The sequence below is a fragment of the Cellulosimicrobium cellulans genome, from assembly GCF_007679345.1.
Classification (GTDB): Bacteria; Actinomycetota; Actinomycetes; order Actinomycetales; family Cellulomonadaceae; genus Cellulomonas; species Cellulomonas cellulans_A.
Genome location: NZ_VEGH01000008.1, coordinates 1 through 55,280, shown reverse-complemented (window position 1 = coordinate 55,280; position 55,280 = coordinate 1). Strand labels below are relative to the sequence as shown.

General features: G+C 75.9%; 59 protein-coding genes and 1 riboswitch (1 of these 60 running past the window's edge). Of the genes, 29 read left to right on the top strand and 30 right to left on the bottom strand.

All coding sequences use genetic code 11. The features are described from left to right. From FS882_RS12065 to FS882_RS12040, 6 genes are all read right to left on the bottom strand, one after another. Positions 1-810 carry the 5' portion of a carbohydrate ABC transporter permease gene (locus FS882_RS12065; RefSeq protein WP_158373311.1) on the bottom strand. 96 nt of this gene lie to the left of the window's left edge, so 810 of the gene's 906 nt are visible here — the first part of the coding sequence; the start codon lies at positions 808-810; its stop codon lies off the left edge, out of view. Continuing rightward, complete coding sequence (locus FS882_RS12060) at positions 810-1,778, bottom strand: carbohydrate ABC transporter permease (protein WP_158373310.1); 969 nt, start codon at positions 1,776-1,778, stop codon at positions 810-812. The genes FS882_RS12065 and FS882_RS12060 overlap by 1 nt, the downstream gene beginning before the upstream one ends. A gap of 73 nt (positions 1,779-1,851) precedes the next feature. Beyond that, on the bottom strand, positions 1,852-3,111 hold the full coding sequence (locus tag FS882_RS12055) for an ABC transporter substrate-binding protein (protein WP_158373309.1): 1,260 nt from the start codon (positions 3,109-3,111) through the stop codon (positions 1,852-1,854). Positions 3,112-3,213: 102 nt separating this feature from the next. Beyond that, entirely contained in the window at positions 3,214-4,251 is a 1,038-nt protein-coding gene (locus tag FS882_RS12050) for a LacI family DNA-binding transcriptional regulator (protein WP_158373308.1), read from the bottom strand. Between the two features lie 57 nt (positions 4,252-4,308). Further along, positions 4,309-5,595 carry a Na+/H+ antiporter NhaA gene (nhaA, locus tag FS882_RS12045; protein ID WP_158373307.1) on the bottom strand — a complete coding sequence of 429 codons (1,287 nt, stop codon included), beginning with the start codon at positions 5,593-5,595 and terminating at the stop codon, positions 4,309-4,311. A 134-nt stretch (positions 5,596-5,729) separates the two neighbouring features. After that, entirely contained in the window at positions 5,730-6,611 is an 882-nt protein-coding gene (locus tag FS882_RS12040; RefSeq protein WP_158373306.1) for an alpha/beta fold hydrolase, read from the bottom strand. An 89-nt stretch (positions 6,612-6,700) separates the two neighbouring features. On the opposite strand from FS882_RS12040, the gene FS882_RS12035 reads away from it, so the two are divergent. After that, a complete protein-coding gene (locus FS882_RS12035; RefSeq protein WP_158373305.1) occupies positions 6,701-7,156 on the top strand; it encodes a MarR family winged helix-turn-helix transcriptional regulator in 456 nt (151 codons plus the stop codon). A gap of 115 nt (positions 7,157-7,271) precedes the next feature. Here FS882_RS12035 and FS882_RS21005 read toward each other — a convergent pair whose 3' ends face one another. After that, on the bottom strand, positions 7,272-7,448 hold the full coding sequence (locus FS882_RS21005) for a hypothetical protein (protein ID WP_187365273.1): 177 nt from the start codon (positions 7,446-7,448) through the stop codon (positions 7,272-7,274). Between the two features lie 61 nt (positions 7,449-7,509). Between FS882_RS21005 and FS882_RS12030 the strand changes: the two genes are divergently transcribed. Then, positions 7,510-8,016 (top strand): hypothetical protein, encoded by a 507-nt coding sequence (locus FS882_RS12030; protein WP_187365272.1) that lies wholly within the window; start codon positions 7,510-7,512, stop codon positions 8,014-8,016. Positions 8,017-8,068: 52 nt separating this feature from the next. Then, positions 8,069-8,248: a hypothetical protein gene (locus FS882_RS12025; RefSeq protein WP_158373303.1), complete on the top strand. Its 180-nt coding sequence runs from the start codon at positions 8,069-8,071 to the stop codon at positions 8,246-8,248. A 21-nt stretch (positions 8,249-8,269) separates the two neighbouring features. Here FS882_RS12025 and FS882_RS12020 read toward each other — a convergent pair whose 3' ends face one another. Further along, the gene (locus tag FS882_RS12020; RefSeq protein WP_158373302.1) at positions 8,270-8,710 is read right to left on the bottom strand and encodes a hypothetical protein; all 441 of its coding nucleotides are present in this window, start codon (positions 8,708-8,710) and stop codon (positions 8,270-8,272) included. 549 nt (positions 8,711-9,259) lie between these two features. Between FS882_RS12020 and FS882_RS12015 the strand changes: the two genes are divergently transcribed. Together FS882_RS12015 and FS882_RS12010 are read left to right on the top strand one after the other, a co-directional pair. Continuing rightward, positions 9,260-9,652 carry a hypothetical protein gene (locus FS882_RS12015; protein WP_158373301.1) on the top strand — a complete coding sequence of 131 codons (393 nt, stop codon included), beginning with the start codon at positions 9,260-9,262 and terminating at the stop codon, positions 9,650-9,652. Positions 9,653-9,698: 46 nt separating this feature from the next. Further along, positions 9,699-10,052, top strand: coding sequence for a DUF6221 family protein (locus FS882_RS12010; RefSeq protein WP_187365271.1), 354 nt, complete (start codon positions 9,699-9,701; stop codon positions 10,050-10,052). A gap of 135 nt (positions 10,053-10,187) precedes the next feature. Here the strand turns inward: FS882_RS12010 and FS882_RS12005 are convergent, their stop codons facing one another. The 7 genes from FS882_RS12005 to FS882_RS11975 all read right to left on the bottom strand — a co-directional run bounded on the left by FS882_RS12005 (position 10,188) and on the right by FS882_RS11975 (position 15,899). After that, positions 10,188-10,625 (bottom strand): hypothetical protein, encoded by a 438-nt coding sequence (locus FS882_RS12005; RefSeq protein WP_158373299.1) that lies wholly within the window; start codon positions 10,623-10,625, stop codon positions 10,188-10,190. Beyond that, positions 10,622-10,981 carry a lipopolysaccharide assembly LapA domain-containing protein gene (locus tag FS882_RS12000; protein ID WP_158373298.1) on the bottom strand — a complete coding sequence of 120 codons (360 nt, stop codon included), beginning with the start codon at positions 10,979-10,981 and terminating at the stop codon, positions 10,622-10,624. The genes FS882_RS12005 and FS882_RS12000 overlap by 4 nt, the downstream gene beginning before the upstream one ends. Before the next feature lie 168 nt (positions 10,982-11,149). After that, a complete protein-coding gene (locus FS882_RS11995) occupies positions 11,150-12,091 on the bottom strand; it encodes a siderophore-interacting protein (protein WP_158373297.1) in 942 nt (313 codons plus the stop codon). A gap of 69 nt (positions 12,092-12,160) precedes the next feature. Then, positions 12,161-13,291, bottom strand: coding sequence for a VIT1/CCC1 transporter family protein (locus tag FS882_RS11990; protein WP_158373296.1), 1,131 nt, complete (start codon positions 13,289-13,291; stop codon positions 12,161-12,163). 161 nt (positions 13,292-13,452) lie between these two features. After that, complete coding sequence (locus FS882_RS11985; protein WP_158373295.1) at positions 13,453-13,818, bottom strand: hypothetical protein; 366 nt, start codon at positions 13,816-13,818, stop codon at positions 13,453-13,455. 61 nt (positions 13,819-13,879) lie between these two features. Beyond that, a complete protein-coding gene (locus FS882_RS11980; RefSeq protein ID WP_158373294.1) occupies positions 13,880-14,890 on the bottom strand; it encodes a TIGR03557 family F420-dependent LLM class oxidoreductase in 1,011 nt (336 codons plus the stop codon). 145 nt (positions 14,891-15,035) lie between these two features. Next, positions 15,036-15,899, bottom strand: coding sequence for an SDR family oxidoreductase (locus tag FS882_RS11975; RefSeq protein ID WP_158373293.1), 864 nt, complete (start codon positions 15,897-15,899; stop codon positions 15,036-15,038). 121 nt (positions 15,900-16,020) lie between these two features. Between FS882_RS11975 and FS882_RS11970 the strand changes: the two genes are divergently transcribed. The 3 genes from FS882_RS11970 (at position 16,021) to FS882_RS11960 (ending at position 19,644) form a co-directional block, all read left to right on the top strand. Beyond that, complete coding sequence (locus FS882_RS11970; protein ID WP_158373292.1) at positions 16,021-16,416, top strand: winged helix-turn-helix transcriptional regulator; 396 nt, start codon at positions 16,021-16,023, stop codon at positions 16,414-16,416. A gap of 94 nt (positions 16,417-16,510) precedes the next feature. Beyond that, entirely contained in the window at positions 16,511-17,440 is a 930-nt protein-coding gene (locus tag FS882_RS11965; RefSeq protein WP_262348261.1) for an FKBP-type peptidyl-prolyl cis-trans isomerase, read from the top strand. A gap of 122 nt (positions 17,441-17,562) precedes the next feature. Then, a complete protein-coding gene (locus tag FS882_RS11960; protein WP_158373290.1) occupies positions 17,563-19,644 on the top strand; it encodes an elongation factor G in 2,082 nt (693 codons plus the stop codon). A 25-nt stretch (positions 19,645-19,669) separates the two neighbouring features. On the opposite strand, the gene FS882_RS11955 is transcribed toward FS882_RS11960, so the two are convergent. After that, positions 19,670-20,080, bottom strand: coding sequence for a MerR family transcriptional regulator (locus FS882_RS11955; RefSeq protein WP_262348260.1), 411 nt, complete (start codon positions 20,078-20,080; stop codon positions 19,670-19,672). A 19-nt stretch (positions 20,081-20,099) separates the two neighbouring features. Continuing rightward, complete coding sequence (locus FS882_RS11950) at positions 20,100-21,122, bottom strand: aldo/keto reductase (RefSeq protein ID WP_158373288.1); 1,023 nt, start codon at positions 21,120-21,122, stop codon at positions 20,100-20,102. A gap of 108 nt (positions 21,123-21,230) precedes the next feature. Here FS882_RS11950 and FS882_RS11945 point away from each other — a divergent pair, with 108 nt between their 5' ends. From FS882_RS11945 to FS882_RS11930, 4 genes are all read left to right on the top strand, one after another. Next, on the top strand, positions 21,231-21,695 hold the full coding sequence (locus tag FS882_RS11945; RefSeq protein WP_158373287.1) for a DoxX family membrane protein: 465 nt from the start codon (positions 21,231-21,233) through the stop codon (positions 21,693-21,695). A gap of 65 nt (positions 21,696-21,760) precedes the next feature. Further along, the gene (locus FS882_RS11940; protein ID WP_158373286.1) at positions 21,761-22,360 is read left to right on the top strand and encodes a class I SAM-dependent methyltransferase; all 600 of its coding nucleotides are present in this window, start codon (positions 21,761-21,763) and stop codon (positions 22,358-22,360) included. 47 nt (positions 22,361-22,407) lie between these two features. Next, positions 22,408-23,028, top strand: coding sequence for an L-threonylcarbamoyladenylate synthase (locus tag FS882_RS11935; protein WP_158373285.1), 621 nt, complete (start codon positions 22,408-22,410; stop codon positions 23,026-23,028). After that, positions 23,025-23,783, top strand: a complete 759-nt coding sequence (locus tag FS882_RS11930) for a uracil-DNA glycosylase (RefSeq protein ID WP_187365290.1) — start codon at positions 23,025-23,027, stop codon at positions 23,781-23,783. The genes FS882_RS11935 and FS882_RS11930 overlap by 4 nt, the downstream gene beginning before the upstream one ends. A gap of 82 nt (positions 23,784-23,865) precedes the next feature. Here the strand turns inward: FS882_RS11930 and FS882_RS11925 are convergent, their stop codons facing one another. Further along, on the bottom strand, positions 23,866-24,759 hold the full coding sequence (locus FS882_RS11925) for an SDR family oxidoreductase (RefSeq protein WP_158373284.1): 894 nt from the start codon (positions 24,757-24,759) through the stop codon (positions 23,866-23,868). Between the two features lie 228 nt (positions 24,760-24,987). On the opposite strand from FS882_RS11925, the gene FS882_RS11920 reads away from it, so the two are divergent. The 10 genes from FS882_RS11920 (at position 24,988) to FS882_RS11875 (ending at position 35,238) form a co-directional block, all read left to right on the top strand. After that, positions 24,988-25,248, top strand: coding sequence for a hypothetical protein (locus FS882_RS11920; protein WP_158373283.1), 261 nt, complete (start codon positions 24,988-24,990; stop codon positions 25,246-25,248). A gap of 95 nt (positions 25,249-25,343) precedes the next feature. Continuing rightward, positions 25,344-26,696: a tripartite tricarboxylate transporter permease gene (locus tag FS882_RS11915; RefSeq protein ID WP_158373282.1), complete on the top strand. Its 1,353-nt coding sequence runs from the start codon at positions 25,344-25,346 to the stop codon at positions 26,694-26,696. Further along, on the top strand, positions 26,693-27,715 hold the full coding sequence (gene mvk, locus FS882_RS11910; RefSeq protein WP_222848206.1) for a mevalonate kinase: 1,023 nt from the start codon (positions 26,693-26,695) through the stop codon (positions 27,713-27,715). Before FS882_RS11915 ends, mvk begins: the two co-directional genes overlap by 4 nt. Then, positions 27,712-28,707 carry a diphosphomevalonate decarboxylase gene (mvaD, locus tag FS882_RS11905; RefSeq protein WP_158373281.1) on the top strand — a complete coding sequence of 332 codons (996 nt, stop codon included), beginning with the start codon at positions 27,712-27,714 and terminating at the stop codon, positions 28,705-28,707. Before mvk ends, mvaD begins: the two co-directional genes overlap by 4 nt. Further along, entirely contained in the window at positions 28,704-29,828 is a 1,125-nt protein-coding gene (locus FS882_RS11900; protein ID WP_262348259.1) for a phosphomevalonate kinase, read from the top strand. Before mvaD ends, FS882_RS11900 begins: the two co-directional genes overlap by 4 nt. Further along, positions 29,825-30,961, top strand: coding sequence for a type 2 isopentenyl-diphosphate Delta-isomerase (fni, locus tag FS882_RS11895; protein WP_158373280.1), 1,137 nt, complete (start codon positions 29,825-29,827; stop codon positions 30,959-30,961). The genes FS882_RS11900 and fni overlap by 4 nt, the downstream gene beginning before the upstream one ends. A gap of 231 nt (positions 30,962-31,192) precedes the next feature. After that, positions 31,193-31,474, top strand: a complete 282-nt coding sequence (locus FS882_RS11890) for a metal-sensitive transcriptional regulator (protein WP_147794991.1) — start codon at positions 31,193-31,195, stop codon at positions 31,472-31,474. Positions 31,475-31,503: 29 nt separating this feature from the next. Further along, positions 31,504-31,737, top strand: coding sequence for a heavy-metal-associated domain-containing protein (locus FS882_RS11885; RefSeq protein WP_158373279.1), 234 nt, complete (start codon positions 31,504-31,506; stop codon positions 31,735-31,737). Continuing rightward, on the top strand, positions 31,734-34,379 hold the full coding sequence (locus FS882_RS11880; protein ID WP_262348258.1) for a heavy metal translocating P-type ATPase: 2,646 nt from the start codon (positions 31,734-31,736) through the stop codon (positions 34,377-34,379). The genes FS882_RS11885 and FS882_RS11880 overlap by 4 nt, the downstream gene beginning before the upstream one ends. 103 nt (positions 34,380-34,482) lie before the next feature. Continuing rightward, on the top strand, positions 34,483-35,238 hold the full coding sequence (locus FS882_RS11875) for a copper homeostasis protein CutC (protein ID WP_158373278.1): 756 nt from the start codon (positions 34,483-34,485) through the stop codon (positions 35,236-35,238). 17 nt (positions 35,239-35,255) lie between these two features. Here FS882_RS11875 and FS882_RS11870 read toward each other — a convergent pair whose 3' ends face one another. Genes FS882_RS11870 through FS882_RS11855 form a run of 4 tightly spaced genes read right to left on the bottom strand, consistent with a single transcriptional unit; the run spans position 35,256 to position 37,946 of the window. Beyond that, entirely contained in the window at positions 35,256-36,056 is an 801-nt protein-coding gene (locus FS882_RS11870) for an ABC transporter permease (RefSeq protein ID WP_158373277.1), read from the bottom strand. Then, complete coding sequence (locus FS882_RS11865) at positions 36,053-36,991, bottom strand: ABC transporter ATP-binding protein (protein ID WP_158373276.1); 939 nt, start codon at positions 36,989-36,991, stop codon at positions 36,053-36,055. The genes FS882_RS11870 and FS882_RS11865 overlap by 4 nt, the downstream gene beginning before the upstream one ends. After that, positions 36,988-37,290 (bottom strand): transcriptional regulator, encoded by a 303-nt coding sequence (locus FS882_RS11860; RefSeq protein WP_158373275.1) that lies wholly within the window; start codon positions 37,288-37,290, stop codon positions 36,988-36,990. The genes FS882_RS11865 and FS882_RS11860 overlap by 4 nt, the downstream gene beginning before the upstream one ends. Then, positions 37,287-37,946, bottom strand: coding sequence for a hypothetical protein (locus tag FS882_RS11855; RefSeq protein WP_158373274.1), 660 nt, complete (start codon positions 37,944-37,946; stop codon positions 37,287-37,289). The genes FS882_RS11860 and FS882_RS11855 overlap by 4 nt, the downstream gene beginning before the upstream one ends. A 142-nt stretch (positions 37,947-38,088) precedes the next feature. Here FS882_RS11855 and FS882_RS11850 point away from each other — a divergent pair, with 142 nt between their 5' ends. Further along, positions 38,089-38,904 (top strand): CPBP family intramembrane glutamic endopeptidase, encoded by an 816-nt coding sequence (locus tag FS882_RS11850; RefSeq protein WP_222848205.1) that lies wholly within the window; start codon positions 38,089-38,091, stop codon positions 38,902-38,904. 7 nt (positions 38,905-38,911) lie between these two features. Here FS882_RS11850 and FS882_RS11845 read toward each other — a convergent pair whose 3' ends face one another. After that, a complete protein-coding gene (locus FS882_RS11845) occupies positions 38,912-39,514 on the bottom strand; it encodes an HdeD family acid-resistance protein (protein ID WP_262348257.1) in 603 nt (200 codons plus the stop codon). 192 nt (positions 39,515-39,706) lie between these two features. On the opposite strand from FS882_RS11845, the gene FS882_RS11840 reads away from it, so the two are divergent. Beyond that, positions 39,707-42,265, top strand: a complete 2,559-nt coding sequence (locus tag FS882_RS11840; protein ID WP_158373273.1) for a lysylphosphatidylglycerol synthase transmembrane domain-containing protein — start codon at positions 39,707-39,709, stop codon at positions 42,263-42,265. A gap of 16 nt (positions 42,266-42,281) precedes the next feature. Here FS882_RS11840 and FS882_RS21000 read toward each other — a convergent pair whose 3' ends face one another. Then, the gene (locus tag FS882_RS21000; RefSeq protein WP_154728121.1) at positions 42,282-42,452 is read right to left on the bottom strand and encodes a hypothetical protein; all 171 of its coding nucleotides are present in this window, start codon (positions 42,450-42,452) and stop codon (positions 42,282-42,284) included. A 13-nt stretch (positions 42,453-42,465) separates the two neighbouring features. Next, positions 42,466-42,541, bottom strand: a riboswitch (cyclic di-GMP riboswitch). A 171-nt stretch (positions 42,542-42,712) separates the two neighbouring features. Beyond that, positions 42,713-44,617: a penicillin-binding transpeptidase domain-containing protein gene (locus FS882_RS11835; protein ID WP_187365270.1), complete on the bottom strand. Its 1,905-nt coding sequence runs from the start codon at positions 44,615-44,617 to the stop codon at positions 42,713-42,715. Positions 44,618-44,946: 329 nt separating this feature from the next. Between FS882_RS11835 and FS882_RS11830 the strand changes: the two genes are divergently transcribed. The 3 genes from FS882_RS11830 to FS882_RS11820 all read left to right on the top strand — a co-directional run bounded on the left by FS882_RS11830 (position 44,947) and on the right by FS882_RS11820 (position 47,421). After that, complete coding sequence (locus FS882_RS11830) at positions 44,947-46,254, top strand: hemolysin family protein (RefSeq protein ID WP_158373271.1); 1,308 nt, start codon at positions 44,947-44,949, stop codon at positions 46,252-46,254. A 124-nt stretch (positions 46,255-46,378) separates the two neighbouring features. Then, the gene (locus FS882_RS11825) at positions 46,379-46,786 is read left to right on the top strand and encodes an ATP-binding protein (protein ID WP_158373270.1); all 408 of its coding nucleotides are present in this window, start codon (positions 46,379-46,381) and stop codon (positions 46,784-46,786) included. 56 nt (positions 46,787-46,842) lie between these two features. Next, a complete protein-coding gene (locus tag FS882_RS11820; protein ID WP_158373269.1) occupies positions 46,843-47,421 on the top strand; it encodes a potassium channel family protein in 579 nt (192 codons plus the stop codon). 49 nt (positions 47,422-47,470) lie between these two features. Here FS882_RS11820 and FS882_RS11815 read toward each other — a convergent pair whose 3' ends face one another. Further along, positions 47,471-47,917: an SHOCT domain-containing protein gene (locus FS882_RS11815; RefSeq protein WP_158373268.1), complete on the bottom strand. Its 447-nt coding sequence runs from the start codon at positions 47,915-47,917 to the stop codon at positions 47,471-47,473. A gap of 159 nt (positions 47,918-48,076) precedes the next feature. Here FS882_RS11815 and FS882_RS11810 point away from each other — a divergent pair, with 159 nt between their 5' ends. Continuing rightward, positions 48,077-49,000 (top strand): NADP-dependent oxidoreductase, encoded by a 924-nt coding sequence (locus tag FS882_RS11810; RefSeq protein ID WP_158373267.1) that lies wholly within the window; start codon positions 48,077-48,079, stop codon positions 48,998-49,000. A gap of 70 nt (positions 49,001-49,070) precedes the next feature. Here FS882_RS11810 and FS882_RS11805 read toward each other — a convergent pair whose 3' ends face one another. The 4 genes from FS882_RS11805 to FS882_RS11790 are packed head-to-tail and all read right to left on the bottom strand — an operon-like array spanning position 49,071 to position 54,473. Next, positions 49,071-50,840 (bottom strand): ATP-binding cassette domain-containing protein, encoded by a 1,770-nt coding sequence (locus FS882_RS11805; protein ID WP_262348256.1) that lies wholly within the window; start codon positions 50,838-50,840, stop codon positions 49,071-49,073. Beyond that, positions 50,837-51,760: an ABC transporter permease gene (locus tag FS882_RS11800; protein WP_316043637.1), complete on the bottom strand. Its 924-nt coding sequence runs from the start codon at positions 51,758-51,760 to the stop codon at positions 50,837-50,839. The genes FS882_RS11805 and FS882_RS11800 overlap by 4 nt, the downstream gene beginning before the upstream one ends. Before the next feature lie 5 nt (positions 51,761-51,765). After that, the gene (locus FS882_RS11795) at positions 51,766-52,815 is read right to left on the bottom strand and encodes an ABC transporter permease (RefSeq protein WP_262348255.1); all 1,050 of its coding nucleotides are present in this window, start codon (positions 52,813-52,815) and stop codon (positions 51,766-51,768) included. Between the two features lie 5 nt (positions 52,816-52,820). Further along, positions 52,821-54,473, bottom strand: a complete 1,653-nt coding sequence (locus FS882_RS11790) for an ABC transporter substrate-binding protein (RefSeq protein WP_158373266.1) — start codon at positions 54,471-54,473, stop codon at positions 52,821-52,823. Between the two features lie 143 nt (positions 54,474-54,616). On the opposite strand from FS882_RS11790, the gene FS882_RS11785 reads away from it, so the two are divergent. After that, positions 54,617-55,207, top strand: coding sequence for a TetR family transcriptional regulator (locus tag FS882_RS11785; protein WP_262348254.1), 591 nt, complete (start codon positions 54,617-54,619; stop codon positions 55,205-55,207). Positions 55,208-55,280: the final 73 nt, after the last annotated feature.

The following is a 55,280-nucleotide window of genomic DNA, read 5'->3' as shown; positions in this document are numbered from 1 at the left end:
CATCATGACGCCGTACGGCACGATGCCGCCGGGGCCGGTGAGCTGGGTGAGTCCGGATGTGATCGTGCCCATCTCCCGTTGCGTGGTGAAGACCAGCGGCCAGAGCAGGTCGTTCCAGTTGTTGACGAAGACGAAGATCGCGAGCGTGAGGACCGCGGGGCGTGCGTTCGGCAGCACGATCTGCCAGAACACGCGCAGCTCGGACGCGCCGTCGATCCGGGCGGCGTTGTCGAGGTCGCGCGGCAGCGCCACGAAGAACTGCCGGAGGAAGAAGATCCCGAACGCGTCGGCGGCGCGGGGCGCGATCAGCCCGGCGAACGTGTTGACCCAGCCCAGGTCGCTGACGATCTGGTAGACGGGGATCAGGGTGGCCTGGAACGGGATCATCAGCGTCGCGACGATCGCGACCAGCAGCGTCCGCCGGCCCCGGAAGTCGATCCGGGCCAGCGCGTACGCGGCCAGCGCGTCGAAGGCGACCGCGAACAGCGTGACGCCGCCGGCGAAGAGGAAGCTGTTGCCGATCAGCCGCGCGAACGGCAGGTCGGCGAAGATCCGCTGGAAGTTCGCGGTCGTCCACGCGTCGGGCAGCAGCGTCGGCGGGTAGGCGTTGACCTCCGCGGTCGGCTTGAACGCCGTGAACAGCACGATGAACAGCGGCAGCAGCACGATCAGCGTGGCGACCGTGACCGCGGCCGTGAGCAGGACCGTGGAGAGGCGGACCCGGCGACGGCCGGCGGCGACGACGCGCCGCCGCTCGGGGGCCGGGGCGGGCGCCGGCGCGGCGCCGGGGGTCAGGGTGGCGGCGGACATCAGGACTCCTCCTCGCGGCGCCCGAAGAACACGAACTGGACGATGCTCAGCGCGAGGGTGGCGAGCAGCAGGACGTAGGACAGGGCCGAGGCGAACCCGAGGTCGAGCTTGCGGAACCCGGACTCGTAGATCTCCATCACGACGGTCTGGGTGTTGCCGTAGGGGCCGCCGCCGGTCATCACGTAGATCTGGTCGAAGGCCTGCAGGGCGGCGATCAGCGCGAAGATCAGCACGAACGCCGTGGTGTTCGACAGCATCGGCAGCGTGATGTGCCGGAACCGGGACCAGGCGCCGGCGCCGTCCATCTTCGCGGCCTCGTACAGCGAGCCCGGGATCTCCTGGAGCCCGGCCATGAAGATCACCATGTAGAAACCGAAGTTCTTCCACACCGCGACCAGGGCGACGGCGGGCATCGCCAGCGTCGGGTCCTGCAGCACGTTGCCCAGGTCGATCCCGACGCCGCGCAGCCAGTAGTGCAGCAGGCCGACCTGCGGGTCGATCAGGTACGACCACGCCAGGGCGGCCACGGCGAGCGAGATGATGAACGGCAGGAACAGCGAGGTGCGGAACAGCCCGCGCAACGGCAGCCGGTCGTTGGTCAGCAGCAGCGCGAGCGCCAGCGCCACCACCACGGCCGTCGGCGTGAACAGCAGGGCGTAGACCACCGTGTTCAGCACCGCGTCGCGGATGTCGGGGTCGGTGAAGATCCGGGTGTAGTTGTCCAGCCCGACCCACTCGGCCTGGCCGAACCCGCTCGCGTCGGTGAACGACATCTGCAGCGCCGAGACCATCGGCCAGACGACGAACACCGCGAGGATGATCAGGGCCGGCGCGAGGAACGCGAGGGCGGTGCGGGTGCGGCGGCTGCCGGTGCGGGTGCGCTGCCGGACGGGGCCGCCGCGCCCGCCGAGCGGGGCGGGTGCGCGGTAGGCCCGCTTGCGGGACCCGGCCGCGTGCGCGGTCGTCATGAGGGGTGCCTCTCGAGGGTGGCGGGCCGCCCCCGGGTGCAGGGGGTCCCGGGGGCGGCCGGTCCGGAACGGGTCAGTCGTCGAGCGCGGCCTGGATCGCGGTCTGCGCCTGCGCCAGCAGGTCGTCGACCGGCTCCCCGGCCATCGCCCGCTGGGTCAGGTCGTCGACCGCGGTCAGCACGTCGGTGCTGTTCACCACGCCGGGCAGCAGCGGGCGGCCGAGCTCGGCCTGCTCCGTGAGCGCGGCCACGACCGGGTTCTCGTCCACCTCGTCGGCGGCGATGTCGGTGCGCAGCGGGGGCCAGCCCGAGCCGAGCGCCCAGGCGACCGACTCCTCGCGGGACAGGAAGTAGGAGAAGAACTCCTGCGCCGCGGCCTGCTGGGCCTGGTCGGCCTGCCGGGTCAGCGCCATCGAGACGCCGATCGCGGACGCCGCCTGCTCCTCGGGCCCGGCCGGGACCGGCGCGATGCCGTAGTCGATCCCGTTCTCCTCGGAGACGGTGGCCATCCACGGGCCGCCGATGTACATCGCGACGCGGCCGCTGCTGAACAGGCTGTCGCCGCTCACGCCGTCGACGCCGGTCGGGCTGATCTTCCCGGCCGCGACCGCGTCGTGCCAGAACTCGAGCGTCTCGGCGTTCTCGGGCGAGTCGATGACCGCCTCGCCGTCCTCGACGATCCCGCCGCCGTTGCCGTAGAACAGCGTCGGCCAGACGCCGTTGCCGACCGTGGCGTGGTCGGCGAGCGCCAGGCCGTACTGCTCGGGGGTGCCGTCGCCGTTCTCGTCGACCGTCAGCGCCTGGGCGGCGGCGACCCACTCGTCCCAGGTCGTCGGCACGGCCACGCCCGCGGCGTCGAGCAGGGCCTTGTTGTAGAACATCGTGAGCGGCACGAAGCCGGTCGGGACGCCGTAGGCGGTGCCGTCGACGGTGACCATGTCGAGCGCCCCGGCGTTGAGGTCCGGCGTGGCCCCGTCGTCGGCGTAGAAGTCGTCGAGCTCGACGAACGCGCCGCGGTCGGCGTAGACCGGCAGGCGCTCGGCCGGCATGGCGACGATCTCCGGGCCGTTGTCCGCGGACAGCGCCGGCAGGAACGTGTCGTCGATGACGTCCCAGGGGTTCACCTGCGTGGTGATCGTGATCTCGCCGTCGTGGGCGGCGTTGAAGTCGTCGACGATCTGCTCGAGCACGTCGCCGTCGGCCTCCGTGTACCCGTGCCAGAAGGTGAGCTCGACGGGGCCGTCGGAGTCGGCGGAGGAGCCGCCGCCGGAGCAGGCGGCGAGGGTGAGCGCCAGGCAGACCGGCGCGACGAGGAGGGCGGGGGTGCGCTTCATTGCGTGGTGTCCTTTCGGGGAGAGCCCGCATACAACGTTGTAAGACAACGTTGTAAGTGGGATCGTGCGGCACGGGGCCAGGGCGTGTCAACCCGGCCGGGGTCAGGCCCCGGTGGACTCCCGCACGACCAGCCGGAACGCCGGCGCGAGCACGCGGGGCTCCAGCTCGCCGCGGGCCCGGTCGTCGATGCGCTCGCGCAGCAGCCGCACCGCCTCGCGGGCGATGTCGTGCCGGCCGGGCTCCACGGTCGTCAGGCTCGGGTAGGTGTACCGGCCGTCGGCGACGTCGTCGAAGCCGACCAGCGCGACGTCACCGGGTACGGCGACGCCGCGCTCCTGGAGCGAGCGCAGCGCCCCGAGCGCGAGGTCGTCGTTCATCGCGAACACCGCGTCCATCCGCACGCCCGCGTCCAGCACCCGCGCCATCGCCTCGGCGCCGCTGCTCCGGTCCCAGGTCTCGACCGGCACCACCAGCGCGTCGTCGACCACGAGGCCGGCCCCCTCGACCGCGGCCCGGTAGCCGGCGTACCGCAGCGCGGCCACGCCGGTCTCCTCGGTCGCGTGCGCGCCCAGCAGCATCACCCGCCGCCGCCCGAGCCCGAGCAGGTGGTCCGTCGCCGCGCGCGCCGCCGCCTCGTGCTGCATCGTCACGTGGTCGACCGGCCCCGGGAACAGCGGCTCGCCCAGCACGACCAGCGGCCGGCCCGCCGGATCCGGCGTGACGTCCTCGTGGGTCAGCCCGAGCGGAGCCAGCAGCAGCCCGTCGGTCAGCGACAGCCGGGGGTTGCGCAGCGCCTCGAGCTCGCGCTCCCGCAGCCCGCCGGTCTGCTCGACCAGGACCACGAGGTCCTGCTCGGCGGCGACCCGGATCACCTCGTCCGCCAGCTGGGCGAAGAACGCCTGGCTCAGCTCCGGGACCGCCAGCCCGATCACCCCGCTGCGGCCGAGCCGCAGGTTCCGCGCCGCGAGGTTCGGCCGGTAGCCCACCTGCTCGACCGCGGCGAGCACCCTCGCGCGGGTCGACTCCCGCACCTGCGGGTGGTCGTTGAGCACGTTGGACACCGTCTTGAACGACACGCCCGCCACCTGCGCGACGTCGCGCAGCGTCGGGGCGGCCCTGCCCTCGGGTTCGATCGCCACGGGGTTGAGGTTACAACGTTGCAACCGGTCCCGGGCGCGAGGCGCGGCGCCGCCCGGTCACCGCGCGGCCCCGGGACCCGCCAGGCCACCACCGACCGCCGGCTGGACCCGGTCCACCTGGCCGTCCTCGTTCATGTCGGCGTCCCGGGGGCGTCGGGCGTCCCGGCGCAGCAGCACGGCCGCGCCCGTCGCCGCGACCAGGGTCGCCCCGAGCACGGCGATCTTCGCGGCGCCGACCATGCCCTGGTCGCCCTCGAAGGCGAGCTCGGCGATCAGCAGCGACACGGTGAACCCGATACCGGCGAGGAGCGCCACCGGCGCCAGGTCCCGGACGCCGATGCCGTCCGGCAGGCGCAGGCCCGACCCGCGCGTCACCAGCGCGACGACGCCCAGGATCCCGATCACCTTGCCCGCGACGAGGCCGAGGACGACCGCGGGCACCACCGGCTCCGCCACCAGCCCGGCGAACCCGTCGCCCCCCACGACCGTCACCCCGGCCGCGAAGAACGCGAACACCGGCAGCGCGACCACCGCGGACCAGGGCTTGATCGCGTGCTCGTAGCGCTGCGCGCGCGAACCCGCCTCCCGGTTCACCGGGCGCGCCGGGACCGTGAGCCCGAGCAGCACCCCGGCGATCGTGGCGTGCACGCCCGAGGCGTGCATGAACCCCCAGGCGACCAGCCCGACCGGCCACAGCAGCCACGGGTGGACGTACGGCGAGCGGGCGAGCGCCGCGAACGCGGCGACCGCCGCCAGCGCGCCCGCGAGCGGGCCCCAGGCCAGGCCGTCGGAGTAGAACGCGGCGATCACCGTGATCGCGAGGAGGTCGTCGACCACGGCCAGCGTGAGCAGGAACGTGCGGATCGCGATCGGCAGCCCGCGGCCGAAGATCGCCAGCACGGCGAGGGCGAACGCGATGTCGGTGGCCGTCGGCACCGCCCAGCCCGACAGCGCGTCGTCGTCCCCGGCGGCCACCACGACCGCGACGTACAGCACGGCCGGCACCAGCATCCCGCCGACGGCCGCCAGCACCGGGACGGCCGCGCGGCGCGGATCCCGCAGGCTCCCGGCGACGATCTCGTGCTTGAGCTCGAGCCCGACCGCGAAGAAGAAGATCGCCAGCAGCCCGTCAGCGGCCCAGTGCGCCAGGTCCAGGTCCAGGTGCAGCGCGCCCGGTCCCAGCGTGAACCCGGACAGGTCGGCGTACGCACCGCGCCACGGCGAGTTGGCCCAGACCAGGGCGACGAGCGCGGCCGCGACCAGCAGGGCGCCTCCCGTCGTCTCGCGGGACGCCCAGCGGGACAGCGCGGACGGGGCGTGGGCGTGCGGGGGCGAGGGGGTCATGCGGTACTCCCGGGGCGGCTGGACCACCTGCCCGGAGGGTCGCCGGGCAGGGAGCCGACCAGACTTCCCGGCACACCGCGTCCCAGGGTACGGGGCGACCGGGGGCGGCGCCCGCGGGGCGGGCGCCGCCCCCCTCAGGCGTCCACCTCCCGGGTGAACGCGAGCACCGCCGCCGCGAGCGCCTCGGGCGCCTCGAGAGCCACGTGGTGCCCGACCCCCTCGAGCAGGACCGACGCGACCTCGCCCTGCACGACGTGACCGAGGGTCGCCGCGGTGAACGGCCCGCCGGACCCGCCGACGGCGAGGGCGGGCGCGGTCACCGGGCGGGCGGCGACGAGAGCGCGGAGCTCGTCGCCCTCGCCCAGGACCGACCGGTAGAGCCCCGCGGCCCCGCGCCAGCCCCCGGGCCGCGCGAAGGTGCGCGCGAACTCGTCGACGTCGCGCTCGGTGACCGACCCGGGCACGGCCGTCATCGACGGGAACCACGTCCGCAGCAGCGCGCGCTCCCGCCCGGAGAGCAGCAGCTCCGGGATCCCCGGGGCGGCGAGCGCGCCGATGTGCCAGGAACCGCCCCGGGCCACGTCGGCGAACGCCTCGAGCCCGAATCCGGCCAGGCCCATCTCGACGGCGATGAGGCTCGCCACGTCCGCCGGGTGACCGGTCGCCAGGCGCAGCACGGTGCCGCCCGCCACGTCCTGCCCGAGCAGGTGCACCGGCCCGAGCCCGAGGTGGCCGACGAGCGCGTGCAGGTCCTCGGCCGCGACGGCGCTGCCGACGCCCTCGCCGGCGACCGCGGAGTCCCCGAAGCCCCGCAGGTCGACCGCGACCACGCGGTGCTCCGCCGCGAGCAGCGGGATCAGGCGGTGGAACGCCCACCAGGACTCGGGGAAGCCGTGCACGAGCAGGACGGGCGACCCCGCGTCCCCGGCGGTGACGTAGTGCAGCGTCGTGCCGTTGACGTCGGCGCGGTGATGGCGGACGCCCGCGACGTCGGCGGGGGTGGTGGTGACGGACATGGTGACCTCCTGGTTGACAACGTGGTTGTCAGACTCGCGTTGCGCAACCTGGTTGTCAAGACCACCGGACCGGCCCTACGCTCAGGGCCGTGCCCGAACCGACCCGCGGCGTCCAGCTCGCCCTCCTGCTGCTGGGCGCGTTCGAGGAGATGGTCGACGACGTCGTCGAGCACCTCGCGGCGCACGGGCACCCCGGCGTGACCGCGAACCTCGAGTTCGCGCTCGTCGCGGTCGCGGAGGGCGCGGACAGCGCCTCGGCCCTCGGACGCACCCTCGGCACCACCCGGCAGGCGGCGGCGAAGACCGTCGCGACGCTCGAGCAGCTCGGCTACGTCGAGCGAGTGGACGACCCGCAGGACGCCCGGCTCAAGCGCCTGCGGGTGACCCCGCGCGGCGACGAGATGACGGCGATCGGCGCCGCGCGGTTCGACGCGCTGCGGGACCGGTGGGTCGCGCGGCTCGAGCCGGGGACGGCCGAGGCCGCCGAGGCGGCGCTGGGCCTGCTCCGGGCCCCCCGGGCCGCCCCCGGAGCCGGCACGCCCTGACCCGCGCAGGGTGTCGCAGACCTGCGCCAACCCGGACCTGCGGTCGCGGCCGGGCAGGGGACGAGCGCCCGGCTGCGGGTGCCGGCGGGCTGACGGGTGGCGACCCGCTGGCGGCTCAGCGCTCGCGCCTGGGCGCGGTGATCGCGGTGGACGCGTGGGCGACCGCCACCGCAGTCGCGAGCACCGCCATCACGAGGTCGAGCGTCCCGCCGCGCAGCACGAACGTCACCGCCAGTCCCGCGAAGACGACGGTGCCGACGCCGCCCAGCAACCGCTGGTGCGTCCTTCTCACCGGACCAGTGTCGCCCGCGGCGCGCGTCGGCGCAGCCGCGGGACCGGGCAGGATGGGCGGCATGGGTCTGATCTGCGACTACTTCGCCGCGCCGTCCGACGAGTCCGCCGCCGCCGTCGTGGACCGGGACGGCGGGCCCGCCGGCGTCGCGGCACCGAGCGGGTGGTCGCACGGCGTGCCCGCCCCGGCCGCGGAGGCGACGGGGCCGGGGTTCCCGACCGTGGCGGGCGGGAGCATCGACCCGGTCGTGGTGCTCGGCACGGTCACCGCCCTGCTGACCGGGCGGACGTTCGACGAGGTGCTCGCCGCGGCCGACCGGCGCGACCCGGTGGCGATGCAGGACGACGGCGCGGAGGTGGTGCTGCGGGTCGACGACGTCGTCGTGGACGCCCTCACCCGGGCGGACGACGCCGCGCTGGCCGCGGTGGCGGTCCCGTGGTCCCGGACCGACGAGCTCGCCGGGATCTCCGACCCGGAGTCGCTCGCGGAGTTCCTGCACGACCTGGCCGGGCTCGCCCGGGGAGCGCGCGAGCGCGATGAGGCGCTGTACTGCTGGGCGTGCGTCTGACGTCGGCCTCGTGCGGCACCCGGACCGCCCCGGGACGTGCCAGCATGACGAGGTGAGCGGATTCCGGCTGGGCCTCGTCGTGGTGGCGGTCGTGGTCGGCGTGGGGTCGGCGCTGCTGGGGAACTGGTGGACCGCGACCGGCATGGCGTGCGTGGTCCTCGCACAGGTGATCGCCGAGCGGGACGCCCGCCGACGGGCAGCGCGGGGCGAGCCGCGCCCGCCGCGCGGGTAGACGCCGGCCCTGTCCGCGTCGTCACGACCTGTGCGGTCGGGACCGGATCCGGACGAGACGAGCCACCGCGGTGAGGGCCGCCAGCAGCAGGACCAGCTCGAGCGGCGTCGTGTCGTGATCCAGCGGGTCCGCCAGCGACACCTCGGACATCAGCACCGCCCACTGCAGGTGGCAGCACGCCCACCAGACCCCGAGCACGACCACCCAGGCACCCGGCCCCGGCCGGGCCGGCGACCGTCCCCGCCGGACGCGCCGCCAGACGCAGACCACCGCGAGCGCCGCCGTCGCCCACCCGAGGACGGCGGCCAGCCAGGTCGGGCTCCCGTAGCCCAGGGGCTGCATCAGGCGGGTGTTGACCCAGGTCGCCTGGAGCCAGACGACGGCGGTGGCCCCGGCGACGGCGACCAGGGCGCAGCGGGCCCCGGCGTCGAGCGGGGTGCGGTCACGCGATCGTCCGGTCACGGGAAGAGCCTGGCCCGCCCGGCGCCGGCACGGCGGCACGTGCACCGGACCAGCACCCGGCCGTGACGGCACCCGCACCGGGTGCTCACGCGTCTGGTCACCCGGAAGGATGCGCGGCACGGGTCGGGACCCCCGCTCGCGGGCACGGCGAGCGGGCCCCCGGTGCAGCAGGGACCGGCGGTCGGGTCACGGGGAGGTGGTCGACACGAGTCGGGCTCACCGGTGCAGCGGGACACGGGTGCGCTGACCGTCGGCGACCGCGGGATGCGCCTGGTCGACCTGCTCGCCGCGGGCTGGGGCCACCGTGGACGACCGGGGCGTAGCCTGGGCAGCAGCCCGGCAGCGACCTCATCTCCCTCGGTGCGCCTCGTCCCGGATCGTTCGTTCGGAGGGCGTCATGCCCGTCCTGCCAGCAGTGCCCGCCCGTCCTCGGTCCGTGGACCGGCGCCCAGGGCTCATGCCCGCCGCCGGCGTCCGGCACCTCGTCGACGCGATCGCGTGCGAGTGACCACGTTCCCGCCACGAGACGACCGCCGCCCCGCAGGATCGGTGCCCGAGCAGGGCGGGCAGCTGCACGACCTGCTCCGCGCGTGGGCGCGCGGGATCGACGCGCTCGAGGCCGCCACGGAGCTCCTGATCCGTGCGGGCCTGGCGCAGCCGGCACACCCGTGGGTGCGCCGCGCGCCGGGGCGTGCGGGCGGGCAGGGCGTCGCGTGGATCGACTTCGCGGCCGTCTCCGCCTACGTCGGGCCGATGTCCCCCTCCGAGCGGCGGGTGCTGCTGTTCGCCGCGTCGCTGTCCGACGTCGACGCGGCGCCGGCGGTGCGACTGGGTGACCTGACCCGCGTGGGGGCGCGGCGGCTGGAGCTGCTGGCCGCGGCGGTGCGGCACGCGGGGGGCCGGCGCGACGCCTGGCGGGAACGGGCACGCGCAGGCGGGTGAGGGGAACCGGGTGCCGGAGCGATCCCGATCCGAGGGCGGCGCGGCGATGACGCTCACGACGTTCCTCCTCGCGCGCATCGGCGAGAGCGAGGCCGCCGCCCGTCGTCGGCTGGCGGTCGGCGGTCACCTCGGCCCGAGCGGAGGACCGGAGCGCGCGGACGGCCCCGTGTACCTCCGGGACGCGGCGGACCCGGTGCGCGTCCTGGCCGAGTGCCGCGTCCAGCGGGAGCTGATCGCCCTCGCGTACGAGGCGACGGGGCTCGACGAGACCGTGGACATGGAGCGGGAGACCGGTTCGCGGCACGAGAGCGGCGTGCACTACGTCGGGGACCGGATCCTGCGCGCGATGGCGTCGCTGTACGAGGGGCACCCCGACTTCGAGCCGACGTGGCGGTCCTGAGCGGCAGGGCGTGCCCGCCCGGCGACGGCCGCGGCGGTGATGACGCCGTCCGCCGCTGGGCGCGACGCTCACGGCCTCACGTCGCCGCCACGGATCGAGGGGCTCGACCCGGGTCGCGCCCCCGGCCCGCCACGCCTACTCGAAGCTGATGCGGTCGACGGACCGTTGCACGTCGACCGCGCGGTCGGCCTCCGCGGACTGACGCGCGGTCGCCGCGGCCGCGCGCTCGTCGCGCTGCCGGGAGACGGCGCGCCCGATGTCGGCCAGCGCCAGCGCTATCTCGTGTGCGAGCCCGTCCTCGAGCTGCGCGAGGCTGGTGCGCCCGATGAGCAGCCGCCGGTCGGAGACCTGCAGCGTCACCTGGGGGTAGCCGCGCTCGGCGAGCCTGCGGACGGTCTCCGGTCCTTCGATCGCCGCCTTCTCTGGCACGGACACCTGTCGCGAGAACACGGCCGGGACGGTGTACTGCGTCGGTGCCTGGCTCGTCCCGAGCAGCGCCGGCAGGGCGCTGGTCAGGATCGAGGCGAGCCGGAGGGGCTGCTCGCGCGTGGCGAGCTCGCCGTCGGCGGTCATCGCCGCGCTCCGGTCGGGCGACCGCCGGCGGCGCGGCGGCGGAGCTGGCCGATCCGCAGGGAGGCGAACACCAGGACGACGATCCCGACGCCGAGTCCGGCGATCAGCAGCGTCAGCGCCAGCGGCGCGGTCCCGCTCAGGCCGAGGAAGGAGACCGCGACGGGCCCGGTGTTCTGCAGCATGAACACGACGAGCGCGACGAGGACCAGCACGCCGATGCAGATGCCGAACCACGCGGCGCTCGTGCGGGTGCCCGAGGCCCGGGCGGGTGCGGCAGGGCGAGGGGCCTGCGCCGTCGGCTCGGCAGGCTGGCGGCTGGGGGTGGGAGTCGAGTGGGAAGCAGGCTGGACGGGCATGACGCCCTCCGATGCTGGATCCGGGTCGTCGCCTCACTGGGAGGTCCTCGACACCGGGCTGACCCCATTCTACGCCCGCCACCTCGGCTTCGCCCGGTCGGGGCACCCCGGGTACCCGGGGGCTGCGCCGAGGAGGCAGCCGCGACGTCCGCGAGGCGCCAGCGACCCTCAGGCCCCCTCGGCCCGCCCCTCGCGCCAGTACCCCATGAACGCCACGGCCTTCCGGTCCACCCCGCACGTCCCGACGAGGTGCCGCCGCAGCGTCTTGATCGCCCCGGCCTCCCCCGCGAGCCACGCGTAGAGCGCCGCGGACTGCCGCAGCGGCTCGCCCGTGGCGTGGTCCACGGGGACCTCCCACAGGATGCCGTCGTCGATGTCGACGTCCTCGAGCTCCATGCCCTCGGGCAGCGGGGCGTCGTGCGGCATGAGCCGCTTGCACGCGGCCTGCACCGCGGGGACGAGGAGCGAGCCGTGCGCGGCGCCGTCGCGGGGCAGCCAGCGGACGGTCACCCCGGCCGGGGCGTCGACCGGGATCGCGTCGCCGGTGACGGGGACCTCGATCAGCGCCTCGCCGCGGGCGTCGCGGGGCAGCCGCTCGAGGATGCCGGCGATCGCGGGCGCCGCGGTCTCGTCGCCCGCGAGCAGCAGGCGGTCGGCGTGCGCGGGCGGGACGAAGTCGATGCCGCCTGACGGGCCCGGGTGCTCGCGGTTCGGGCCCAGGATGACGAGGGAGTCGCCGACCTGCGCGCAGCCGGCCCACGCGGAGGCGGGCCCGGCGTCGCCGTGCAGCACCATGTCGACGTCGAGCTCGCGGACGTCGTTGCGGGCCGTCCGCGCCGTGTAGGTGCGGATCGGGTGCCGGAGCTCGTCCGGCAGGTCGCGCCACTGCAGGTACCAGGACTCGCCGGTCGGGACGACGTCGTAGCCGCAGGGCAGCGGCAGCAGCAGCTTGATGCGCTGGTCGAAGCCGTTGTCGGCGAACTGGTCCAGGTCCTCGCCGGTGAAGGTGAACCGGCGGAAGGAGGGGCTGAGGTCCACGATCCGCGACACCCGGACGTCGAAGAACCGGAACGGCGTGGTGACGGCCGGCGCGGCGGTGGACGCTGTCATGCCGTCACCGTAACCCGAAGGGAAGGCTTACCTCACCCCCTGTGTGACACATCCCACAGGGTGGACGCGTCACGCCGCCGACGTGCCGAACGCGAGGCCCAGCAGGTACGTCGCCGCGGCCGCCCCGAAGCCGATCGCCAGCTGCCGCAGCGCGCGCTTGGCGGGCGACGACCCCGACAGCACGCCGACGGTCGCGCCGGTGCCGAGCAGCGCGACACCGACCAGGCCGGAGGCCAGCGCCACGGCGCTCCACCCCTCCATGCCGAGCAGGTACGGCAGCACGGGCACGACGGCCCCGGCCGCGAAGAAGCAGAAGCTCGCCAGCGCGGCGCCGACGGCGCTGCCGACGGTCTCGTGCTCGTCGATCTCCTCACCGGCGACCACCGCCTCCTGGGGCGGCAGCGCCGCCGACGGTCCGCCGACCGCCGCGAGGTCGGCGAGCACGCCGGCCGCGCGTGCCTGCGCCTCGTCCGCGCCCATCCCCCGTGCCCGGTAGACCAGCGCGAGCTCGTTGGCGTCGAGGTCGAGGTGCGGCAGCGCCTCCCTGGCCTGCGCGCTGGGCCGGGACGCCTCGAGCAGCTCGCGCTGCGAGCGCACGGAGACGTACTCGCCCGCGCCCATCGACAGCGCGCCGGCGAGCAGGCCCGCGAGGCCGGTCAGCAGGACCGTGGACGTCGCGACGCCGCTCGCGCCGATGCCGAGCACCAGCGCCAGGTTGCTCACGAGGCCGTCGTTGGCGCCGAACACCGCGGCGCGGAACGTGCCCGACATCCGGCTGCGGCCGCGCATCGCCAGGCTGCGGACGACCTCCTCGTGGATCCGCTCGTCCGCGGCCATGGTGGGCGTCGCGTCGGCCTCGTCGCCGTAGCCGGACCGCGCCTCGGCGCGCTGGGCCAGGGCCAGGACGAACACCCCGCCGAACCGCCGCGCGAGCGCGCCGAGCACCCGCGACCGGATGTCACCGGGCAGCGGCCGCCCCACGCGGTCGCCGAGCAGGTCGAGCCAGTGCTGCTCGTGCCGCTTCTCGGCGTCGGCGAGCGCGAGCAGGATGGCGCGCTCCTCGCCCGTGCGGCGCGACGCGAGGTCGCGGTAGGCGGCGGCCTCGGCGCGCTCGTCCGCGAGGTAGCGGCGCCAGCGGCGGACCTGGCGGGCGGTGGGCGCGACGGCGGGGGCCCCGGGGGCCTGGTCGGTGGGTGGCACGGTGCTCCATCGTGGGCGCACCGGAGCCCGGAGTCACGCGATCCGCGCCGATTCGGGTGCCCGAATCGGGGCGTCCGCACCCCCGTCGACCGCGAGCCGGGACACCCCCGCACGCGGGTGCGGAGAGGCGGTCCCCGACGGGCCGGCGACCCGGCCCGCTCTCAGTCCTCCCAGGGCGGGGTGTCGTCGAGCTTCGTGTAGTACTTCGCGAGGTGGCTCTTGACCCGGTCGACGTCCTTCGCCGGCAGGTCGACGCCGCCCCGGGAGCCCTGCATGACGGCCGCCGCGGCGAACACCCCGCGCGGCACGGCGACGAGCTTCCCCCCGACCACGTCGGCGATCAGCAGCTTGTACGCGGTGAAGTTGCCCTTGGCGTCCGCGTCGTACCAGACGTGCGCGTCGCGGTACTTCTCGTTCGGCTCGTCCTCGGCGCCGGCCCACGCGCGGACGCGCTTCTCGGCGGCGGCGCCGTCCCACTCCCGGTCGCGGTCGGCCAGGGGCAGGTCCTGGAACGCGGTGACGGCCATCGGCCGCACCTCCCTCTCAACTCGACGGGTGCGCAACCCCACAGTTGCGCAAACATCCGGTTCAGGACGACGGCGCAGCGGCCCGGAGCTTCTCCAGCAGGGGACCGGCGACCTCGTCGAGGAACCGCTGCTGCGCCTGGTCGCCGACCTGGACCAGCGCGATGTCGGTGAACCCGGCCTCCCAGTACGGCTGGACCTTGGCGACGATCGCGTCGAGGTCCGGACCGCACGGGATCGTCTCCGCGACGTCGTCCGGCCGCACGAACTGGCTGGCGGCGTCGAACGCCTCGGTCGTCGGCAGGTCCGCGTTCACGTGCCAGCCGCCGGCGAACCAGCGGAACTGCTCGTGCGCGCGCTCCTTCGCCGTGGCCAGGTCAGGATCCCACGAGATCGGGATCTGGCCGATCTTGCGCGACGGCGCCGGGGTCTCGCCCCCGATCGCGTGCGCGGCCTGGGCGCGGGCCTCGTCCCACGAGGACAGCAGGTCCGCCTCGGGGTCGGTCGCCACCAGGTGGTCGGCCAGCGGGGCGAACCGGGACACCGACTGCGCGCCGGACACCGCGACGCCGATCTCCACCCGGGTGTCCGGGAGGTCCCAGAGCTGGGCGGAGTCGGTGCGGAAGTGCACGCCGTCGAAGGTCAGCCGGTCGCCGTCGAGCAGCGACCGGATGATCTCGATCGCCTCCTCGAGCATGTCGTGCCGCTCCCCGACCGCCGGCCAGCGCTCACCGACCACGTGCTCGTTGAGGTTCTCGCCCGCGCCGAGGCCCAGGGTGAACCGGCCGTCGGAGAGGACGCCGAGGGTGGCGGCCTTCTGCGCGACGACGGCCGGGTGGTACCGGACGGTCGGGCAGGTCACGTACGTCATCAGGTCGACCCGGGACGTCACCTGGGAGACCGCGCCGAGCAGCGACCACGCGTACGGCGCGTGCCCCTGCTCGTCGACCCACGGGAAGTAGTGGTCGGAGGAGACGAGGAAGTCGAAGCCGCGCTCCTCCGCGTCGGCCGCGTACCCCACGAGCTGCTTCGGCCCGGACTGCTCGGTCATGAGGGTGTACCCGAATCGCGTCATGCGATCGAGCCTCACACCGACCGGCCGCCCCGGCATCCGGAGCGCTCCGTCGCGGCCATCACTCGCCGAGATAGGACCCCGGCACCGAGATAGGACCGGGGCGGGCCCTACCTCGGCGCGGCGGTCCTCTCTCGGCGGGAAGCGGTCAGGCCTGGGCGAGCGCGGCGCGGAGGGCGTCGACCAGCGGGGTGGTCGGGCGGCCGATCAGGCGGGACAGGTCGCCCGGGGTCTCGGCGAGCAGGCCGTCGCGGGTGTTCTCCTCCAGGGCGACGACGAAGCCGACCGTGCCCTCGTCCAGACCGGCGGCGGTCAGGTCGGCGCGGCGCTGCTCGGAGGACACCGCGCGGTACGTCACCGGGCGGCCCAGCACCTCGGACGCGGCGGCGGCGAGCTCGTCGAAGCCCCACGCCGCGTCGCCGGACAGCTCGTACACGGCGTCGTCGTGGCCCTCGGTGCGCAGCACGACGGCGGCCGCCGCGGCGAAGTCGTCGCGCGGGGCGGACGCCACCCTGCCGTCGCCGAACGAGCCGACGATCTCGCCGGTCTCCCGCGCCTGCTGCACGTCGCCGAGGTAGTTCTCCGTGTACCAGCCGTTGCGCAGGATGGTGAAGGTGAGGCCGGACGCGCGGAGGATCTCCTCGGTGGCCTTGTGCTCGGGGGCGAGCACCAGCGGCGAGGTGTCGGCCTTCGGCGCGGACGTGTACACGAGGCGGCGCACGCCGGCGGCCTTGGCCGCCTCGATGACGGCGCGGTGCTGGTCGACGCGCTGCCCGACCTCGCTGCCCGACACCAGGAGCACGGTCTCGGCGCCCTCGAGCGCGGCGGCGATCGTCTCCGGCTTCCCGTAGTCGAGCGCGGCGACCCGCACGCCGCGCCCGGCGAGGTCCGCGAGGGTCTCGGTGCGGCGGCCCGCGGCGACGATCTGGTCGGCCGGGACGCCGTCGGCGAGCAGGTGGGTGACGACGAGGCGGCCGAGGTGGCCGGTGGCGCCGGTGACGACGATCGACATGGTGGAGCTCCTCCGAAGGTGGACGGGGCCGGCCGCCTGACGCGTCCGGCACCTCCCCCAACGGGCGGCCTGCACCCACCCTTCCCGCTCGCCGATACCCACTTTCGCGTAAGGTACTGGCATGGCGGTAAGCATCGAGGACACGGCTCCGGCCGTCGCCGGATCGGTTCTGGGTGACCTGCTCACGGACGGCGTCCTCGCCTCCGCGTGCCCGAGCCGGGTGGTGCTCGACCACGTGACCAGCAAGTGGGGCGTGCTCGTCCTCGTCGCGCTGTCCGAACGCACGCTCCGCTGGGGCGAGCTGCGCCGGCTCGTCGAGGGCATCAGCGAGAAGATGCTCGCCTCCACGCTCCGCACCCTGGAGGCCGACGGCCTGGTGCTCCGCGAGGCCACGCCGTCGATCCCGCCCCGGGTCGACTACTCGCTGACCCCGCTCGGCCGCGAGCTCGCGGACCACCTGCTGCCGCTGATGGGCTGGATCGTCCGGCACGCGGACGCCATGGTCGCCCGCCCCTGAACCGCTGCCGCCGGCGGCCGGGCCCAGGGATGCCACAGCGGGGGCGCCTACGATGGCCCACCGCAACCCCCGCACCCGATCGAAGGACGAGCACGTGCGCCGTACGGCAGCCACCCTCCTCGCCGCCTCCCTGCTGCTGCTCGCCGCGTGCAGCGACGGGGGCTCGGACGACTCCACCTCCCCCAGCGCCTCCCCGACGGCCACGGCCGCCGCGACGGCGTCCGCGGAGGACGTCGCCGCGCTCGAGGCCGTGACCCTGACCGGGGAGGCCGGCCAGGAGCCGACCTTCGACTTCGAGCAGCCGTTCACCGTCTCGGCCCCGGTCGCGCGGGTCGTCACGCCCGGCACGGGCGCCACCGTCGCCGAGGGCGACCTGGTGACCGTCGACATCGCCGCCGTGAGCGGCGAGGACGGCAGCACCCTCGGCGGCACCTACGGCGCCGAGCCGCAGCAGTACCTCGCGACCAGCGACAACCTGCCCCCGGTGCTGCTCGACGAGCTCGTCGGCCAGCAGGTCGGCGCGCGCCTCCTGTTCGCGAACCCGGCGTCGGACGCCACGTCGCTGCTCGCCGTCGAGGTCGTCACCACGGAGGCGGTCCCCGACCGCGCCGAGGGCACCGCGGTGACCCCGCTGCCCGAGGGCCTGCCGACGGTCACCCTGGCCGAGGACGGCGCCCCGTCGATCGAGCCGCTCGAGACCGACCCCCCGACGGACCTCGTCGTCCAGCCGCTGATCCAGGGGGCCGGCGCGGCGGTGGAGGCGGGCCAGACGCTCACCGTGCAGTACAGCGGCTGGCTGTGGGACGGCACGTCCTTCGACTCGTCCTGGGAGCGCGGCTCGGCCACGACCTTCCCGCTGAGCAACGTCATCCAGGGCTGGCAGCAGGGCCTGGTCGGCCAGACGGTCGGCAGCCAGGTGCTGCTGATCATCCCGCCGGCGCTCGGCTACGGCGACCAGGAGTCCGGCAGCATCCCGGCCAACTCGACGCTGATCTTCGTGGTGGACATCCTCTCCGCGTCCTGACACCCGCCCCGCGGGGCACGCAGCACAGGGACCTCGGTCGCACCAGCGGCCGAGGTCCCTGTCGTTCCCGCGACCCGCGTGGTTAGCCTGGCCGTCCCGGCACCGATCCCGAAGGACGTGCGATGGACGCGGCAACGACGCCGACGATCCGCAACGTGGCCCTCGTCGGCCACGCCGGATCAGGCAAGACCACGCTCGCCGAGGCCCTGCTGCTGCGCGCGGGGGCCGTCCCCCGCGCCGGGCGGGTCGAGGACGGCTCCACGGTCTGCGACCACGAGCCCGAGGAGGTCGCGCGCGGCTCCTCCGTGGCGCTCGGGGTGGCCGACCTGGACTGGACGTGCAGCCAGGGCAGCCCGCACCGGCTGACCCTGCTCGACACCCCGGGGTCGCCCGACTTCGCGGGGGCGGTCGACTCGGCCCTCGCGGTCGCGGACCTCGCGGTGGTGGTGGTGAGCGCCGTCGACGGGGTCCAGTCCGGGACGGAGGCGGCGTGGCGACGGTGCGACGAGGCGGGGATCCCCCGCCTCGTCGTCGTCTCGCAGGAGGACCGCGCCCGCGCCGACTTCCACCGCGTGCTGGACCAGGTCCGGGACCTGGCCGCGCGCACCGGCCACGACCCCGCCGCGGTGCTGCCCCTGGAGCTGCCGCTGGGCGAGGAGCAGGCGCTGCACGGGGTCGCCGACGTGCTGTCCGACCGGGGCCTCGACTACGGCGCGGACGGCCGGCACCGGGACTGCGACCTGCCCGCCGACGTGGCGGACGAGGAGCACCGGCTGCACGGCGAGGTGACGGAGGAGATCGTCGCGCACGACGACGACCAGCTGGAGCAGTACCTGTCCGGGGAGGAGCCCGGCCCGGCGGACCTCGAGCGGACCCTGGCCCGCGAGGTCGCGTCCGGCGGCGCGGTGCCCCTGCTGGTCGCGTCCGCGGCCACCGGCGTCGGGATCGACCGGCTCGCGGACCTGGTGTGCGAGATCGGCCCCGCCCCGACCGACCGGCCGGCCCGGCTGCGGGTCGGGGGCGGGGGGCCCGAGGACGGCGCGGAGACCGACCTGCCCGCCGACCCGGACGCCGAGACGGTGCTGCACGTGTTCCGGACGGTCGCCGACCCGTTCGTCGGGCAGGTGTCCGTGTTCAAGGTGCTGTCCGGCACCGTGCGGTCCGGCGACCGGCTGGTGACCGCGACCGGTGCCGAGGAGCGGCTGCACGGCCTGTTCCGGCTGCGCGGCCGCGAGCACCTGCCGGTCGACGCGGTCGCCGCGGGCGGGATCGCCGCGGTCGCCAAGCTCGGCTCCGCCCCGACCGGCACGCTGCTCGCGGCGCGGTCGCAGCCGGTCCGGCCCGCCACCCTGCCGCCGCGGCGGCCGGTGCTCGGCGTCGCGCTGGTCCCGGTCAGCCAGGCCGACGACGACAAGCTGTCCGGGGCGCTGACCCGGCTCGCCGCCGAGGACCCCACGCTGGTGGTCGAGCGCACCGCGCACCAGGCCGTCCTGCGCGGGCTCGGGGACGCGCACCTCGCGGTGGCCGTCGAGCGGCTGGCCCGCGTGTTCGGCGTGCACGTCACCACCGAGCCGGTGCGGATCGCGTACCGCGAGACGATCGCCCGGCCCGCGGAGGCGGAGGGGCGGCTGAAGAAGCAGTCCGGCGGGCACGGCCAGTTCGCCGTCGTGCAGCTCCGGCTCCGCCCGCTCCCCCCGGGGTCGGGATTCGCGTTCGTGGACTCGGTGGTCGGCGGGGCGGTGCCGCGGTCCTACCTGCCGGCCGTCGAGCGCGGCGCCGCCGAGGCGCTGGCGGCCGGCGGGCCGCTGGGCCACCCGGTGGTCGACGTGCAGGTCGAGGTCTACGACGGCAAGGCGCACGCCGTGGACTCCTCCGACATGGCGTTCCGCACCGCGGCCGCGGCGGGCGTCCGCGCCGCGCTCGCCTCGGCCGGCACGGTGCTGCTGGAGCCGACGGTGCGGGTCACGGTCGTCGTGCCGACCGAGGCCCAGGGCGACGTGCTCGGCGACCTGTCCGGGCGGCGCGGCCGGATCAGCGCGAGCAGCGCCACCGACGACGGCCGGGTCCGGATCGACGCGGTCGTGCCGGAGGCCGAGGTGGTCCGGTACGCCCTCGACCTGCGGGCGCTCACCGGCGGCCGGGGCGAGGTGCTGCTGGAGCCCGGGGACTACGACGTGCGGCCGGGGCACCTGGCACCGGTGTGAGGTGCCGGCCCGGGGCGGCGGGGCGTCAGCCCGCGGCCGCCTCCGGCACCGGCAGCCCCGACCCGAGCCGCCCCGCGTAGACGTCGATCTTCATCTCGATCGCCGCCAGGTGCTCCTGGACCTCGGCCAGCTGCGCCCGCACCGCGTCCCGGTGCGCCTGCAGCAGCGCCATCCGCTCCGGCTCGGTGCCCTCGCCCTGGCGGACCAGGTCGGCGTACTCCCGGATCTCCCGGATCGGCATGCCGGTCGCCCGGAGCCGGGTGAGCAGGTGGATCCAGCCGAGGTCCCGCTCGGTGTACCGGCGGTGCCCGGACGAGGCCCGCTCCACGGCGTCGAGCAGCAGCCCGTCGCGCTCGTAGTACCGCAGCGTGTGCGGGGTCAGCCCGGTCGCGGCGGCGGCCTCGGCGATGGTGAGGGTGCGGCTCTCCTCGGTCACGCCCCTCAGCATGCGCCGGTCACCGCCCGATGGTCGACATGTCGGGGTACCGGTCGCCGACGACGGCCTGCGGCGGCACCGCGTCGGCGAGCGCCGCGACGTCCTCGGCGGCGAGCCGGACGTCGGCGGCCGCGACGTTCTGCTCCAGGTAGCGGACCCGGCGGGTGCCGGGGATCGGCACCACGTCCTCGCCCTGGGCCAGCACCCAGGCGAGCGCGAGCTGCGCCGCGGTCACGCCCCGCTCGGCCGCGAGCGCCTGGACCCGCTCGACCAGCGCGCGGTTGGCGTCGAACGCCTCGCCGGCGAACCGGGGGTTGGCGCGCCGGAAGTCGTCGGGCGCGAGGTCGTCGGGCGCCGCGATCGCGCCGGTGAGCATCCCGCGGCCCAGCGGCGAGTACGGCACCAGGCCGATGCCGAGCTCGCGCAGGGTGGGCAGCACCTCGGCCTCGACGTCCCGCGTCCACAGCGAGTACTCGGTCTGCACGGCCGTGATCGGGTGCACGGCGTGCGCGCGGCGGATCGTCGCCGGCCCCGCCTCGGACAGCCCGAGGTGCCGCACCTTGCCGGCCTGCACCGCCTCGGCGAGCGCGCCCATCGTCTCCTCGACGGGGACCTTCGGGTCCATCCGGTGCATGTAGTACAGGTCCACGTGGTCGACGCCGAGCCGCTGCAGGCTCGCGTCCAGGGCGGCGCGGACGTACTCCGGTCGGCCGTCCACGCCGCGGCTCGTCACGGCCGGGTCCGGGTCGCGGACGATGCCGAACTTCGTGGCGAGCACGACCTCGTCCCGGCGCCCGGCGATCGCGCGGCCGACCAGGCGCTCGTTGGTGTGCGGGCCGTAGATGTCGGCGGTGTCGAGCAGCGTGACGCCGAGGTCGAGGGCGCGGTGGATCGTCGCGACCGACTCGCGCTCCTGGTCGGACCCGGGCGTGGACGTCGCGCCGTAGAACTCGGACATGCCCATGCAGCCGAGCCCGAGGGCGGAGACGGTGAGGGCGGTGCCGTGCGCGGCGCTGCCGAGGGTGCGGGTGCTGAGGCTCATGGATGAGGACGCTCCTCCTTGGAGCGCGCTCGAAGTCAAGGCGTCGCGCTGCGGGCCGGGGCGCGCGGTCGTAGCGTCGGGGCGACACCCCACCCTCGAGGAGGACGCGTGAAGCTCCGCCACCTGCCGCTGCGCCTCGGCGCCGGCGCCTACATCCTGAACTCCGGCCTGGACAAGCTCGGCGCCGACGAGGCGACCGCCCGCGGCCTGCACGGCACCGCCGCCGGCGCGTACCCGTTCCTGTCCGGCGTGGACCCGAAGACGTTCGCGACGGCCCTCGGGGCCACCGAGGTGGGTCTCGGCGCCGCGCTGCTGGTGCCCGTGCTCCCCCGCGTCGCCGTCGCCACCGGGTTCACCGCGTTCTCCGCGGCGCTCGTCGGCATGTACCTGCGCACCCCGGCGCTGCACCGCGGGCCGGGCGACCCGCGCCCCAACCCGGACGGGATCGGGGTCGCGAAGGACGTCATCATGCTCGGCGCCGCGTCGTCGTACCTGATCGACACCCTGACGTCGTCGGCCAAGAAGGCGGGCGTGAAGGCGGCGAAGAAGGCGCGGAAGGCCGTCCACCGCTGACGGCGGGGACCGCGCGGGCCCTAGGCTCGGTGCCGCCCGCGTCCGCCGCCGTCCGAAGGAGCGCCATGCGCCAGCCGACCCGCTGGGAGCAGATCGGCCAGCAGAACCCCGACCGGTCCACCTGGTACGTCGAGCGGTTCCGCGCGATGGCCGCGGAGGGCGCCGACCTGGCCGGCGAGGCCCGGATGATCGACGCGATGGTGCCCCGCGGGTCCCGCGTGCTGGACGCCGGCTGCGGGCCGGGCCGCGTCGGCGGCGAGCTCGCGCGTCGCGGGCACGCGGTCGTGGGCGTGGACGTCGACCCGGTGCTCGTCGAGGCCGCGCGCGCCGACCACCCCGCGGGCGACTGGCACGTCGGCGACCTCGCCGAGCTCGACCTGCCCGCCGCGGGCGTCGCCGAGCCGTTCGACGTGGCGGTGATGGCCGGCAACGTGCTGACGTTCGTCGCGCCCGGCACCGAGGCCGAGGTGCTGCGCCGGATCCGCGCGCACCTGGCGCCCGGGGGCCGGCTGGTCGTCGGGTTCGGCGCGGGGCGCGGGTACGCCTTCGACGCGCTCGACCTCGATGCCCGGGAGGCGGGGTTCGCGGTGCAGCACCGGTTCGCGACCTGGGACCTGCGGCCGTTCGGGCCGGACGCGGACTTCCTGGTGGCGGTCCTGGGCTGAGCACGTCGGGGTGGTCGGCGCGCGGCCGTCGTGCCACCCTCGACGGCATGGCCCGGTTCTTCGACGTCCACCCGCACGACCCCCAGGCCCGGTCGATCGGCCAGGTCGTGCAGCTGCTGCGCGACGACGCCCTGATCGCCTACCCCACCGACTCCGGGTACGCGCTCGGCTGCCGCATGGAGAGCCACACCGGGGCGGACCGGATCCGCGCGATCCGGCACCTGACCGACAAGCACCACTTCACGCTGATGTGCACCGACTTCGCGCAGCTCGGGCAGCTGGTGCGCCTCGACAACGCGCCGTTCCGCGCGATCAAGGCCGCGACCCCCGGGCCGTACACGTTCATCCTCCCGGCGACCAAGGAGGTGCCGCGGCGGCTGGCCCACCCGAAGAAGAAGACCGTCGGCGTGCGCATCCCGGACTCCCGGGTGGTGCAGGCGATCCTGCACGAGCTCGGCGAGCCGCTGCTGTCCTCCACGCTCATCCTGCCGGGCGACACCGAGCCGCAGACGGACGGCTGGACGGTGAAGGAGGAGCTGGACCACGTCGTCGACGCGGTGATCGAGGCCGGCGAGGTGTCCGCGGAGCCGACGACGGTCGTCGACTGGTCGGAGGGCTACCCCGAGGTGGTCCGCGAGGGCGCGGGCGACCCGGACCGGTTCGCCTGACGCGCGTGGTCCCGCCCGACCTGCCCGACGACCCCGGGTTCCCCGCCACCACCGCCCCCGGCGCGCGCGACCTCGCCGAGCTCGACGGCGCCGTGGTCGAGTGCCGCGCGTGCCCGCGGCTCGTCGCGTGGCGGGAGCACGTCGCGACCGTGAAGCGCGCCGCCTACCGGGACCAGGAGTACTGGGCCCGGCCCGCCCCCGGTTTCGGCGACCCGCAGGCCCCCGTGCTGGTCGTGGGGCTCGCGCCCGCGGCCCACGGCGCCAACCGGACGGGCCGGATGTTCACCGGCGACCGGTCGGGCGACTTCCTGTTCGCCGCCATGCACCGCGTCGGGATGGCGTCGCAGCCGACGTCCGTGCACGCCGGCGACGGGCTGACGCTCACCGGGGTGCGGATCACGGCCCCGGTGCACTGCGCTCCGCCCGACAACAAGCCGCTGCCCGAGGAGCGGCACCGCTGCGGGCCGTGGCTGGCGCGGGAGCTGGAGATCGTGCGCCCGCGGGTCGCCCTGGTGCTGGGGGCCTTCGGCTGGGACGCGCTGCTCCGCACGCTCGCCGAGCAGGGCTGGGCGGTGCCGCGCCCGCGCCCGCGGTTCGGCCACGGCGCCGAGCAGGTGCTCGACCGCCCCGGCACCGGCGAGCGCCTGACCCTCCTGGGCTGCTTCCACGTCAGCCAGCAGAACACCTTCACCGGCCGCCTGACCCCGGACATGCTCGACGCGGTCCTCCTCCGCGCCCGCGCCCTGGCCGCCTGACGCCGAGGTCGAGGGTTTCGGCGCGTGAGCCGGTCGGAAACCCTCGACCTCGGCGGAAACGCTCGACCTCGGCGGGCCGGGGTCAGGCCAGCGAGCGGCCGCCCGTGACGCCGATGCGCTCGCCGGTGATGTAGCTGCTCTCCTGGCTCGCGAAGAACACGTACGCCGGGGCGAGCTCCGCCGGCTGGCCGGCGCGGCCCAGCGGGGTGTCCGCGCCGAACTCCTTCACCTTCTCCTCGGGCATCGTCGCCGGGATCAGCGGGGTCCAGATCGGGCCGGGCGCCACGGCGTTGACCCGGACGCCCTGCTCGGCGACCTGCTGCGCCAGCGCCTTGGTGAAGTTGAGGATGCCGGCCTTGGTGGTCGCGTAGTCGATGAGCTGCGGGCTGGGCTCGTAGGCCTGGACCGACGTCGTGTTGATGATGCTCGAGCCCGGCTGCAGGTGCGGGAGCGCCGCCTTGGTGATCCAGAACATCGCGTACAGGTTCGTCTTGAACGTGCGGTCGAGCTGCTCGGTCGTGAGGTCCAGCAGCCCGTTCTCCTGGGACATCTGGAACGCCGCGTTGTTGACGAGCACGTCCAGCCCCCCGAGCTCGGCGACCGTGCGCTCCACGATCTCGGAGCAGAACGCCTCGTCGCGGATGTCGCCCGGCAGGGTCAGCGCGCGGCGGCCGGCGGCCTCGACCAGCCGCACGGTCTCCTGCGCGTCCTCCTCCTCGTCCGGGAGGTAGACGATCGCCACGTCGGCGCCCTCGCGGGCGAACGCGAGCGCCACCGCCCGACCGATCCCCGAGTCGCCGCCGGTGATCAGCGTGCGCTTGCCCTCGAGCCGGCCGGAGCCGACGTACGACTCCTCGCCGTGGTCGGGCTGCTGCCGCATGTCGTCCGTGAGACCGGGGTGCGGGATGTTCTGGGCCGGCTGCTCCGGCTCGGGGTGCTGGGTCTGCGGGTCCTGGGGCGTGGTCTGGTCGCTCATGCTCACCCATCGTCCGCGCGCAGCGGCGGCCCGCCACCGGAGCGGGTGAACCGTCGGCGTGTCGGCACCCGGCGCGTCGCCCCGAGTTGCCCCGTCGGCCCGGGTCACCCCACAGTGGCCGTCGGCCAGCCCGCGCTCCGACCCGTACGTCCACGTCGCGCGCACAACCGCCGCACAGGCTCCCCGCAGCGGAAGTCCTAGGGTGACGATCCGGACCGGAGGAGGAACGTGAGCAGCGACGACGAGCAGTACGTCGAGATCTGGGGCGACCGCGTGTCGATGCGCGACCTGGTCCTGGCGCTCGCGGTCACGGCGGTCGCGACGGCCGCCGCCGTCGTGATCGGCCGCGCCCTCGGCTCCTCGGAGTTCTTCTGGGGCCTCGGCGGCTCGGTGGTCGGGTTCGCCGCCTCCGTGGCGCTGGTCCGGCCCAAGCGGGACGTGCGGATCGTGGCGGACGACGACGCCGAGGCGGGGCCGCCACCGGCCTGACCCCCGCGCCCGCGCTCCCCCCGCGCGCCACCCCCGCGCCACCCGCCGCGCCCGCCCCACCCATCCGGACGGGCGCCCCGCACCGAAAGACCTCCGTGGACCTCTCCCTGCTGCTGCCGATGGTCGCCGCCGCCCTCGCGGCCGTCGCGCTGTACACGCTGATCGGGTTCATCCCCGGCACCGACGAGACGTCGGTCCTGCTCCCCGTGACGCTCGCGCTCGTGCTCGCCGGTGCCGACCCGCAGGTGGTGCTGGCGTTCTTCATCGCCGCGGTGGTCACGCTGAACCTGACCAACTCGATCCCCACGGCGCTGGTCGGCCTGCCCGGCGGCGTGCTGTCCGCGCCGATGATCGACCACGCCCTGCTGCTCAAGCGGGAGGGCCGGGCGGCGGAGACGATCCGCAAGATGGCCGCCGGGTCGGTCGTCGGCACGCTGATCTCGGTGCCGCTGGCGCTGCTCATCGCGAGCGCCATCACCCCGTTCGCGGACCAGCTGCGGGAGTACGGGGCGCTGCTGTTCGTCGGCGGCGCGGTGGTCCTGGCGCTGATCGGGAAGAACAAGCTGCTCTCGCTGCTGGCGATCATCCCGCTCGGCCTGCTGTTCCAGGGCGTGCAGGCGCTGTACCGGCAGACGGGCGTGCTGCCCGAGGACGGCACGATCACGGTGTCGTTCTTCCTGTCGATCACCGCCGGCCCGCTGCTGCTCAGCCTGGCGACGCTGCTCAACCCGACGCTGCGCGCCGCGCTCCCCCGCGCCGGGCGCACGCCCGTCGTCATCACGCGCTCGGAGCTGAAGGGCGCCCCGCTGAGCCCCCGCCGGCTGCTGACCAGGGCCGAGCTCGGCGCCTCGGCCACGGTGTCCGCCGCGTCCACGCCGCTGTTCTTCCTCAGCCCGGTCGCCCTGACGCTACTCATGGGCGAGGCGTCCGGCGCCCGTGGCCAGCAGCCGGTCGAGCGGTCGTCCCGGGCGATCACCTCGATGGCCGCGCTCGCGCACTCGACCTACCTGGCGGGCGTGATCATCCCGCTGCTGGCGGTCGGCCTGCCGCTGTCCCCGGTCGCCGTCGGCCCCGCAAACGCGCTGTTCAACGCGCCCCCGGTGCTGACCCTCGACAACAACCTGCACCAGCTGCTGTCGACGTCGCAGTTCGTGGTGGCCGTCGTGGTCGGCGGGGCGCTCGCGCTGGTGCTGTCCTACGTGCTGGCGGTCCGGTACTCGTTCCGGCTCACCGCGCTGGTGACCCGGTACGTGCCGCACGAGGCCGTGCTGGCGCTGTTCGTCGTGTTCGTCCTGCTCCTCGCCTACCTGGACGCAGGGCTCGTCAACGTCTTCGCCGTGCTGCTGGTCGGGCTGACCTGCGGCACGCTGAACCGGTTGGGCGTCAACTTCGGGGTGCAGTTCATGTCGCTGTACGCGGCCCCGTGGTTCGTGGCGCACCTGATGTGAGGAGTCGGACCATCTCGAGCTCGAACCCGCGCAGCACCGGCCCGGGCGCCCCGCGCGCCACCGGGACGGGGCACACCCGCGCGAAGGCGATCCTGGTCGGCGAGCACGCCGTCGTGTACGGCGAGCCCGCGATCGCGCTGCCGCTGGCGAGCCTGCCGATGCGCGCCGTGGCCCGGCGCGAGGAGGGGCCGCTGGCGCTCGAGTCCGTGCTCTACTCCGGCGCGCTGTCCGACGCCCCCGAGCAGCTCGCCGCGCCGGTCGCCGCCGTCGAGGCGACGCTCGACCACCTCGGCCTGCCGCACCGCGACGTCGTGCTGTCCACCGAGTCGACCATCCCCGCCGCCCGCGGGCTCGGCTCCAGCGCCGCCACCGCCGGGGCGCTCGCGCTCGCGCTGGCGGACCTCGCCGGCCGCACGCTGACGCCGCAGGAGCACTTCGACCTGGTCCAGGTCGGCGAGCGGGTCGCGCACGGCAACCCCAGCGGGCTCGACGCCCGCACCACCGCCTCCACCGAGCCCGTGTGGTTCCAGGCCGGGGAGATCCGGCCGCTCGACCTCGCGCTGCGCGCGCACCTCGTCGTCGCGGACACCGGCGTGCACGGGCGGACGCGGGTCGCGGTCGCCGACGTCCGGTCGTTCCGGGACCGGCACCCGGCCCGCGGGGCGGAGCTGATCGCGGAGCTGGGCGCCATCACCCGGGACGTGGTCGACGACCTGGCCCTCGACCGGCCCGCGGAGCTGGGCGCCCGGATGACCCGCGCGCACGGCGCCCTCGCCGAGCTCGGCGTCTCCTCCCCCGAGCTGGACCGCCTGGTCGGCGCGGCCCTCGCCGCCGGCGCCCTCGGCGCCAAGCTCACCGGCGGTGGCCAGGGCGGATGCATGCTGGCGCTCGCGGCCGACGCCGCCTCCGCTGGTACGATCGCCGCTGCCCTGCGCCGCGCGGGAGCGGCGCGCACGTGGCTGCACCGGACCGACGCGCGGCGCCCCGCCGCCCCCTCCGCCCAGGTGCCCCTCGGATGACTGACTCCGCGACCGCCGTCGCGCACGCGAACATCGCGCTCGCCAAGTACTGGGGCAAGCGCGACGAGGCCCTGGCGCTCCCCGCGACCTCGAGCCTGTCCCTCACGCTCGACGCCTTCCACGCCACGACGACCGTGACCCTGGACGCGGGCGCGGCCGAGGACACCGGGACGCTCGACGGCCGCCCCATGTCCGACGGCGAGCTGACCCGCGTCCGACGGTTCCTCGACCTGGTCCGCTCGCTCGCCGGGTCGTCCGCGCACGCCTCGGTCACCTCCGTCTCGACCGTGCCGACCGGCGCGGGCCTGGCGTCGTCCGCGAGCGGGTTCGCCGCGCTCACCGGTGCCGCGTCGGCCGCGTACGGGCTGGACCTCGACCCGCGGGCGCTGTCCCGGCTGGCCCGCCGCGGCTCCGGCTCGGCGGCGCGCTCGGTGTTCGGCGGCCTCGTCGTGTGGCACGCCGGCACCGACGACGCGTCGTCGTTCGCGGAGCCCGTCCCCGGCGGCGAGGCCGGCGGCGCGCTCGACCCGGCGATGGCGGTGGTCGTGCTGGACGCCGGCCCCAAGTCGATCTCGTCCCGCGAGGCCATGCGCCGCACCGTCGAGACCTCCCCCTTCTTCCCGTCCTGGACCGAGTCGACCGAGGTCGACGTCGCGCTGATGCTCGACGCCGTGCGCGCCGGCGACCTGCCGACCCTGGGCGCCCTCGCCGAGTCGAACGCCCTGCGGATGCACGCGACGATGCTCGGCGCCCGCCCGCCGGTCCGGTACTGGACCGCGCACACGGTCGGCGTGCTCGACCAGGTGCAGGCGCTGCGCGCCGACGGCCTGCCCTGCTGGGCGACCATCGACGCGGGCCCGAACGTCAAGGTGCTGTGCGCCGGGCACGACCTCCCGGCCGTCGCCGAGGCGCTCTCCGAGGGCGGCACCCGGCGCGTGGTGACCGCGCGCCCCGGGCCGGACCTGCGCGTGACGACGGGAGGTGCCGCGTGACCGCGCCCGAGGCCATCGAGGTCAGCGCCCCCGGCAAGCTGTTCGTCGCGGGCGAGTACGCCGTCGTGGAGGCGGGGTACCCCGCGGTGCTCGTCGCCGTCGACCGGCACGTCACCGTGCGTCTCGCCCGTGCCGAGGGCGCCGGGTCCATCGCGTCCGACCAGTACGGCCGGCTGCCCGTCGTCTGGCGGCGGGACGGCGGCCGGGTCGTGCTCGACCACGACAGCCGCCCGTTCGACTACGTGCTCGCGGCGATCGACGTCGTGGAGCGGTTCGCCGCGGAGCAGGGCCGCGAGCTCGGCTTCTACGACATCACGATCACGTCCGAGCTCGACGACCAGTCCGGCCGGAAGTTCGGCCTCGGGTCGTCGGCGGCCGTCACCGCCGCGACCGTGCGGGCGCTCGACCGGTTCTACGCGCTCGACCTGCCGACCGACCGGCTGCTCCGTCTGGCGCTGCTGGCGACCGTCGCGGTGAACCCGATGGGCTCCGGCGGCGACGTCGCCGCGAGCCTGTACGGCGGGTGGATCCGGTACGCCGCGCTCGACCGCGACTGGCTGCGCACCGCCCAGGACGCCGCGGAGTCGTCGGGCGCGCAGCGACCGCTGTCCGCGCTGCTCGACGCCGACTGGCCCGGCCTGTCCGTGCGGCGCCTCCCGACGCCGCGCAGCATGCGGCTCGTCGTCGGCTGGACGGGCGTCCCCGCGTCGACCACCCGCCTGGTCGAGCGCATGCAGTCCCGCAAGGGTGCCGCCGAGGCCCACTACCCCGACTTCCTCGCCGCCTCCCGGGAGTGCGTGGACGCGCTGGCCGACGCCATCGAGCGCGACGACGCCCCCGCCGCGAAGGCGCAGATCCACCGCGCCCGAGGCCTGCTCACCTCGCTCGCGCGCGCCGCCGGCGTCGACATCGAGACCCCCGCGCTGCGCACCCTGTGCGAGACCGCCGAGGGCGTCGGCGCGGCGGCGAAGTCGTCCGGCGCGGGCGGCGGCGACTGCGGCATCGTGCTGGTCGACGCCGACACGGACCTGGAGCCGATGCTCCGGGACTGGGCGCTGTCCGACGTGCGGCACCTGTCGCTCCACGTGCAGCAGCCGTGCGACGCCGGGGACGCCCGATGACCGCCGACGACGCCCACCTGTCCGGCCAGGACCAGCCCGTCGCCGGTGCCGCCGGCGCGCCCGCGGCCCCCGCCGAGCAGGACGCGCGCCGCAAGGACGACCACGTCCGCCTCGCCGTCGCCCAGCACGCCGAGCCCGGGCCGAGCGACTTCGACCACGTCCGCCCGATGAACCACCCGCTGCGGGCCGGTGACCGCGCCCAGGTGTCGCTGCACACCGCCGGCCGGGTGCTCGACTGGCCGGTGCCGCTCTACATCAACGGCATGACGGGCGGCACCGCGCACACCGCGACGATCAACCGCGCCCTCGCGGTCGCCGCGCGGGAGACCGGCGTCCCGATCGCGTCCGGCTCGACGGGCATCCTGCACCGCGAGCCCGCGGCGATCCCGTCGTTCCGGGTGCTGCGCGACCTCAACCCCGACGGCTTCGTCCTGGCGAACGTGAACGCCAACCTGACGCCCGCGCAGGCCCGGCGCTCGGTGGAGATCCTGGGCGCGGACGGCCTGCAGGTGCACATCAACCCGGCGCAGGAGATCGTCATGCCCGAGGGCGACCGCGACTTCACGCGCTGGGCCGACAACATCGCGGCCATCGTCGACGGCGTGGACGTCCCCGTGGTCGTCAAGGAGGTCGGCGCGGGCATGAGCCGCGGCACCGTCGAGCGGCTGCGGGACCTCGGCGTCGCCGCCGTCGACGTCTCGGGCCGCGGCGGCACCGACTTCACCGCCATCGAGTCCGCCCGCCGTACCGACGGCGGCATGGACTACCTCGCGTCGTGGGGGCAGTCGGCGGTCGAAGGCCTGCTGGACGCGTCGTCGGTGGACGGCGTGGACCTGCTGGCGTCCGGCGGCGTCCGGCACCCCCTCGACGTCGTGCGCGCGCTGGCGCTCGGCGCCACGGCCGTCGGCGTCGCGGGCGGGTTCCTCCGCACGCTGCTGACCGACGGCGAGGCGGCGCTCGTGGCCCGCATCGAGTCCTGGCTGACCCAGGTCGGCGACATCATGACGCTGCTCGGCGCCCGCACCGTCGCCGACCTCCGGCACGTGGACCTGCTGCTCACCGGCCCGGTGCGCGAGTTCTGCGACCTCCGCGGCGTCGACGCCCGCGCGTACGCCCGCCGCAGCGGCCTCTGACCCGGCGCGCGCCACCTGCGCGCCCCCGCCGCCCCCGCCGGCCCCGCCGGCCCCGCCGGCCCCGCCGAGCATGCACCAGACGTGGGGTTCGACGCGCTCGAACCCCGCAGCTGCTGCGTGCTCGACGGCTCCTCGAGCGCGGGACCTCCGTCCTCGTGGAATACCCCTGGGGGGTATAGCGTTGGGAGCTGCGACGGGGTGCGCTCGCGCCCCGCACGGAGGGAGCGCGACGTGCACGGGTACAGCGGTGACAAGGACGACTACCTGAAGCGCCTCAAGCGCATCGAGGGGCAGGTGCGCGGCATCGCGCGCATGGTCGACGAGGACGTCTACTGCATCGACGTCCTGACCCAGGTCGCCGCCGTGACCAAGGCGCTGCAGGCCGTGAGCATCGGCCTCGTCGAGGACCACCTGGGCCACTGCGTCGTCGACGCGGCCCGGCAGTCCGAGGAGGCCGGTGCCGAGAAGGTCCGCGAGGCCTCCGAGGCCATCGCCCGGCTCGTCCGCTCCTGACCCCGACCCGCACCTCGAGAGGAACCACCATGAGCCAGACCACCAGCTTCTCCGTGGACGGCATGACCTGCGGCAACTGCGTCCGCCACGTGACCGAGGAGCTCACCGCGCTGCCCGGCGTCACCGACGTGCGGGTCGACCTGGTCGCCGGCGGGTCGTCGCCCGTCACCGTCACCTCGGACGCGCCGCTGTCCGACGAGGCGATCGCCGCCGCCGTCGACGAGGCCGGGTACGCCGTCACGCCGCGGAAGTCGCTGCTGTGACAGCCGACGACCCGCGCACCACCGACCTGCCCGTGGCGCCGGTCGGCACGGTCGACCTGGCCGTCGAGGGCATGACCTGCGCGTCCTGCGTCGCGCGCGTCGAGAAGCGCCTCAACCGCGTCCCCGGGGCGCGGGCGACCGTGAACCTCGCGCTCGAGAGCGCGCACGTCGAGGTGTCCCCGGCCGAGGACGGCAGCACGCCGGACGTCGACGCGCTGGTCGCCGCGGTGCGCGCCGCGGGGTACGACGCGACGGTCACCGGCCGGCGCGACCTCGGCGCACCCACCGCCCCGGTGGCCGACGCGCCCGCCGGGCACGACGCGACGCAGCACCACGCGACGCAGCACCACGCGACGCAGCACCACGCGACGCAGCACCACGCGCCCCAGCACCACGCGCCCCAGCACGCCGGCCACGACATGGCGGGCATGGACCCCACCGAGCACGCCCTGTCCGGCCACAGCATGGCGCCGGGCCACGACATGGACCCCGACGAGGACACCTCGGCCCCGACCGACGCGCGCGGCACCGACCTGCGCCGCCGGCTACGGGTCGCGGCTGTCCTGACCGTCCCGGTGCTGCTGCTGTCGATGGTGCCGGCGTGGCAGTTCCGCGGCTGGCAGTGGCTGGTCGCGGTCCTCGCGCTCCCGGTCGCCACCTGGGCGGCCTGGCCGTTCCACCGCGCCGCGGTCCGCGCGGCGCGGCACGGCGCGTCCACGATGGACACCCTGGTGTCGATCGGCATCGTCGCGGCGACCGGCTGGTCGCTGTGGGCGCTGCTGCTCGGCGGCGCCGGCGCCCTCGGCATGACGATGACGCCGACGTTGTGGCCCGCGGCGGACGACGGCATGGGCACGCACATGCCCGAGCTGTACTTCGAGGTCGCCGCCGTCGTCACGACGTTCCTGCTCGCCGGCCGGTACGCCGAGCACCGCTCGCGCCGCCGGGCCGGGGACGCGCTGCGGTCCCTGCTGGACCTCGGCGCGAAGGACGTCGCGCTCCTCGTGACCGGCCCGGACGGCCGGCGCACCGAGCAGCGCGTCCCGGTCGGGCGCCTCGGGGTGGGCGACGAGTTCGCCGTGCGCCCGGGCGAGAAGGTCGCGACGGACGGCGTCGTCGTCTCCGGCACCAGCGCCGTCGACACCAGCCTGCTGACCGGCGAGCCGGTGCCCGTCGACGTCGGGCCCGGCGACGAGGTCACCGGCGCCACGATCAACACCGGCGGCCACCTGGTCGTCCGCGCGACGCGCGTGGGCGAGGACACCCGCCTGGCGCAGATCGGCCGGCTGGTCGCCGCCGCGCAGACGGGCAAGGCGCCGGTGCAGCGGCTCGCCGACCGGATCTCGGCGGTGTTCGTGCCGGTCGTGCTCGTGCTGGCGGTCGGCACTCTGGCCGCCTGGCTGCTGTCCGGCGCCTCGGCGCAGGCGGCGTTCACCGCCGCGGTCGCGGTGCTGATCATCGCCTGCCCCTGCGCCCTCGGGCTCGCCACGCCCACGGCCCTGCTGGTCGGGACCGGGCGCGGCGCGCAGCTGGGTGTGCTGATCAAGGGCCCGGAGATCCTCGAGCAGACCCGCGCGGTCGACACCGTCGTGCTCGACAAGACCGGCACGGTCACCGAGGGCCGCATGGCGCTCGTCGGCGTGCTGGCCGCCGGGGACGGCCCGGACGCCGGGGACCCGGGCGCCGGCACGGCCAACGACACCGCGGGCCCGGCCCGCACCGAGGCCCAGCGCGAGGTCCTCCGGTTCGCCGGCGCCGTCGAGGCGCTGGCGGAGCACCCGATCGCCCGCGCGATCGCCGAGGCCGCGGCCGGGCTCGCCCCTGAGGCGGCGGGCGTCGGCGGGGACGGCGTCGGGATCGGCACCGACGAGGTGCACGAGTTCCGGGCCGAGGCCGGGCGCGGCGTCAGCGGCGTGGTCCGCACCGCGCACGCCGGCGTCGGGCTGTCCCGGCGGGTGCTCGTCGGCCGGCCCGCGTGGCTCGCCGAGCAGGGCGTGCCCGCCGACGCCGACCTGGGCGCGCGGTTCGCCGCCGCCGAGGCCGACGGGGCCACCGCCGTGCTGGTCGCCTGGGACGGCGCCGCGCGCGGCGTGCTCGTGCTGCGCGACCCGGTCAAGGACGGCTCGCGGAGCGCGGTGGCGGACCTGCGGGCCCTCGGCCTGCGGCCGGTCCTGCTGACCGGCGACAACGCGGGTGCCGCGCGGGCGGTGGCCCGGTCGGTCGGGATCGCCGAGGCGGACGTGGTGGCCGAGGTGCTGCCCGCCGACAAGGTCGACGTCGTCCGGCGGCTGCAGGGCGAGGGCCGGCGCGTCGCGATGGTCGGCGACGGCGTGAACGACGCCGCGGCGCTCGCCACCGCCGACCTCGGGCTCGCGATGGGCACCGGCACCGACGTGGCGATCGAGGCCGCCGACGTGACGCTCGTCCGCGGCGACCTCCGCTCGGCGCCGCAGGCCGTGCGTCTCGCGCGCAGGACGCTGCGGGTGATCAAGCAGAATCTGTTCTGGGCGTTCGCCTACAACGTCGCGGCCATCCCGCTCGCGGCGCTCGGCCTGCTCAACCCGATGATCGCGGGGGCGGCGATGGCGTTCTCCTCGGTGCTGGTGGTGGCGAACTCGCTCCGCCTGCGCCGGTTCGCCTGACGCGTCCACCCACCCACGCCCCGGGGCGTCCGCACGGACGTCCCGGGGCGTGGCGCGCCGAGGGGCTACGGTCAGCACCGACCCCCCGCCCTTTGGAGGAGCCGTGCCCGCGTCCCGTCCCGTCCTCGAGATCGCCGTCCAGGACCTGGCGGGCTACCGCGTGGCGGCCGACGCCGGTGCGGCGCGCACCGAGGTGTGCGCCGCGCTCGCCGCGACGGGCGGGCTGACCCCCGGTGCCGGCCTGCTCGCCGCCCTCGTGGCCGAGCGCGACGCGCGGTCCGCGGCCGGGGACGCGGCCCCGGGGGTGCACGTCCTGGTGCGCCCGCGGCCGGGGTCGTTCGTCTACGACGCGGACGAGCTCGACGTGCAGGTCCGCGAGGTGCGCGCCGCCGTCGGCCTGGGCGTCGACGGCGTCGTCGTCGGGCCGCTCACCGCGGGCGGCCGGGTCGACGACCGCGCGCTGGCCGCCCTGGTCCGCGCCGCGGACGGCCGCGAGGTCACGTTCCACCGGGCCGTCGACTCCGTGGCGGACCCGCTCGCGGTCCTGGACGCGCTGGCCGGCGCCGGGGTCACCCGCGTGCTGTCCTCGGGCGGCGAGGCCCGCAGCATCGACGGCGTGCGCCGGCTCGCCGCGATGGTCGAGCACACCGCCGGCGCCGTCCAGGTGATGGCCGGCGGCGGCGTGCGGCCCGTCGACATCGGCGCGCTCATCGCGGCCGGCGTGGACGCCGTGCACCTGTCCGCCAGCCGCGCGGTCGCCGGGGACGGCGGCCCGGGCGGCGGCGGCTCGGGCGGCGGCTGGACGGTGACGGACCCGGAGGTCGTGGCCCAGGCGGCCGCGGCGCTCGCCCGCGCCTGACGGCCCGCCCGCCCGGTTCAGCGGAACCGGCGCCCCTCGTCGCGCCGGTACGCCAGGACCGCCAGCACCGCGAACACCGCCGTCCACGCCAGCAGCACCGGCAGCGCCCACGCCGAGCCCTCGATGCCGGTGGTCACCTGCACGACCAGGTCCCGTGCCGCCCGGGACGGCAGCGCCTGGGACAGCGCGTCGAGCCAGGACGGGAACGCCTCGGGCGGCAGGAACAGCCCGCCCGCGAACGCCAGCGGGAACAGCACCGCCTGGACCACCGCGATCGCCGCCTTCGCCGACAGGGCGTACCCGATCGCGAGGCCCAGCAGCGTGAACGGCACCGCCACGACCGGCACCATCGCCAGCCCGCCGAGCCCGCGCGCGGGCGTCACGGACGCCGACGTCAGCAGGACGGCGATCAGGATCACCGGCACCTGGGCCCCGAGGCAGAACACGATCGCGTTGACGATCCGCCCGGCCAGCCGGGGCCCCGCGCCGGCAGGCAGGGTCCGGACGTACGGGTCGAACGCGAGCTGCCGGTCCTCCGAGACCCCGGCGCCGAGCGTGAACAGGCACGCCGACATCACGGCGAACGTCCCGAGCTGCGCGACGGCGGCGACCGAGGCGAGCGGGTCGTCGGCGACGGCCCGCTGCGGCACCACGAAGAACAGCAGCGCCAACGAGGGGAACAGCAGGTTGCCGATCACCGCGATCGGCACCCGCACCGACTCCAGGAGCTGGAACCGGGTGTGCAGCAGGGCGAGCGCGAACCAGGACCGGGTCCCGGCGGGCCGGGCGGTACGCCCGGCGGTGGTCGCGGCGGTCATCGGGGCTCCCCGGGGGCGGTGGCGGGCGTGGTGGACGTGGCGGCGGCGGGCGCCGAGGTGGTGAGCGCGAGGAAGGCCTCCTCCAGCGAGGCGCCCCGCACCTCCAGGTCGCGGAACGGCACGTCCGCGTGCACCAGCGCCCGGACCACCGCGTCCGCGTCGCCGGCCAGCAGGACGACGCGGCGCCCCTCGCGCCGCACGTCGAGGACGCCCGCGAGCGCCCGCAGCCGCGGCTCCTCGGCCTCGGGCACCTCGACCAGCACGCGGCGCGCGGCGGCCATCGCGAGGATCGTCGGCAGGTCGTCGTCGGCGAGCACCCGGCCGCCACCCACGACCACGACCCGGCGGGCGAGCGCCTCGATCTCCTCCAGGTAGTGGCTGGTGACGATCACGGTCGCGCCGCCGGACTGGTAGTCGCGCAGCGCCGCCCACAGCGTGTGCCGGGCCTCGACGTCGAGTCCGGTCGTCGGCTCGTCCAGCAGGACCACGCGGGGCCGCCCGACCAGCGACAGCGCCACCGCGAGCCGGCGCCGCTGGCCGCCGGACAGCCCACCGGTCTGCCGGCGCGCGAGATCGGTCAGCCCGAACCGCTCCAGCACCTCCCCGCGCGGCATCGGGTCGGCGTAGTGCCCGGCGACCAGGTCCACGACCTCCCCGACCCGGAGCGTCGACGGCAGCCCGGTCTCCTGGGGCGTGGTGCCGAGCTCCGCGCGGGCGGCGGGGTCGCGCGGGTCGAGCCCGGCCAGCCGCACGGTCCCCGCGTCCGGTCGGCGCAGCCCGCTGACCAGGGACAGCAGCGTCGACTTCCCGGCGCCGTTCGGCCCGAGCAGTCCGACCAGCTCCCCCGCGCCGACGGTCAGCGACACGTCGTCCAGGGCGACGACGTCGCCGTACCGGCGGGTCACGCCGTCCAGCTCGACGAGCGCGGCGGTCACCGCGCACCGCCCAGCAGGTCGGTGAGCGCGCGGGTGTACCGGGCGAACGCGGCCCGGCCCTCCGGCGACAGCTCGACGTACGTGGCCGGCGAGCGGCCCTCGAAGGTCTTCTCGACGGTCACGTACTCCGCCTCCTCCAGCTTGCGCAGGTGCGTGGACAGGTTGCCGGCCGTCATCTCGAGGAGCTGCTGCAGCCGGGGGAACGCGAGACGGTCGCCGGGTGCGAGCGCCGCGAGGGTGGCGACGACGCGCAGCCGGGACTGCGCGTGGATCACGGGGTCGAGGTCGGCGTCGGTCACGCGGCGGCTCCGCGTGCGCGTGCGACGTGGGCGACCAGGACGCCGACGGCCATCCCACCACCGCCGGCGAGGCACATGACGGCGAACGTGCCCGGCAGGCCCACGAGCGCGGCGGCGGCAGCCACCACGGCCATCCACACCCCGAGGCCGAACTGAGCGCGGTCCCGCCAGAGCATGCCACCCGCCATGTACATCACAGCCACGATGAGGGCGGACACCCCGTTGGCCGCCAGTGCGATCACGTCGTTCGGCGCGCCCGCCCGCGCGACGCCGCCCACGAGCGCCTGCCCGGCACCGAACGCGACGAACCAGGTCCATCCGTACACCGCCCTGGTCCGACGGCTCACCCCGTCCACGCCGGACATCCGCGTCACCGCGTGCCCGATCGTGGTCACCACAGCACTCATCAGCAGGACGCCGAAGCTCGTCCACGCCCACCGGGGGATGCGCTCGACGCCGTTCCCGGCGCTCGCCCACAGCAAGCCGTAGCCCACCAGCCAGGCGATGGCCCACACTCCGAGGATCACGCGGTCGTCGGCGTAGGCGGTCGCCCGGACACGGGCGTGCTGGACGTCGATGATGGCGCGCGCCGCGGCCGCGTCGAACCAGCCATCGGGGGCGCCGGGCTGCCGGGGATGGGCGGGAGGCTGGGGCATGGAGCGTCTCCGTGGTCGGACGGGTATCACGGTCACCAACTGGTTTGTGCTGCAAACCTATGCGCCGCACGCATCCCGCACAACCCCACGAGCACAGCCCCCGTCCAGGCGGCACCCAGCGGCGCCCCCTACGCTGCGGGGCGTGACCGCCTCCGACCCGAGCACGACCGCGCCCCCCGGCGCCCCGCCCGTCTCGGAGCGCGCGCGGCGCCGCCGCCTCACGGCCGAGATCTGGATCGTCCTCGGCCTGTCCCTCGGCCAGTCCGCCGTGTACGCGGTGGTCAACATCGCCGCGCGCCTCACCGCGGGCACCCCGCTCGCGTCGCAGAGCGCCACGCTGAACGCCAGCCGCTCCGCCCGCCCGTACCTCGACCTGACGTACCAGCTGCTGTCGATCGGGTTCGCGCTGGTCCCGGTCGCCCTCGCCCTGTACCTGCTGTCGTCGAACGGTCGCAGCGCGGCCCGCCGGATCGGCCTGGACGGCTCCCGCCCGGGCCGGGACCTCGGCGTCGGGTTCGGGCTCGCCGCGCTGATCGGTCTGCCCGGGCTGGCGCTGTACGTCGTCGGGCGCGCGGTCGGCATCACCGTCGAGGTGCAGGCCGCCGCGCTGAACGCCGCGTGGTGGACCGTCCCGGTGCTGATCCTCTCGGCGCTGCAGAACGCGCTGCTGGAGGAGGTGATCGTCGTGGGCTACCTGATGGAGCGGCTGCGCGAGCTGCGGTGGCGGACCCCGGCGATCCTGGTCACCTCGGCGGTGCTGCGCGGGTCGTACCACCTGTACCAGGGCATCGGCCCGTTCCTGGGCAACGTGGTCATGGGCCTGGTGTTCGCCGAGTACTACCGCCGCCGACGGCGGACGATGCCGCTGGTGGTGGCGCACACGGTGCTCGACGTCGTGGCGTTCGTCGGCTACGCCCTGCTGCCGGCGGCGTGGCGCGAGGCGCTCGGCATCCGCTGAGGCCGGCTCAGGCCGCGGTCGACCCCGCGGCGCGCCCGTCCGCCGCGAGCTGGCGGCTCAGCGACCGGGTGGCGAACCCCGACACGAGCATCACCACGCCCGCGACGAACGCGAACAGCCCGTACACGGTGAGGATGACGTCGACGGTGCCCTGGGGCTTGATCGCCAGGAGCAGGCCGAACAGGAACCCGATCAGCCCGAACACGAGCGTCCCGGACCAGGCCAGGTCCCGCGCCCGGTACTGCGTGACGGCGACGATCACGGCGGTGACGCCGAGCACGAGCACCCAGAGCGCGAGCAGGTAGAACAGCACGAGCGCCGTCACGTCCGGCCACAGCATGATGAGCGCGCCGAACCCGATGCTGACCAGGCCCTCCGCGACCAGCCAGCCGAACCCGGGCCGGCCGCGCGCGAGCAGCGCCTGCAGCAGCACGACGGCGCCGTCGACGACCGCGAACACGCCGAACACCCACACGAGGGCGACGAGCGTGCCCAGCGGCTCGACCAGCAGCAGCAGGCCGAGCACGATCATCAGCACGCCCCGGAGCACCGGCAGCCACCAGACCGAGCGCAGCACCGCCGCCACCCTGCCCTGCACGTCCTGAGCCACGCGTACCTCCGGGTGCTCCAGCGGGGCGGTCGGCCGCCCGACCGGCGACGTCCCCGCCGGTCACGCTAGCCCCCGGGGGTCATCCTCGCGACGGAGACGGCGCCCGGACGCCGTCATCCTCCAGGACGGATTCCGTGCGCAGTGCGTGCGGGTGCCCACCAGGGGGGACCGTCGCTGCCTAGACTCGCCACCATGCCCGACGCCTCGACCAGCGCGCCGGCGGCGTCCGGTCGACCCGACGGGCCCGCCGCGGGCGAGCGCAGCCAGGCGCCGCTCGACGGGCTCGGCCGGCCCCAGGTGCTCGACACCCCCGCCGTCCGGGTGCACCACCCGAGCGACCTGCTGGGCGTCGTGCTCAGCCTGGTCGGCGCGGTGGCGGTCATGGCGCTGGCGACGTACGCGCACAACACCACGACCGGCGTCGCGGAGGACGTGCAGGGCTTCGCCTCCCTGCTCCGCCAGATCCTCGTGGTGCCGGTCGCGCTGCTCGAGACCGTCGTCACGTACCTGGTGCCGGTCGCCGTCCTCACGGAGCTGGCGGTGCGCCGCCTCGGGCGGCAGATGGTCGAGGCGTCGATCGCCGCGATCGTCGCCGTCCTGGCCTCGGCGGGCGTCGCGTGGCTGATCGAGCACCTGGGGTCGGACCAGCTGGTCGCCGGGCTGTCCGTCCGGCTGGACGGCGTGCTCACGCTGTCGATCCCCGAGTACATCGCCCTGATCGCCGGCCTGCTGACCGCGACCGGCCCGCGCACCCGCCGGCGCACCGTGTCCTGGTCGTGGAACCTGGTGTGGGTCGCGGTGGGCGTCATGGTGATCACGGCGGGCGCGTCCCTGCCGGGCGTCGCGATCGCCCTGCTGATCGGGCGCGCCGCCGGGCTCGCCGTCCGGTACGTGTCGGGCGTGCGGTCCGACCGGGCCTACGGGGCGAGCCTGGTCGCGGGCGTGCGCCGCGCGGGCTGGCAGCCGCGGGTCCTGGTGCGGGTCCCCGACGAGGACGAGGACCCGGCCGACGACGCGCAGCCCCCCGGCCCGGACGGGACGCCGGGTGCCGCCGTGCCGGCCAGCGCCGGGGCGCGGGCCGCCGTCCGGTACGCCGACCACCGCGCCTACGGCATGGTCACCGAGGACGGCCAGGAGCTCGACGTGCTCGTGCTCGACGGCGACCGTCAGGTGATCGGCTTCCTCAGCCGGCTGTGGCGCTCCCTGCGGCTGCGCGGCCTGGACGGCCGGTCCGTCGTCTCGCTGCGCCAGGCCGCGGAGCGCGCCGCCCTGCTCTCGTTCACGGCCTCCGCCGCCGGGGTGCGCACGCCCGCGCTGCGCGGCATCGCCGAGGCCGACTCCTCGATGCTCCTGGTCCAGGACCCCGTGCCCGCCGCCACGTCGCTCGCGGAGCTCGACCCCGAGGCGATCACCGACGACGTGCTGCGGGCGATCTGGGGGCAGCTGGGCACCGCCCACGAGGCCGGGCTGGCCCACCGCGCGCTGACCAGCGACGTGATCCTGGTGGCCGACGGCCCGGACGACCCGACGGTGTGGCTCGTGGGGTGGGACCAGGGCGACGTCGCCTCCTCCGAGCTGGCCCAGCGCATGGACCGGACCCAGATGGTCGCCCTGCTCGCACTCCGCGTCGGCCCCGCCCGCGCCCTGGAGTCGGCCGTCGCGGTGCTGCCCGAGGGCGACATCGCCGCGATCGGCCCGCTGCTGCAGACGATCACCCTGCCGCGCCGCACCCGCGAGGAGCTGCGGGCGCACAAGGAGGTGCTGGCCGAGCTGCGGTCGGCCCTGGTCGCGCGCCTGCCCGAGGCCGACGTCGAGCCCGTGCAGCTCATCCGGTTCGGCGCGCGCACGGTGCTCACCATCCTGCTCACCACGGCCGCCGTGATCATCCTGCTGACGTCGATCAACCTGCAGACGATCCTCGACGCGCTGGCGACGACCGACTGGCGGCTGAGCGTCCTGGCGTTCCTGCTCGGCATGGCGACGCTGTTCGGGGCGGCGCTGTCCCTGGTGGCGTTCTCCCCGGTGAAGCTGTCCCTGTGGCGGGCGTCGGTGGCGCAGTCGGCGTCGACGTTCGTGGCCCTGGCCGCGCCGGCGGGGATCGGCCCCGCCGCGCTCAACCTGCGGCTGCTGACCCGGCGCGGCACGTCGGCGTCGCTCGCGACGGCGACCGTCGCCCTCGTGCAGGTGTCGCACTTCGTCGTGACCCTGCCGATGCTCCTGGTGCTGTCGGTGGCGTCGGGCACGAACCAGCTCGAGCGGTTCACCGTGTCGCCGACCGTCGTCGTCGTGGTCGGCGTGCTCGCGGCCCTGATCGGCGCCGCCCTGCTGGTGCCGAAGGTGCGGCAGTGGGTGGCCGCCAAGACGCTGCCGACGGTGCAGCAGACCTGGCCCCGCCTCATCGAGGTGGTCGGCCAGCCGTTCCGGCTCGGGGTCGGGCTCGCGGGCAACCTCATCACGACGTTCGGCTACATCCTCGCGTTCGAGGTGTGCCTGCTGGCGTTCGGCCAGCACCTGTCGCTCGTGCAGGTCGCGATCGTCTACCTGGCGGGCAACACGGCGGGCTCGATCGCCCCGACCCCGGGCGGCATCGGCACCACCGAGATCGCCCTCGCGGGCGCGCTGACGGTGGTCGGCGTGAACCCGGGCGTCGCGACCTCGGTCGCGGTGCTGTTCCGCGTGCTCACCTACTGGCTGCGCATCCCGGTCGGCTGGGCCGCCATGCGCTACATGCAGCGCGTCGGCGAGCTCTGACGACCGGACCCGCGGGTCAGGAGGCGGAGGTGCACTCCCGCTGCGTGGGCACGAGGTCCGCGTGGGCGGCGAGGGTCGCCGCGATGCGGGACCAGGAGGACAGGCGCGTCGCCGCGCGCCCGGTGACGTCGGAGCGGAGGTCGGAGCCTCGCTGCTCGGCCGGCTCGTAGAAGCCGCGCTGTTCCATGGCAGATCCTTCGTTCGGCAGCCCGGCTGACCTGCGGGGGTCCCGTGGCTTTGCGTCCCCTCCTCGCGGAGGGTTTGCCCTTGTCGCTGACACGGCGACTGTAGGCCCGTCACCCGGACGAGCGGAAGGGGGCGGACGGCGCCTGTCCCCCCAGAACACGCATTTCACCCACTCGGGCCAAAGCGGACAAAACGCATGACGAGCACGCGTGCCCGCCGTCTCGCGGCGCATTTCCGTGAATGCCCAGGTCACGGCCCCCGTCAGGCCGCGGGCACCGCCACGGCGCGCAGGAACGACTCCAGCAGCGGTCCCGAGGTCGTCGACCCGAAGTCACCGGTCTCGACGAACACCGCCACCGCCAGGTCACCCTGCGCGGCGATCATCCACGCGTGGTTCCGCAGGTCGTCGCCGGACCCGTACTGGGCCGTGCCCGACTTCGCGATCACCTCGGGACCCGGCACGTCCTGCAGGAAGTCGCCGCCGCCCTCCGTGACGACGGCCCGCATCATCGACCGCAGGGCCTCGGCCTCCGCGGTGGTGAGCGGCTGCTCCGGCGCGGGCGCCGGCGTGGCGGTCTCCCCCGCGCCCCCGAGCAGCAGCCGCGGCGTGACCCGACCGCCGGCCGCCACCGACGCCGCGACCGTCGCCATGCCGAGCGGGGTCGCCTGGACCCGCGCCTGGCCGATCATCGACGCCGCGTGGTCGGTCCCGCCGGTGGCCTCGGCCGGGACCTCGCCCAGCGCGGCCGCGAACCCCAGGTCCGCGTCCGGGACAAGGCCCAGCGCCGCGGCCGCCGCCGCCAGCGCCTCCTGCGGAGCCGTACCCGCGGCCGTGAGGAACGCGGTGTTGCACGACTCGGCCACCGCCGTCCGCAGCGTGATGTCGCCGAGGGCGTCGGACGGGTACCCCGGGTAGTTCCGGAACGACCGGCCGTCGACCGTCGCCGTCTCCGGGCACGTCACGGTGCTGTCCGGGGTCAGCCCGGCGCGGAGCAGCGCGAGCGAGGACGCGACCTTGAACGTCGACCCGGGCGCGTACAGGCCGAGGGTGGCGGTCGACATGCCGCCCCCGCCCGGGCCGCTCGCCGCGGCGAGCACGTCGCCGGTGGACGGCCGGATCGCGACGATCGCGCTCGCGCTGTCCGGGACCGTGGCGACGAGGTCCTCGGCCGCCTGCTGCACGCGCGGGTCGAGCGTGGTCCGCAGCGGCTCCCCGACCACGGGCTCGGTGTGGAACAGCTCCCGCTCCTGCGCCCCGGCGGCCGCCACGACCGTCAGGCCGGGATCGCCCCGGAGCTGCTCGTCGAACTGGGCCTGCAACCCGCTCAGCCCTGCGAGGTCGCCCGCCACCACAGCACCGTCCGACCCCTCGACGATCTCGGCCGTCGCCTGGCCGACCGTGCCCAGCACCGGGCGGGCGAACGCCCGGTTCGGCGCCAGCGGCAGCGCCGTCTCGAGCATGTTCACCCCGGGGACCACGGACAGCGCCCCGCGGTCGTACGCCGGGTCGTCCGCGCGCACGACGATCGCCTCGACGAACGCCTTCTCCCCCGCCGCGGCCACCTGCGCCGCGTAGGCCTCGGGGTCGAGCCCGAGCATCGACGCGAGCTCGCGGGCCGAGCCGTCCGCGTCCGCCGCCGGGACGCGGGTCTTGTCGATGCCGATCCGGAACACCGGGCGGGACTCCACGAGCACCGCGTCCCCGGCACCCAGCACGTCCGCCCGCTCCGCCTGCACCCGGTGCACCTGCAGGGTCTCGCCCGCCGCCAGGTCCGGCGCGAGCAGCATCGTCGACCACCGGGCGCGCCACTCGTCGTCCACCTTCGCGAGGTTCGCGTGCGTGGCGTAGCTCCAGGCGGTCCCGCCGCCGACGTCCCAGGTGAACGTGAGGTCGACGGACGCGGCCGCGTCGTCGTCCGCCGCGGCCACGACGTCGCCGGCGACCACCGCGGGCTGCCACGGGTCCAGGCCCGAGTAGGCCGCCGTGCGCGTCTCACCCGCCTCGGCCGCGGTGGCGCCGTCCAGCGGGACGTCCGCGAAGTCGCCGGACGCGATCGCCTCCGCGAGCGCCTCCGCGGTCCGCTGCCGGTCGTCGGGCCCGCCCGAGCACGCGCCCAGCACGGCGACGAGGGCGAGCACCGCACCGGCCGCCGCCCCCCGGCGCACGACGCCCCGACCCCCTGCGACCCGAACCGCCCTCACACGCCTCACCCCGTCGTCCCGCTGCCTCCCGGGGCGACGCGCCGCCGGCACGGTCAGCCTAGGGACCCGCGACCCCCGGGACGGGCGGTTCCGGGCACGGACTCCGCGGACGTGCTGTGCGCGTCCTGTGCGCGCGGGGGCCGGGCCCGCCTGCGGTTGACGATCGCCCGCGCCGCCCCCTGGAATGGTGCGATGTCGCCTCCTGACCAGCCCTGCAGTCCCGTGCGGCGAGCCCGCACCTCCCCGCGCGCCGGCCGCACCCGCCGCGCCGACCGCGCGGGGGCTCGCCGCTGATGGACGCCGAGACCTGGGGCAACATCGGCCTCGTCCTGCTCTTCATCCTGATCGGCGGGGTGTTCGCCGGCACCGAGATCGCGCTCGTCTCGCTCCGGGAGAGCCAGATCAACCGCCTCGAGCGGCAGAGCGCCCGCGGCGCCCGGGTCGCCTCCGTGGCCCGCGACCCGAACCGGTTCCTCGCCGCCGTGCAGATCGGCGTCACCGTCGCCGGGTTCTTCTCCGCCGCGTACGGCGCCTCGACCATCGCGCCCGACTTCGCACCCGTCATCGAGGCGCTCGGGGCGTCCCCGGGGCTGGCGAGCACGATCGCGCTGGTCGCCCTGACGCTCGTCATCGCGTACCTGTCGCTGGTGCTGGGCGAGCTCGTGCCCAAGCGCATCGCCCTCCAGCAGTCCGCCCGGGTCGCGGTGGCGGTCGCGCCGCCGCTCGACCGGTTCGCCACCCTGATGCGCCCGGTCATCTGGCTGCTGTCCGCGTCGACCAACCTGCTCGTCCGGCTGTTCGGCGGGGACCCGCACGCCACCAGCGAGGAGATGTCCGAGGCCGAGCTCCGCGACCTGGTCATCGCGCACCAGGGCCTGCCCGAGGACGAGCGGCGGATCCTCGGCGACGTGTTCGCCGCGACCGACCGCTCGGTGGCCGAGGTCATGCGGCCGCGGCCCGAGGTGCACTTCCTCGAGGCCGACCTGACGCTCGCCGACGCGCTGCACCGGGTGCGCGACCAGCCGTGGTCCCGGTACCCCGTCATCGGCGAGGACTTCGACGACGTGCTGGGCTTCCTGCACATCCGGGAGCTGCTCGAGGCGCCCGACCGCACGGGCGTCCGGGTCCGGGACGTCATGCGGGAGATCGTGGTGCTGCCCGGGACCAACAAGCTGCTGCCGTCGCTGTCGTCCATGCGACGCGAGGGCGTGCACATCGCGGTCGTCGTGGACGAGTACGGCGGGACCGACGGCATCGTCACCCTCGAGGACCTGGTGGAGGAGCTCGTCGGCGACATCCGCGACGAGTACGACATGCCCGGCTCCTCCGGCGCCGAGGCCCGCGAGGGCGCCCCGGGCTCCTACGACGCGGGCATCACCATCGAGGAGTTCACCGAGCTGACCGGCGTGCCGCTGGCCGACGGGCCGTACGAGACCGTCGCGGGGTTCGTGATCGCGCAGCTCGGGCGGCTCGGGGAGGTCGGCGACGCGGTGGAGGTCGACGGGCGCCGGATCGAGGTGACGGCGGTCGACGGCCGGCGCATCGCGCGGGTCCGGGTCGTGCCGCCGCCCGAGGAGCCGGCGGTGGCCGACCCGGCCTGACGCCGGGGCGGACCCCCCGGGGAACCGCGCCGTCGCGCGCCGCTCGGGATGCGGCCGCCCGCGCCTGGCCCCACCCTGGTGCCGACCCGCCCGGACCGGGCACGAGCACCGAGGGAGCGCGCGCATGGGACACCGACCCCACCGCCTCGTGCTCGACCCCGAGCCCGGCTCTGTGGCGACCGGCAGGCGCTGGGCCGCCCGCGAGGCCGAGCTGGGGCACGCCACCACCGAGGCCGCCCGCACGGTCGAGCTGCTGACCAGCGAGATCCTGACCAACGCGGTGGTGCACACGCGCGCGCACCGGCACATCGCGCTGACCGCCGACTGCCACGACGGCTGCGTCCGGGTCGAGGTCACCGACCCCGACCCCACGCTGCCGATGGTCAAGCCCGGGAACGCGCGGCGGCTCGGCGGCCACGGCATGCGCCTGGTGGACGCGCTCGCCACCGCGTGGGGCATCGACCTGCACCCGGGGCGCGGGAAGACGGTGTGGTTCGAGACCCGCACGGGGGAGCACGGGCTCACCGCCTGACGAGACCGCCCGCTGCGGGCGATGCCGCCGGCGCCGGGCGCCGCGACGATGACCGCATGGAGGCGCACCCGGAACCGCCCGGCGGAACGGCCCCCGCGACGCGCCCGCCGGCCCGGGCGCGGCTCCGGACCGTCCTGCGCACGGTCGGCAGCACGGCGCTGCTCGTCGCCCTGTACCTCGGCCGCCCGCTCGACCGGCCGACGCCGGCGACGCTCGCGCTGCTCGTGGCCGGGCTGGTGCTGCTCGTCCTGCTGCTGGGCTGGCAGGTGCGCAGCGTCGTCGGCTCCCCGTACCCGGTGCTGCGCGCGATCGAGGCGTTCGTCACGGCGACGGTGCTGTTCGTCGTGCTGTTCGCCGCCGGGTACACCTCGCTGTCCGACGCGGTGCCCGGCGCGTTCACGGAGCCCGTCGACCGGCTGGACGCGCTGTACTTCACGATGACGGTGCTGGCCACGGTGGGGTTCGGCGACATCACCCCGGTCACCGGGACCGCCCGGATCGTGGTCACGCTGCAGATGGTGTGCGGGTTCGCGTTCGCGGCGCTGGTGGGGCGCGAGTTCCTGGCGGCGGTGCGGAGGGCGCAGGACGGCCGCGACGCCGACCCCGCGGCCGGGCCGCCCGACCCGCGGGGCTGAGCGGCCCGGGCGGCCCTGGTGCCCCGGGCGACTGCGGCGGGTTCGGCCGTCAGGCCGGCGCCCGGTGCGCGCCCGAGCCGTCCGCGCCCGCGGCCGCGGTGCCCGCCCGGCCGAGCGCGTGCTCCTTGAGCACGGCGAACTCCTCCGCGGTGATCGCGCCCTCGTCGAGCAGCGCCTTCGCCTGGGCGATCTGCTGCCCCGGCGACCCGGCGCCGGCGACCTCGCGGATGTACGCGTCACCGGCACGGCGCGCCGAGACGGCGGCCTCGGCGCTGCGCTCCGCCATGCCCCGCCCCCGCGCGATCAGGTAGACCAGCGCGGTCAGGAACGGCAGCACCAGCAGGAAGATCAGCCACACCGCCTTCCACCAGCCGCTGAGGTCCCGGTCCCGGAACAGGTCCGTGATGATCGAGAACAGGGCGAACAGGTAGGCGATGAACACGAACGCCCACACGAACCACCAGATGATGTCCCAGAAGTCGGTCCAGAACTCCACCGCCACCACGCTCCTCACCTGCGCGGCACGCGCCCCGGGTGCGCCCGTCCGCGCTGCCGACGCTAGGACCGCGGGTCACGCGCGGGACCACCCGGTCGGGATGAGCGCGGGCCGCCACCGTCCCGGAATGCGCAGCCCCGTCCGCCGGTTCGCACCGGTATGAGAGCTGTCGTGTACGAGGAGTTCGGCGGGGCCGACGTGCTGCGGGTCGAGGACCGGCCGGAGCCGCACATCGGTGCGGACGCCGTGGTCGTGAAGGTCGCCGCCGCGTCCCTGAACCCGGTCGACTACAAGATCCGCGAGGGGTACCTGCGCGGCCTGATGGACGTGCACTTCCCGGCCGTCCCGGCGTGGGACGTGTCCGGGACGGTCGTGAAGGCCGGTCTGGACACCCCCGAGCTGCAGGTCGGCGACGAGGTGCTGGCGTACGCCCGCAAGGACGTGGTGCAGGACGGCACGCTCGCCGAGTACGTCGCCGTGCCGGTCCGCACCGCCGCGAAGAAGCCCGCCGGGCTGTCCTTCGAGCACGCCGCCGCCCTCCCGCTCGCCGGGCTGACCGCGCTGCAGAGCATCCGCCGCGCGGGGCTGACCGAGGGCCAGACGGTCCTCGTGCACGCCGCCGCCGGCGGCGTGGGCTCGATCGCGGTGCAGCTGGCGGCGCACGCCGGCGCCCGCGTCGTCGGCACCGCGTCCGAGCGCAACCACGACTACCTGCGCTCGCTCGGCGCCGAGCCGGTCGCGTACGGCGACGGGCTGGTCGAGGCCGCGCGGGCCGCAGCGCCGGACGGGTTCGACGTGGTGCTCGACTACGTCGGCGGGCAGGCGATCGAGACGGCGCCCGCGCTGCTGCGCCCCGGCGGCACCATCGCGTCGATCACGGACGCCCGGGCGCGCGACGAGCTCGGCGGCCAGTACGTCTGGGTCCGGCCGGACAGCGCGGACCTGGCGCACCTCGCGGACCTCGCGGCGCGCGGGGTCATCACGGTCGAGATCGCCGCGACCTACCCGCTCGAGGAGGCCGCCGCGGCGTACCGCGAGCTGGAGACCGGCCACACCCGCGGCAAGATCGTCGTCACCGTCTGACCGCGCTCCCCGCGCGGTGTGCGCGGGGACTGCCGCCGGGCGCGGTCCTCGGGAGGACCGCGCCCGGCGCTCAGAGCGCGCGGGCGGCCAGGAGGTCCCGCGTGACCGGGTGGGCCGGGGCGCCGAAGACGTCCGGCACCGGCCCCTGCTCCACCACCCGGCCGCCGCTCATCACGAGCACCCGGTCGCACACGCGGCGGATCACGCCGAGGTCGTGCGAGACCAGCACCATCGCCACCCCCGTGTCGCGGCGCAGCTCCACGAGCAGGTCGAGGACCGCCGCCTGCACCTGCACGTCGAGCGCCGACACCGGCTCGTCCAGCAGCAGCACCCGCGGCTCGGACGCGAGCGCGCGGGCGATGGCCACCCGCTGCCGCTGCCCCCCGGACAGGGTGCGGGGCCGCCGGTCCAGGACCTCGGCGGGCAGGTGCACCCGCGCGAGCAGGGTGGCCGCCGCCGCGTCCCGGTCGGCGCGCGCCGGCGGGTGCGGCGCGGTGGCCAGCGCGGCGCGCAGCACCGCCCGCACCGTCAGCCGCGGGTCGACGCTGCCCAACGGGTCCTGCGGCACCAGCCGGACGCCCGGGCGCAGCGCGCGCCGGTCCCGCTCGGGCAGCGCGGACCACGGCCGGCCGTCGAGCAGCACCTCGCCGGCGTCCGGCGCGTCGGCCGCGAGCAGCAGCCGGGCCAGTGTGGTCTTGCCCGACCCCGACTCCCCCACCAGCCCGACCGCCTCGCCCGCGCGCACGACGACGTCCACCCCGTCGACCGCCGTCACGGACCCGCCGCCCGGCAACGGGAACGCCCGGCGCAGCCCGCGGCCCTCCAGCACCGGCGGGCCGGGCTCCGCGACCGCACCGGGACCGTCGCCCAACCGCGCCGCCGCGACCAGCTCGCGGGTGTAGGCCTCGCGCGGCGCGCCGAGCACGGCCGCCGTCGTCCCCTCCTCGACCACGCGGCCGTCCCGCAGCACCACGACCCGGTCCGCCACCCGCGCCACGGCGCCGAGGTCGTGCGTGACCAGGACGACCGCGGTCCCGGCGTCCCGGAGGTCGCCGAGCAGGGCGAGCACCCGGGCCGCGACGGTGGCGTCCAGCGCCGTCGTCGGCTCGTCGGCGACCAGCAGCGGCGGCCGGGCGACGACCGCCGAGGCGATCAGCGCCCGCTGCCGCATCCCCCCGGACAGCTCGCCGGGGCGCTGCCGCGCGCGCACGGCGGGGTCGGGCAGCCCGGCCTCGTCCAGCGCGGCGAGCACCCGCTCCGCGCGCTCGACCCGGGACGCCCGGGCGCCGGCCGCCGCCGGATCGCCACCGGATCGTCCCGCCGCCCCCTGATCGATCGGCCGGGTGCGCGCCGACCGGCTGGGGATCCGGGACCCGGGTCGCCGGCCGGCGCCCGGTCGGCGCACCGCGAGCGCCTCGCCGACCTCGGCGCCGACGGTGCGCAGCGGGTCCAGGGAGCCCAGAGCGTCCTGGAGCACCAGTCCGACGTCCCGGCCGCGGGCCGCGCGCCAGTCCCGCGACGAGAACCGCAGGGCGTCCCGGCCGAGCAGCCCGAGCCGGTCCGCGCGCACGTCGGCGCGCGCCCCCTCGCCCGCCAGGCCGACGAGCGTGCGCGCCAGCACCGACTTGCCCGCGCCGGAGCCGCCCACGACCGCGACGCACTCCCCCGCGGCCACCCGCAGGTCGACGCCGTGCAGCACCTCGGCACCGCCGGGGAAGGCGACCCGCAGGCCGGCGACGTCGAGGACCGGGGCGTCGGCGCCCGGCACCCCGTCCGGCCCGGCGCCCGCGGCCGGCACCCGCGCGCCCGGCGCCGGGGTGCCCACCGCCGGCCGGCTCACGACGCCACCGTCCCGACCCGCCGGCCCAGCACCGTCAGCGCCGCCGCGGTCACGGTGATCGCCAGCCCCGGGAACACCGTCAGCCACCACGCCGTGTCGATGTAGACCCGCCCGGCGTTCAGCATCGCCCCCCACTCCGGCGACGGCGGCAGCGTGCCCAGGCCGAGGAAGCTCAGCGCGCACACCCACACCACGGCCTGCCCGATCCCGAGCGTCGCCACCGAGACCAGGGGCCACAGGGTGTTCGGCACCACGTGCCGGCGCAGCACGCTCACCGGTCCGTGCCCCTCGAGCCGCGCGGACTCCACGTACCCGCTCGTCGCGACGGACCGCACCCGGGCGCGCAGCATCCGCGCGTACCCGGGCGCGGTCGCCGCCCCGACGGCCAGCACGGACGCCTCGACGCCCGCGCCGAGCACCGCGACCAGCAGCAGCGCGAGCACCAGGGTCGGCAGCGCGAACAGCACCTCGAGCACCCGGCCGATCGCGGCGTCGAGCCAGCGCGGACCGAGGCCCGCGGCGAAGCCCAGCACCAGGCCCGCGCCCACGCCGATCGCCGTCGCCGCGGCGCCGATGCCGAGCGACGCAGCCGCGCCGTGCACCACCCGGGTGTACACGTCGCGCCCGGACTCGTCGGTGCCGAACCAGTGGCCCGGCTCCGGCGGGGTGAACGCCGCGCGGGCGTCGATCGCGTTGGGGTCGCCCGGCGCCAGGAGGTCCGGTCGCAGCACCGCGACCGCCATCCACAGCACCGCGAGCGCCGCGAGCACGCCCGGCACGCCGAGCCCGCGGAGCACCCGGCCGGCCCCCGCCGCGCGCGCACCCGCGCGCCCCCGCCCGCCGCTCCGTGCCGCGCCCGCGCCGCCCGCGCCGCCGGAGCCGCCCGAGCCACCGCCGGCCGCCCCCCGCCGCTCCGCCACGGCCGTCACCCCAGCACCGCCGGCTCCCCCGCGCGCGCGGCCGGCGCCGCCCCGCCCGGTGCCCCCGGCACCTCGACGGCGCCGCGCAGCCGCGGGTCCAGCAGCCGCTCCGTCACGTCGACCAGCAGCATCACCAGCACGTACGCCAGCGCCACGACCACCACGGCCCCGACCACCACCGGCACGTCGCGCTGCATCGTCGCGTCGAGCAGCAGCCGCCCGAGCCCGGGCCGGCCGAACAGGGTCTCGACGACGACCGCGCCGCTCAGCAGCGATCCGAACGCCCAGCCCGACAGCGACACCGCGGGCAGCACCCCGTGCCGCAGCGTGTGCCGCCAGAGCACGCCCACCGGCGAGGCCCCGCGCGCCCGCGCGCTGGTCGCGAACGGCGCCGCGGCGGCCTCCTCCAGGGAGTCGCGCATGACCTGCCCGAGGAACCCGGCGACCGGGACCGCGAGCGTCACCGTCGGCAGCACCAGCCCCGCCGGGTCGGTGCCGCTGCTGGTCGCGGGGAACCAGCCGAGCGTCGAGGAGAACACCACGATCAGCACCGCCCCGAGCCAGAAGTGCGGCAGCACCGCCGCCACCACCTCCGCCCCGCGCAGCGCCGCCGCGCACGCACGGCCGACCGGCCCGGTGGCCCGCACCGCGAGCGTCGCCACCGCGAGCGCCAGCACCCACGCGAGGGCGAGGGCCAGCACCGCGAGCAGCATCGTCCCGGGCAGCTGCTCCGCGAGCAGGTCGGACACCGGCACCCGGCGCGCGTACGAGTCGCCGAGGTCGAACGTCGCCACGCGCCAGAGCTGCACCAGGTACTGCACGACGAGCGGCTGGTCGAGCCCGTACTGCGCGCGGGCCGCCGCGACCGCCTCCGGCCCGGCCTGCGACCCGGGTCCGCCGAGGATCGCCTCGGTCGGGTCGCCGCCGGCCGCGCGCAGCGCGAAGAACACGACGGTCGCCACCACCCAGGCCACGAGTGCCGCCGCGCCGAGGCGCGCCAGCAGCCACCGCAGCCACGGGCGGCGGACCGCCCGGCGGATGGCGACGGCGCGCACGGCGGTCAGGACCCCAGGCGGGCGTCCAGGAACGTCGGCGTGGACACGGTGTCCAGCGTCCGCATCCCGGTGACGCCGCGGGTGAGGAAGTGGTTCTGCTGGTCGTAGAGCGGGAGGATGGAGTAGCCCTCCAGCACGATCTGCTGCGCCTGCTCGTACAGGTCGGCCCGCTCGGCGTCGTCGGCCGTCGCGGAGGCGCGGTCCAGCAGGTCGTCCAGCTCCGGGTCCTTCACCTGCGCGTGGTTGGCGAAGTAGCCGCTCGGGGCCGGGACCGTGCCGTCCGAGTGGTAGAGGATCCGCAGCACGTCCGGCCCGACCTTCGTGTACGGCGCGGACACGGCCTCGTACTCGTTCGCCCCGAGCGCGGCGTACCAGGCGGACAGGTCGGACGGCGTCAGGACGACCTCGAAGCCCACCGCCTTCGCGTTGGCCTGGATCTGCTCGAACAGCGACTGCTCCGCGGCCACCGACTGGTTGGTGCTGACGGGGAACCGCACCGTGAGGCGCTGCCCGTCCTTGGTCCGGTAGCCCTCGTCGTCCGTGCCGGTCCAGCCGGCCTCGTCGAGCAGCTGCTCCGCGCGGTCGGTGTCCGTGGTGAACAGGTCCTCGTCGCCGTACGCGGTCGGCTCGACGCTCGACAGCGGGGAGTACGACCGGGTCGCGGTACCCGCGAACAGGGTCTCGATGCCCGGGTCCGGGTCGGCCGAGCGGACGAACGCCTCGCGCACCCGCACGTCGTCGAACGGCGGCTGCGCGCTGTTCAGCTCGATGCGGTTGGACGAGCCGGGCCGCGGGGCGTCGACGTGCGTGATGTCGCCGCCTGCCTCCGCCTGCGCGATCGCGTCGGGCTGCGGGTTGTCGATCACCTGCACCTCGCCGGAGCGCAGCGCGGCGTACCGGGTGGCCGCGTCCGGGATGAACCGCCAGACGATCTCGTCCAGGTACGCAGGTCCGTCGTGCTCCGCCTGCGGGTCGAGCGGCACGTACTCGTCGTTGCGCACCAGGGTCACCTGCTGCTGCGGCACCCACTCGTCCACGACGAACGGGCCGGTGCCGACGGGGGCCGCGCAGTTCTCGTCCGTGCCGCGCTCGATGCCGGCCGGCGACTCCATGGCCGTCCACTGCTGGCTCAGGGACTCCAGCAGCGCGGAGTCCGGCTCGGTCAGGTGGAACCGGGCGTGCGTCGCGTCCACCACCTCGACGGACTCCACCTTCTGCACCGCGAGGTAGCCGGTGGAGGAGCCGGTGTCCGGGTCCTGCAGGTGCTCGATGTTGGCCTTGACCGCCGCGGCGTCGAACGGGGTGCCGTCCGTGAACGTCACGTCGTCGACCAGGGTGAAGTCCCAGGTCAGCAGGTCGTCGCTGACGGTCCATCCGCTCGCGAGCCACGGCAGGATCGTGCCGTCCGCGTCCCGGCCGACGAGCGGCTCCAGGTACTGCGTGCTGATCAGCGCCTGCGGGTAGTTGCCGCCGACGTGCGGGTCGAGGCAGGTGGGCTCGGCGTCGCCGGTCGCGTAGACCAGCGTGCCGCCGTCCCGCGGGGTCGCGGCGTCGTCGGCGTCGCCGCCGGAGCCGGTGCACGCCGCCAGGGCGAGGGCGGCGGCGGCGGCGAGCGCGGCACCGGTGCGGGCGCGGGTCGGACGGAGGGCGTGGGGCACGGGTCCACCTCGGGCGTCGGGGTCCGGTCGCGGCTCGTCCGCCGACCGGTTGTTGCACTGCGTCCAACAATAGGCGCAGGTGCGGCGCGCATCCCGTGCCGGCCGCTGTGATCCCGGTCCCACGCCCCGCCTAGCATGGGCGCGTGCCGACCCCCGCCCCGCGCCGCTCCGGTCGCCCGCACGCCTCGTCGCGGTCGATGCTGGAGGAGGCGGCGGGCGAGCTGTTCCTCGAGCGCGGGTACGCGACCACGTCGATCGCCGACATCACGCAGCGCGCGGGCGTCTCGCGGAGCACGTTCTTCAACTACTTCCCGGCGAAGTCGGACCTGCTGTGGGCGGCCTTCGACGAGCGGGTCGAGGCGCTGCGGGCCGCCCTCGAGGCCGCACCGGCGGATGCGAACCCGGGTGCCGCGGTCGAGGCGGCCCTGCGCGACCTCGCCGCCCGGCTCCCGGCCGACCACGTCGCCCTCGCCTTCACCCAGGCCGACACGATGGGGCTCGGCGACGACCTCCGGCTGGCGGCCGCGCGCCGCACCGCGGACCTCGGCGCCACCATCGCGGCGTACGCCGCGGGCCGCGGGGTCGACCCGCTGCACGCCCGGGTCGCGGGCGCCGCCTGGGCAGGGGCGCTCGTCGCGGCGGTCGAGGCCTGGGCGCTCGCCGGGGCCGCGCGGACGCGGCTGCCGGACCTGCTCGACCACGCGCTGGCGCCGGTGCGCGGGGCGCTGGACTGACTGTGAGGGTTGTGGCTGCGGCTCGCTGAGCGGTGGGCTGTGGTCGGTGGGTGCGCGCGTGACCCTTGGCCTG

What these genes read in the sequence shown, in the direction of transcription:
- FS882_RS12060 (WP_158373310.1), bottom strand. Translation starts at nt 1,778, where the DNA reads ATGACGACCGCGCACGCGGCCGGGTCCCGCAAGCGGGCCTACCGCGCA.
- FS882_RS12055 (WP_158373309.1), bottom strand. Translation starts at nt 3,111, where the DNA reads ATGAAGCGCACCCCCGCCCTCCTCGTCGCGCCGGTCTGCCTGGCGCTC.
- nhaA (WP_158373307.1), bottom strand. Translation starts at nt 5,595, where the DNA reads ATGACCCCCTCGCCCCCGCACGCCCACGCCCCGTCCGCGCTGTCCCGC.
- FS882_RS12040 (WP_158373306.1), bottom strand. Translation starts at nt 6,611, where the DNA reads ATGTCCGTCACCACCACCCCCGCCGACGTCGCGGGCGTCCGCCATCAC.
- FS882_RS12030 (WP_187365272.1), top strand. Translation starts at nt 7,510, where the DNA reads ATGGGTCTGATCTGCGACTACTTCGCCGCGCCGTCCGACGAGTCCGCC.
- FS882_RS12010 (WP_187365271.1), top strand. Translation starts at nt 9,699, where the DNA reads ATGACGCTCACGACGTTCCTCCTCGCGCGCATCGGCGAGAGCGAGGCC.
- FS882_RS12005 (WP_158373299.1), bottom strand. Translation starts at nt 10,625, where the DNA reads ATGACCGCCGACGGCGAGCTCGCCACGCGCGAGCAGCCCCTCCGGCTC.
- FS882_RS12000 (WP_158373298.1), bottom strand. Translation starts at nt 10,981, where the DNA reads ATGCCCGTCCAGCCTGCTTCCCACTCGACTCCCACCCCCAGCCGCCAG.
- FS882_RS11995 (WP_158373297.1), bottom strand. Translation starts at nt 12,091, where the DNA reads ATGACAGCGTCCACCGCCGCGCCGGCCGTCACCACGCCGTTCCGGTTC.
- FS882_RS11985 (WP_158373295.1), bottom strand. Translation starts at nt 13,818, where the DNA reads ATGGCCGTCACCGCGTTCCAGGACCTGCCCCTGGCCGACCGCGACCGG.
- FS882_RS11980 (WP_158373294.1), bottom strand. Translation starts at nt 14,890, where the DNA reads ATGACGCGATTCGGGTACACCCTCATGACCGAGCAGTCCGGGCCGAAG.
- FS882_RS11975 (WP_158373293.1), bottom strand. Translation starts at nt 15,899, where the DNA reads ATGTCGATCGTCGTCACCGGCGCCACCGGCCACCTCGGCCGCCTCGTC.
- FS882_RS11970 (WP_158373292.1), top strand. Translation starts at nt 16,021, where the DNA reads ATGGCGGTAAGCATCGAGGACACGGCTCCGGCCGTCGCCGGATCGGTT.
- FS882_RS11960 (WP_158373290.1), top strand. Translation starts at nt 17,563, where the DNA reads ATGGACGCGGCAACGACGCCGACGATCCGCAACGTGGCCCTCGTCGGC.
- FS882_RS11950 (WP_158373288.1), bottom strand. Translation starts at nt 21,122, where the DNA reads ATGAGCCTCAGCACCCGCACCCTCGGCAGCGCCGCGCACGGCACCGCC.
- FS882_RS11940 (WP_158373286.1), top strand. Translation starts at nt 21,761, where the DNA reads ATGCGCCAGCCGACCCGCTGGGAGCAGATCGGCCAGCAGAACCCCGAC.
- FS882_RS11935 (WP_158373285.1), top strand. Translation starts at nt 22,408, where the DNA reads ATGGCCCGGTTCTTCGACGTCCACCCGCACGACCCCCAGGCCCGGTCG.
- FS882_RS11925 (WP_158373284.1), bottom strand. Translation starts at nt 24,759, where the DNA reads ATGAGCGACCAGACCACGCCCCAGGACCCGCAGACCCAGCACCCCGAG.
- mvaD (WP_158373281.1), top strand. Translation starts at nt 27,712, where the DNA reads ATGACTGACTCCGCGACCGCCGTCGCGCACGCGAACATCGCGCTCGCC.
- fni (WP_158373280.1), top strand. Translation starts at nt 29,825, where the DNA reads ATGACCGCCGACGACGCCCACCTGTCCGGCCAGGACCAGCCCGTCGCC.
- FS882_RS11885 (WP_158373279.1), top strand. Translation starts at nt 31,504, where the DNA reads ATGAGCCAGACCACCAGCTTCTCCGTGGACGGCATGACCTGCGGCAAC.
- FS882_RS11870 (WP_158373277.1), bottom strand. Translation starts at nt 36,056, where the DNA reads ATGACCGCCGCGACCACCGCCGGGCGTACCGCCCGGCCCGCCGGGACC.
- FS882_RS11855 (WP_158373274.1), bottom strand. Translation starts at nt 37,946, where the DNA reads ATGCCCCAGCCTCCCGCCCATCCCCGGCAGCCCGGCGCCCCCGATGGC.
- FS882_RS11840 (WP_158373273.1), top strand. Translation starts at nt 39,707, where the DNA reads ATGCCCGACGCCTCGACCAGCGCGCCGGCGGCGTCCGGTCGACCCGAC.
- FS882_RS21000 (WP_154728121.1), bottom strand. Translation starts at nt 42,452, where the DNA reads ATGGAACAGCGCGGCTTCTACGAGCCGGCCGAGCAGCGAGGCTCCGAC.
- FS882_RS11830 (WP_158373271.1), top strand. Translation starts at nt 44,947, where the DNA reads ATGGACGCCGAGACCTGGGGCAACATCGGCCTCGTCCTGCTCTTCATC.
- FS882_RS11825 (WP_158373270.1), top strand. Translation starts at nt 46,379, where the DNA reads ATGGGACACCGACCCCACCGCCTCGTGCTCGACCCCGAGCCCGGCTCT.
- FS882_RS11820 (WP_158373269.1), top strand. Translation starts at nt 46,843, where the DNA reads ATGGAGGCGCACCCGGAACCGCCCGGCGGAACGGCCCCCGCGACGCGC.
- FS882_RS11810 (WP_158373267.1), top strand. Translation starts at nt 48,077, where the DNA reads ATGAGAGCTGTCGTGTACGAGGAGTTCGGCGGGGCCGACGTGCTGCGG.